The organism is Pseudomonas sp. WS 5503, from assembly GCF_012985385.1.
GTDB lineage: Bacteria > Pseudomonadota > Gammaproteobacteria > Pseudomonadales > Pseudomonadaceae > Aquipseudomonas > Aquipseudomonas paracarnis.
Genome location: NZ_JAAQWI010000007.1, coordinates 1 through 55,488, shown reverse-complemented (window position 1 = coordinate 55,488; position 55,488 = coordinate 1). Strand labels below are relative to the sequence as shown.

Annotated in this window: 58 protein-coding genes, 2 tRNA genes and 1 pseudogene (1 of these 61 only partly in view); 18 read left to right on the top strand and 43 right to left on the bottom strand. The window is 59.7% G+C overall.

Annotation, left to right across the window (positions count from 1 at the left end; translation table 11 throughout):
• The 15 genes from HBO10_RS18265 to HBO10_RS18195 all read right to left on the bottom strand — a co-directional run.
• On the bottom strand, nt 1–395 hold the 5' portion of the coding sequence (locus HBO10_RS18265; protein ID WP_034128215.1) for an amino acid ABC transporter ATP-binding protein. It extends 379 nt beyond the left edge of the window; the window shows 395 of its 774 coding nt (coding positions 1–395); it begins with the start codon at nt 393–395; the stop codon falls past the left edge of the window.
• Nucleotides 388–1,359: an amino acid ABC transporter permease gene (locus HBO10_RS18260; protein ID WP_034128216.1), complete on the bottom strand. Its 972-nt coding sequence runs from the start codon at nt 1,357–1,359 to the stop codon at nt 388–390. The genes HBO10_RS18265 and HBO10_RS18260 overlap by 8 nt, the downstream gene beginning before the upstream one ends.
• Before the next feature lie 19 nt (nt 1,360–1,378).
• Nucleotides 1,379–3,772 carry a TonB-dependent receptor gene (locus tag HBO10_RS18255; protein ID WP_034128278.1) on the bottom strand — a complete coding sequence of 798 codons (2,394 nt, stop codon included), beginning with the start codon at nt 3,770–3,772 and terminating at the stop codon, nt 1,379–1,381.
• A 1,047-nt stretch (nt 3,773–4,819) separates the two neighbouring features.
• Nucleotides 4,820–6,946: a type II secretion system secretin GspD gene (gspD, locus tag HBO10_RS18250; protein WP_034128217.1), complete on the bottom strand. Its 2,127-nt coding sequence runs from the start codon at nt 6,944–6,946 to the stop codon at nt 4,820–4,822.
• Between the two features lie 5 nt (nt 6,947–6,951).
• Nucleotides 6,952–7,452: a general secretion pathway protein GspN gene (locus HBO10_RS18245; protein WP_034128218.1), complete on the bottom strand. Its 501-nt coding sequence runs from the start codon at nt 7,450–7,452 to the stop codon at nt 6,952–6,954.
• Entirely contained in the window at nt 7,449–8,051 is a 603-nt protein-coding gene (gene gspM, locus HBO10_RS18240) for a type II secretion system protein GspM (RefSeq protein WP_034128219.1), read from the bottom strand. Before gspM ends, HBO10_RS18245 begins: the two co-directional genes overlap by 4 nt.
• Nucleotides 8,026–9,018: a PilN domain-containing protein gene (locus tag HBO10_RS18235; RefSeq protein WP_034128220.1), complete on the bottom strand. Its 993-nt coding sequence runs from the start codon at nt 9,016–9,018 to the stop codon at nt 8,026–8,028. Before HBO10_RS18235 ends, gspM begins: the two co-directional genes overlap by 26 nt.
• A complete protein-coding gene (locus HBO10_RS18230; RefSeq protein ID WP_034128221.1) occupies nt 9,015–9,716 on the bottom strand; it encodes a hypothetical protein in 702 nt (233 codons plus the stop codon). Before HBO10_RS18230 ends, HBO10_RS18235 begins: the two co-directional genes overlap by 4 nt.
• Nucleotides 9,713–10,321 carry a prepilin-type N-terminal cleavage/methylation domain-containing protein gene (locus HBO10_RS18225; RefSeq protein ID WP_034128222.1) on the bottom strand — a complete coding sequence of 203 codons (609 nt, stop codon included), beginning with the start codon at nt 10,319–10,321 and terminating at the stop codon, nt 9,713–9,715. The genes HBO10_RS18230 and HBO10_RS18225 overlap by 4 nt, the downstream gene beginning before the upstream one ends.
• A complete protein-coding gene (locus HBO10_RS18220) occupies nt 10,318–10,650 on the bottom strand; it encodes a type II secretion system protein (RefSeq protein WP_034128223.1) in 333 nt (110 codons plus the stop codon). The genes HBO10_RS18225 and HBO10_RS18220 overlap by 4 nt, the downstream gene beginning before the upstream one ends.
• A complete protein-coding gene (locus HBO10_RS18215) occupies nt 10,647–11,072 on the bottom strand; it encodes a GspH/FimT family pseudopilin (RefSeq protein ID WP_034128224.1) in 426 nt (141 codons plus the stop codon). Before HBO10_RS18215 ends, HBO10_RS18220 begins: the two co-directional genes overlap by 4 nt.
• 7 nt (nt 11,073–11,079) lie before the next feature.
• A complete protein-coding gene (gene gspG, locus HBO10_RS18210) occupies nt 11,080–11,490 on the bottom strand; it encodes a type II secretion system major pseudopilin GspG (protein WP_087715863.1) in 411 nt (136 codons plus the stop codon).
• 20 nt (nt 11,491–11,510) lie between these two features.
• The gene (gspF, locus tag HBO10_RS18205) at nt 11,511–12,707 is read right to left on the bottom strand and encodes a type II secretion system inner membrane protein GspF (RefSeq protein WP_034128226.1); all 1,197 of its coding nucleotides are present in this window, start codon (nt 12,705–12,707) and stop codon (nt 11,511–11,513) included.
• The gene (locus HBO10_RS18200; protein ID WP_230633864.1) at nt 12,704–14,371 is read right to left on the bottom strand and encodes an ATPase, T2SS/T4P/T4SS family; all 1,668 of its coding nucleotides are present in this window, start codon (nt 14,369–14,371) and stop codon (nt 12,704–12,706) included. Before HBO10_RS18200 ends, gspF begins: the two co-directional genes overlap by 4 nt.
• A 257-nt stretch (nt 14,372–14,628) precedes the next feature.
• Nucleotides 14,629–15,666: a LacI family DNA-binding transcriptional regulator gene (locus tag HBO10_RS18195; RefSeq protein WP_169922047.1), complete on the bottom strand. Its 1,038-nt coding sequence runs from the start codon at nt 15,664–15,666 to the stop codon at nt 14,629–14,631.
• A gap of 201 nt (nt 15,667–15,867) precedes the next feature.
• On the opposite strand from HBO10_RS18195, the gene HBO10_RS18190 reads away from it, so the two are divergent.
• The 4 genes from HBO10_RS18190 to HBO10_RS18175 all read left to right on the top strand — a co-directional run bounded on the left by HBO10_RS18190 (nt 15,868) and on the right by HBO10_RS18175 (nt 21,405).
• Complete coding sequence (locus tag HBO10_RS18190; RefSeq protein WP_034128228.1) at nt 15,868–18,060, top strand: TonB-dependent receptor; 2,193 nt, start codon at nt 15,868–15,870, stop codon at nt 18,058–18,060.
• Between the two features lies 1 nt (nt 18,061).
• Entirely contained in the window at nt 18,062–19,393 is a 1,332-nt protein-coding gene (locus HBO10_RS18185; protein ID WP_034128229.1) for an LLM class flavin-dependent oxidoreductase, read from the top strand.
• Between the two features lie 244 nt (nt 19,394–19,637).
• The gene (locus HBO10_RS18180) at nt 19,638–19,901 is read left to right on the top strand and encodes a hypothetical protein (RefSeq protein WP_080751120.1); all 264 of its coding nucleotides are present in this window, start codon (nt 19,638–19,640) and stop codon (nt 19,899–19,901) included.
• A gap of 358 nt (nt 19,902–20,259) precedes the next feature.
• Nucleotides 20,260–21,405 (top strand): acyltransferase, encoded by a 1,146-nt coding sequence (locus HBO10_RS18175; protein WP_230633865.1) that lies wholly within the window; start codon nt 20,260–20,262, stop codon nt 21,403–21,405.
• A gap of 40 nt (nt 21,406–21,445) precedes the next feature.
• Here HBO10_RS18175 and HBO10_RS18170 read toward each other — a convergent pair whose 3' ends face one another.
• On the bottom strand, nt 21,446–22,483 hold the full coding sequence (locus HBO10_RS18170; protein WP_034128231.1) for a hypothetical protein: 1,038 nt from the start codon (nt 22,481–22,483) through the stop codon (nt 21,446–21,448).
• A 790-nt stretch (nt 22,484–23,273) separates the two neighbouring features.
• On the opposite strand from HBO10_RS18170, the gene HBO10_RS18165 reads away from it, so the two are divergent.
• Entirely contained in the window at nt 23,274–23,426 is a 153-nt protein-coding gene (locus HBO10_RS18165) for a hypothetical protein (RefSeq protein WP_230633866.1), read from the top strand.
• Nucleotides 23,427–23,503: 77 nt separating this feature from the next.
• Here the strand turns inward: HBO10_RS18165 and HBO10_RS18160 are convergent.
• The 9 genes from HBO10_RS18160 to thrS all read right to left on the bottom strand — a co-directional run bounded on the left by HBO10_RS18160 (nt 23,504) and on the right by thrS (nt 30,958).
• Nucleotides 23,504–23,580: transfer RNA gene (locus tag HBO10_RS18160), tRNA-Pro, on the bottom strand.
• A 90-nt stretch (nt 23,581–23,670) separates the two neighbouring features.
• On the bottom strand, nt 23,671–24,027 hold the full coding sequence (locus tag HBO10_RS18155; protein WP_003174972.1) for a MerR family transcriptional regulator: 357 nt from the start codon (nt 24,025–24,027) through the stop codon (nt 23,671–23,673).
• The gene (gene ihfA / locus HBO10_RS18150) at nt 24,008–24,310 is read right to left on the bottom strand and encodes an integration host factor subunit alpha (protein WP_002553164.1); all 303 of its coding nucleotides are present in this window, start codon (nt 24,308–24,310) and stop codon (nt 24,008–24,010) included. The genes HBO10_RS18155 and ihfA overlap by 20 nt, the downstream gene beginning before the upstream one ends.
• Nucleotides 24,311–24,313: 3 nt before the next feature.
• Nucleotides 24,314–26,692, bottom strand: a complete 2,379-nt coding sequence (pheT, locus tag HBO10_RS18145) for a phenylalanine--tRNA ligase subunit beta (RefSeq protein WP_034128232.1) — start codon at nt 26,690–26,692, stop codon at nt 24,314–24,316.
• A gap of 26 nt (nt 26,693–26,718) precedes the next feature.
• Nucleotides 26,719–27,735 carry a phenylalanine--tRNA ligase subunit alpha gene (pheS, locus tag HBO10_RS18140; RefSeq protein WP_169922046.1) on the bottom strand — a complete coding sequence of 339 codons (1,017 nt, stop codon included), beginning with the start codon at nt 27,733–27,735 and terminating at the stop codon, nt 26,719–26,721.
• 109 nt (nt 27,736–27,844) lie between these two features.
• Nucleotides 27,845–28,201, bottom strand: coding sequence for a 50S ribosomal protein L20 (rplT, locus tag HBO10_RS18135; protein ID WP_003192488.1), 357 nt, complete (start codon nt 28,199–28,201; stop codon nt 27,845–27,847).
• Nucleotides 28,202–28,230: 29 nt separating this feature from the next.
• Nucleotides 28,231–28,425, bottom strand: a complete 195-nt coding sequence (rpmI, locus tag HBO10_RS18130) for a 50S ribosomal protein L35 (RefSeq protein ID WP_002553160.1) — start codon at nt 28,423–28,425, stop codon at nt 28,231–28,233.
• Between the two features lie 59 nt (nt 28,426–28,484).
• A complete protein-coding gene (gene infC / locus HBO10_RS18125) occupies nt 28,485–29,036 on the bottom strand; it encodes a translation initiation factor IF-3 (RefSeq protein WP_015884933.1) in 552 nt (183 codons plus the stop codon).
• A complete protein-coding gene (gene thrS / locus HBO10_RS18120; RefSeq protein WP_003192490.1) occupies nt 29,036–30,958 on the bottom strand; it encodes a threonine--tRNA ligase in 1,923 nt (640 codons plus the stop codon). The genes infC and thrS overlap by 1 nt, the downstream gene beginning before the upstream one ends.
• A 364-nt stretch (nt 30,959–31,322) precedes the next feature.
• Here thrS and HBO10_RS18115 point away from each other — a divergent pair, with 364 nt between their 5' ends.
• Nucleotides 31,323–31,637, top strand: coding sequence for a hypothetical protein (locus HBO10_RS18115; RefSeq protein ID WP_019820908.1), 315 nt, complete (start codon nt 31,323–31,325; stop codon nt 31,635–31,637).
• A 289-nt stretch (nt 31,638–31,926) separates the two neighbouring features.
• Complete coding sequence (locus HBO10_RS18110; protein ID WP_003234260.1) at nt 31,927–32,139, top strand: cold-shock protein; 213 nt, start codon at nt 31,927–31,929, stop codon at nt 32,137–32,139.
• Nucleotides 32,140–32,206: 67 nt separating this feature from the next.
• On the opposite strand, the gene HBO10_RS18105 is transcribed toward HBO10_RS18110, so the two are convergent.
• Nucleotides 32,207–32,527: an I78 family peptidase inhibitor gene (locus HBO10_RS18105; RefSeq protein ID WP_034128234.1), complete on the bottom strand. Its 321-nt coding sequence runs from the start codon at nt 32,525–32,527 to the stop codon at nt 32,207–32,209.
• A 144-nt stretch (nt 32,528–32,671) separates the two neighbouring features.
• A complete protein-coding gene (locus tag HBO10_RS18100) occupies nt 32,672–32,977 on the bottom strand; it encodes a hypothetical protein (RefSeq protein ID WP_034128280.1) in 306 nt (101 codons plus the stop codon).
• A 158-nt stretch (nt 32,978–33,135) separates the two neighbouring features.
• On the opposite strand from HBO10_RS18100, the gene HBO10_RS18095 reads away from it, so the two are divergent.
• A complete protein-coding gene (locus tag HBO10_RS18095) occupies nt 33,136–33,342 on the top strand; it encodes a hypothetical protein (RefSeq protein ID WP_003192496.1) in 207 nt (68 codons plus the stop codon).
• Nucleotides 33,343–33,371: 29 nt separating this feature from the next.
• Here HBO10_RS18095 and HBO10_RS18090 read toward each other — a convergent pair whose 3' ends face one another.
• Genes HBO10_RS18090 through HBO10_RS18060 form a run of 7 tightly spaced genes read right to left on the bottom strand, consistent with a single transcriptional unit; the run spans nt 33,372 to nt 40,340 of the window.
• Nucleotides 33,372–34,400, bottom strand: coding sequence for a nucleoside hydrolase (locus HBO10_RS18090; RefSeq protein WP_034128235.1), 1,029 nt, complete (start codon nt 34,398–34,400; stop codon nt 33,372–33,374).
• A 27-nt stretch (nt 34,401–34,427) separates the two neighbouring features.
• The gene (gene rbsD / locus HBO10_RS18085) at nt 34,428–34,832 is read right to left on the bottom strand and encodes a D-ribose pyranase (RefSeq protein ID WP_034128236.1); all 405 of its coding nucleotides are present in this window, start codon (nt 34,830–34,832) and stop codon (nt 34,428–34,430) included.
• Complete coding sequence (gene rbsK / locus HBO10_RS18080; RefSeq protein WP_034128237.1) at nt 34,829–35,746, bottom strand: ribokinase; 918 nt, start codon at nt 35,744–35,746, stop codon at nt 34,829–34,831. The genes rbsD and rbsK overlap by 4 nt, the downstream gene beginning before the upstream one ends.
• Nucleotides 35,747–35,769: 23 nt before the next feature.
• On the bottom strand, nt 35,770–36,792 hold the full coding sequence (locus HBO10_RS18075; RefSeq protein WP_034128238.1) for a LacI family DNA-binding transcriptional regulator: 1,023 nt from the start codon (nt 36,790–36,792) through the stop codon (nt 35,770–35,772).
• Between the two features lie 3 nt (nt 36,793–36,795).
• Complete coding sequence (locus tag HBO10_RS18070) at nt 36,796–37,773, bottom strand: ABC transporter permease (protein ID WP_034128239.1); 978 nt, start codon at nt 37,771–37,773, stop codon at nt 36,796–36,798.
• Nucleotides 37,770–39,323, bottom strand: coding sequence for a sugar ABC transporter ATP-binding protein (locus HBO10_RS18065; protein ID WP_034128240.1), 1,554 nt, complete (start codon nt 39,321–39,323; stop codon nt 37,770–37,772). Before HBO10_RS18065 ends, HBO10_RS18070 begins: the two co-directional genes overlap by 4 nt.
• 57 nt (nt 39,324–39,380) lie before the next feature.
• Nucleotides 39,381–40,340, bottom strand: coding sequence for a sugar ABC transporter substrate-binding protein (locus HBO10_RS18060; protein ID WP_003192504.1), 960 nt, complete (start codon nt 40,338–40,340; stop codon nt 39,381–39,383).
• A gap of 564 nt (nt 40,341–40,904) precedes the next feature.
• On the opposite strand from HBO10_RS18060, the gene HBO10_RS18055 reads away from it, so the two are divergent.
• From HBO10_RS18055 to HBO10_RS18045, 3 genes are all read left to right on the top strand, one after another.
• Nucleotides 40,905–41,993: an asparaginase gene (locus tag HBO10_RS18055; RefSeq protein ID WP_034128241.1), complete on the top strand. Its 1,089-nt coding sequence runs from the start codon at nt 40,905–40,907 to the stop codon at nt 41,991–41,993.
• A gap of 259 nt (nt 41,994–42,252) precedes the next feature.
• Entirely contained in the window at nt 42,253–42,504 is a 252-nt protein-coding gene (locus HBO10_RS18050; protein ID WP_034128242.1) for a DUF1654 domain-containing protein, read from the top strand.
• Nucleotides 42,505–42,506: 2 nt separating this feature from the next.
• A complete protein-coding gene (locus tag HBO10_RS18045; protein WP_052199994.1) occupies nt 42,507–43,196 on the top strand; it encodes an endonuclease I family protein in 690 nt (229 codons plus the stop codon).
• A gap of 31 nt (nt 43,197–43,227) precedes the next feature.
• Here HBO10_RS18045 and HBO10_RS18040 read toward each other — a convergent pair whose 3' ends face one another.
• On the bottom strand, nt 43,228–43,593 hold the full coding sequence (locus tag HBO10_RS18040) for a hypothetical protein (RefSeq protein ID WP_034128243.1): 366 nt from the start codon (nt 43,591–43,593) through the stop codon (nt 43,228–43,230).
• 264 nt (nt 43,594–43,857) lie between these two features.
• Here HBO10_RS18040 and csrA point away from each other — a divergent pair, with 264 nt between their 5' ends.
• The 3 genes from csrA (at nt 43,858) to HBO10_RS18025 (ending at nt 44,913) form a co-directional block, all read left to right on the top strand.
• Nucleotides 43,858–44,052: a carbon storage regulator CsrA gene (gene csrA, locus HBO10_RS18035; protein ID WP_003192511.1), complete on the top strand. Its 195-nt coding sequence runs from the start codon at nt 43,858–43,860 to the stop codon at nt 44,050–44,052.
• Between the two features lie 210 nt (nt 44,053–44,262).
• The gene (locus HBO10_RS31365) at nt 44,263–44,523 is read left to right on the top strand and encodes a hypothetical protein (protein WP_034128244.1); all 261 of its coding nucleotides are present in this window, start codon (nt 44,263–44,265) and stop codon (nt 44,521–44,523) included.
• Between the two features lie 93 nt (nt 44,524–44,616).
• On the top strand, nt 44,617–44,913 hold the full coding sequence (locus HBO10_RS18025) for a hypothetical protein (RefSeq protein WP_034128245.1): 297 nt from the start codon (nt 44,617–44,619) through the stop codon (nt 44,911–44,913).
• A 20-nt stretch (nt 44,914–44,933) separates the two neighbouring features.
• Here the strand turns inward: HBO10_RS18025 and HBO10_RS18020 are convergent, their stop codons facing one another.
• Nucleotides 44,934–45,611, bottom strand: coding sequence for an HAD family hydrolase (locus tag HBO10_RS18020; RefSeq protein ID WP_034128246.1), 678 nt, complete (start codon nt 45,609–45,611; stop codon nt 44,934–44,936).
• A gap of 183 nt (nt 45,612–45,794) precedes the next feature.
• Here HBO10_RS18020 and HBO10_RS18015 point away from each other — a divergent pair, with 183 nt between their 5' ends.
• The 3 genes from HBO10_RS18015 to HBO10_RS18005 are packed head-to-tail and all read left to right on the top strand — an operon-like array spanning nt 45,795 to nt 48,160.
• Entirely contained in the window at nt 45,795–46,049 is a 255-nt protein-coding gene (locus HBO10_RS18015) for a DUF2790 domain-containing protein (protein WP_034128247.1), read from the top strand.
• A gap of 42 nt (nt 46,050–46,091) precedes the next feature.
• Nucleotides 46,092–46,763: a heavy metal response regulator transcription factor gene (locus HBO10_RS18010; RefSeq protein ID WP_032896183.1), complete on the top strand. Its 672-nt coding sequence runs from the start codon at nt 46,092–46,094 to the stop codon at nt 46,761–46,763.
• Nucleotides 46,760–48,160: a heavy metal sensor histidine kinase gene (locus tag HBO10_RS18005; protein ID WP_034128248.1), complete on the top strand. Its 1,401-nt coding sequence runs from the start codon at nt 46,760–46,762 to the stop codon at nt 48,158–48,160. Before HBO10_RS18010 ends, HBO10_RS18005 begins: the two co-directional genes overlap by 4 nt.
• 12 nt (nt 48,161–48,172) lie before the next feature.
• On the opposite strand, the gene HBO10_RS18000 is transcribed toward HBO10_RS18005, so the two are convergent.
• From HBO10_RS18000 to HBO10_RS17980, 5 genes are all read right to left on the bottom strand, one after another.
• Nucleotides 48,173–48,709 (bottom strand): anti-virulence regulator CigR family protein, encoded by a 537-nt coding sequence (locus HBO10_RS18000; RefSeq protein ID WP_034128249.1) that lies wholly within the window; start codon nt 48,707–48,709, stop codon nt 48,173–48,175.
• 79 nt (nt 48,710–48,788) lie between these two features.
• Nucleotides 48,789–49,418, bottom strand: a complete 630-nt coding sequence (pcp, locus tag HBO10_RS17995; protein WP_034128250.1) for a pyroglutamyl-peptidase I — start codon at nt 49,416–49,418, stop codon at nt 48,789–48,791.
• A 7-nt stretch (nt 49,419–49,425) separates the two neighbouring features.
• A complete protein-coding gene (locus HBO10_RS17990; RefSeq protein ID WP_034128251.1) occupies nt 49,426–50,376 on the bottom strand; it encodes a DUF979 domain-containing protein in 951 nt (316 codons plus the stop codon).
• On the bottom strand, nt 50,373–51,089 hold the full coding sequence (locus tag HBO10_RS17985) for a DUF969 domain-containing protein (RefSeq protein ID WP_014719143.1): 717 nt from the start codon (nt 51,087–51,089) through the stop codon (nt 50,373–50,375). Before HBO10_RS17985 ends, HBO10_RS17990 begins: the two co-directional genes overlap by 4 nt.
• Nucleotides 51,090–51,713: 624 nt before the next feature.
• Nucleotides 51,714–51,790: transfer RNA gene (locus HBO10_RS17980), tRNA-Val, on the bottom strand.
• A gap of 184 nt (nt 51,791–51,974) precedes the next feature.
• Between HBO10_RS17980 and HBO10_RS17975 the strand changes: the two genes are divergently transcribed.
• Nucleotides 51,975–53,258 (top strand): FAD-binding oxidoreductase, encoded by a 1,284-nt coding sequence (locus HBO10_RS17975; protein ID WP_034128252.1) that lies wholly within the window; start codon nt 51,975–51,977, stop codon nt 53,256–53,258.
• Between the two features lie 136 nt (nt 53,259–53,394).
• On the opposite strand, the gene HBO10_RS17970 is transcribed toward HBO10_RS17975, so the two are convergent.
• Together HBO10_RS17970 and HBO10_RS17965 are read right to left on the bottom strand one after the other, a co-directional pair.
• Nucleotides 53,395–54,366, bottom strand: a complete 972-nt coding sequence (locus tag HBO10_RS17970) for an XdhC family protein (RefSeq protein WP_034128253.1) — start codon at nt 54,364–54,366, stop codon at nt 53,395–53,397.
• Between the two features lies 1 nt (nt 54,367).
• Nucleotides 54,368–55,357: pseudogene (locus HBO10_RS17965) on the bottom strand (cytochrome c); the annotation flags it as partial.
• Nucleotides 55,358–55,488 lie beyond the last annotated feature (131 nt).

The window sequence follows — 55,488 nt, the reverse complement described above, 5'->3', positions numbered from 1 at the left end:
TCACGGGCCTGCAGCCGGCTCCAGCGCTTGTGCGCCAGGGGCGCTTCGGCGATGTTTTCCCAGGCGGTGAGGTGGGGAAACAGGTTGAAGTTCTGGAACACGAAGCCCACGTCGATACGGCGCTTGAGAATCTCGCGTTCGGTGAGTTCAAAAAGCAGCTCGCCTTTGCGCCGATATCCGACGTACTCACCGTCGATGGTGATATGCCCGCTGTCGATCTTCTCCAAATGGTTGATGGTGCGCAGCAAGGTGGACTTGCCCGAGCCGGACGGCCCGAGGATCACCGTGACCTTGCCAGGGTCAATGCTCAGGTCGATATGATCGAGTACCTGCTGGTTGCCAAAGCGCTTGCCCACGCCCTGGATCTGAATGCGCCCGGCGCGTGCTTCAGGCATGGGCCTTCTCCTTGAACCAGCGGCGCACGCGCTGCAACGGCGTGGGTGGCAGCGCCCGCGCGGTGCCCCGGGCGAAGTGGCGCTCGACGTAGTACTGGGCGCTGGTGAGCACGGTGGTGATGATCAGGTACCAGACCGTGGCGACGATCAGCAACGGGATCACCGCCTGGGTGCGGTTGTAGATGACCTGCACGGTATAGAACAGCTCGGGCAAGGCCAGCACGTAGACAATCGAGGTGCCCTTGACCAGGCCGATGATTTCATTGAACCCCGACGGCAAGATCGAGCGCAGTGCCTGGGGCAGGATGATCCGGAAGATGCGTCGAGAGGCCGGCAGACCCAAGGCCGCCGCCGCCTCATGCTGGCCGGCATCCACGCCAATCAGCCCACCGCGAATGATCTCCGCCGCGTAGGCCGCCTGCATCAGGCTCAAGCCCAGGACGGCCACGGTAAATTGGCTGAGCACATCCACCGTCGACCACTCGGCGAACACCAGGTCGGTGAACGGCACGCCTAGCACGATGTGGTCGTACAGGTAGGCAAAGTTGTAGAGGATGATCAGCACCAGCAGCGCCGGCATCGACCGGAAAAACCAGATATAGCCCCAGGCCAACGCCGCCAGCAACGGCGAACCCGACAACCGCGCCAGGGCCAGCGCGGTACCCAGCAGGATGCTGAACACTGTGCTCAACAGCGTCAGCAGCAACGTCTGGCCCAACCCGCGCAGCACCGAGGGCGAAAAGAACCACTGGCCGAACACCCCCCATTCCCAGCGCGGGTTGGTGGCCAGGGAGTGCACGATGGCGAGTAATACCAGCGCGGCGAAAATCGACCCGGCCCAGCGCCAGGGGTGCCGGGCCGGCACCACGCGCAACGCCTTGATTGGCGTGGCGGCACGGCGCTGGCGCAGCGGTTGGGCGCTGACTTCATCCAGCAGGTCATAGGGTTTGGCGACAATGGGCATGTTCTTTTCCTCGCAGGCCTCAGAAGGCGTAAGTCAGCCGGGTGTAGTAATACCCACCGGTAAAACCGTAGGGCGAATAGGTGCCGTAGCTGGCAACCATGGTGCTGCTCGGCACCCCTTGTTTCTTGGGATAGAGGTCGAACAGGTTCTTGGCGCCGATGGCAATGTTCAGGTCTTTGGTGAGGCTGTAGCCCAGGTCGAGGTCGGTGATCCAGCGGGCGTTGTAGACCCGGTCCAGGTCACGATTGGCCGATGAGTTCACTTCCTTGTACGAGCCGTAGCGGGTCAGGGCCAGGTTGAGGTTGAAGCGTTCGATACTCCAGTCACCGCCCAGGATCAGCTTGGTGTTGGGTTGCACGCCGGTGATCAGGTTGCGCGCCTGGCGGTCCATCAGGTCGTAGGAGGTACCAAGAATGTGGGTGGATTCCTTGTAGTTGAGGATTTGGGTCTGGTTCCAGTTGAACGCGGCGGTCCACTTCAGCGCGCCGAACGCGCCCAGGTCCTGGTTGTAGCTGCTGACCAGGTCCAGACCCTTGGTGCGGGTGTCGGCGCCGTTGATAAAGTACTGGCCGCCGGAGGTGGAGTTGATGCCGTTGTTCTGCAGCACCTGGGTGACTTCCGGGCCCAGCAAGGTGCCGGTAAGGGTGATACGGTCACGCAGGTTGATCACGTAGGCATCGGCGGTGAAGCTCAGGCGGTCGGTGGGCGTGAGCGTGAAACCAAGGCTGAAGTTGGTGGAGCGCTCGGGCTTCAACGCCTGCGCGCCTAGCGCCTGGGCCGCCGCCGAGCCCACGGGGAGCACGCCATAGTTGATCGACTGATACACCCCATCGACGACGCCATAGGTGGTGGAGCGCGCACTGAACAGACTGTTGGCCAGGGACGGCGCACGAAAGCCATTGCTCACCGTGGCACGCACCGCGAACTGCGGGGTGAAGTCGTAGCGGGTGGTCAGCTTGCCGCTGCGGGTGGCGCCCACGCCCTCGTTGTAATGCTCATAACGCACCGCCGTGCCAACGTACCAGTCCGGCAAGGGGTTGAAACCCACATCCACGTAACCGGCCAGGCTGTTGCGTGACGCGCTGCTTTCTTCGTCCGGTGAAATACCGTTGGTGACCTGTGCCCCGGACGACGCACAGTTACCCGGCGCCACGCAGTAACCGCCATTGGCATAAGACGCGTAATCGCCGGCTTGCACCTCGTAAGTGTCGCGCCGATGCTCGAAGCCATAGGACAGGTCCAAGGGCTTTTGCAGTCCGATGTCGAAGCCACGCTTGAAGTCCAGGTTGGTGGTCAGCTCGGTGGAAATCCAGGTACCGGAGGTGAAGCTGTTCGGCGTGGCTTCGCCCAGGGAAGGGTTCTGGTTGTGGGTGGTGCCCTGCTCCGCTTCGTTGCGCCCATAGGTGGTAGACAAGTCCCAGTCCCACTCGCCCACAGTGCCCTTGCCACCAAACGCCGCCTGGAAGTCGTCCTCGTCGATGTACCAGGTCGGGGTGTACCCGGCCGGGTAACCGTTAGGCCCGGTGGTGATGGTGTTGGTGATGGTCGGCAGACGGAAGTTCTGCCCCTGCTCGGCCTTGCGTCGCGAGTAGGTGGTAAAGGAGTAGAGGCTGAGGCTGTCGTCGATCGGCAACTCGGCGTTGTAGCCCAGGGTCAGCAGGTTGGTCTTGGGCGTACCGTAGCCGCCATAGGTGGACTTGCCCGCCAGGCCATAGGCTTGCTCATAGGTGTAGCCGTTGGCGCTGGCCTTGTTGTCATCGTTCTGGCTGCGTGCATCCAGGGCCAGTTGCACGATGCCGCCGTTGCCGATTTCGAAGCCCTTGTTGAGGCTTTGCTGCACGGTCTGTTTCTTGCCGTCGTAGCCAAGGCCCGCGTGGGTCACCGAGGTACCACGGGTGTCAGCCTTGAGGATCACGTTGATCACCCCGGCGATGGCGTCAGACCCGTATTGGGCAGCCGCACCATCGCGCAGCACTTCGACATGGTCGATGGCGCTGATGGGGATCAGGTCCAGGTCAGCCGGCGCCGCGCCGGTGTTGATGCCGTTGATATTCAAGGTGGCACTGGTGTGGCGGCGCTTGCCGTTGACCAGCACCAACACTTCGGCGGCGCTCAAACCCCGCAGGTTCGGTGCCCGGGCAATGCCGCTGGCGTCCCAACCGGTTTTTTCCGGCAGGGTCAGCGAAGGGATCACCGCGCTCAACGCCTCCATCAACCCGGGCTTGCCGGTGTTTTGCAATTGCCGGGCGCTGACCACGTCAATCGGCACCGGGCTGCTGGTGACCGTGCGCTGCTCGGCGCCACGGTTGCCGGTCACAACGACCGTCGACAAGGTGCTGTCATCCTGGGCCTGGGCTGCTGCGGCGAACAGCGACAGGGTCAGGGCAGCAGTAGGTTGCAGAATTTGCTTCATATCCATTCCCAGCTTTTTCCAAATCGCAAAGTCGGGCAGGCACGCGCCTGGCGCGACGTGGCCGGTAGTCAAAGGGGCGATGCGGCTTGGGCTAGGTGTGGGGCAAGCGAGGGGTTTGAAGTGGCAACATACGTTGAGCTCCCGTCCAACGACTCTGCTGCGGCGGGATGATTACCCGATCAGGCGCGCAGAATCTGAATCACGCTGGGTACCATCCGAGGTCAGGGGTAGGCTGTTGGGATCAAACATAACGGAATGGATTTTAAAAATATAATGCTATTTGGGCATAAGCTAATATTCTGTACTTTCATTATTTATAAAAATAATTATTCATAAAAATGATTTTTAATCTGAGCGCGCAGAACGCTCAAAGTGTGGGAGGGGGCGTGCTCCTGATGACTGTGGGCCAGCCAAAATGCATTTACTGACACGCCCCCATCGCAACGGTAACTACGGACGGTAACCACGATGCGAAGCGAGCCGCTCTTGATCTTGATCTGCTTTTGATCTTAAGCGCCCCGTCAAACCACGCTGGCCGGAATTCGACAGGGATTTGGGGGGTAAACCGGCAGGGATGCTGGTTTAGCCGCCCCGCGCCATGGATGGCGCGTGGCGGCGGCCCCCCAAATCACTGGCGGATTACGGGCACACCGAGCCCAGGCGAGGTGCCGAGTGGTGGGGCAAGAGCGTTTTGCTTACTTTGCCGCTTTTGCAAAGTGAGCCGCCGTCAGGGCGGAACCCTAAGTGGCCGTTACCGCAGGAATGGATATGTACCCGGTATAACTGCGTCGCCTGTTAGGCCGCCTTCGCGAGCAAGCCCGCTCCCACAGTTTGATTGCGGAGTGTCAGGTAGATAGGTGTCGGCTGGTAGGCCGTTATCGCAGGCAAGCCAGCTCCCACATTTTTGATCGCGGGGTGTCAGGTTGATAGGTGTCGGCTGGCAGGCCATCATCGCAGGCAAGCCAGCTCCCACATTTTTGATTGCGGAGTGTCAAGCCACCATCGGGAGCGAGCCCCCTCCCACATGGGTACTCGGTACAGCCAGGATCATTGAGCCGGTCGCAACAGCTGCATCTGCTGGCGATAATCATCCGTCACCTGCCGCGCCTGGCTGCTGCTGGTAATCACCCTCGGCGTAATCAACACAATCAGCTCCGTGCGGTCCTTGGACTTGCTGGTATTGCCAAACAACCAGCGCAACCCCGGAATCTTCCCCAGGTAAGGCACGGCACTGACGCTCTCAGCGTTGTCTTGCTTGATCAACCCGCCGAGCAGCACCGTCTGGCCACTCTGCACCGCCACCTGGGTGGACACCGAGCGCGTGGAGATACGCGGGTTCACCGGCGTCTCACTGTTTCCCGTCGAGTTCTGGGCATCACTGACCTGTTGTTGGATATCCATGTACACCAGCCCACCCGGATTGATGCGCGGCACCACATCCAGAATCACCCCCGTCTGCACATATTCCACACTGCTCAAGGTGGTGTCGGCGTCCCCGGTATTGACGGTGGTCTGACTGATGGGAATGTTGTCCCCCACCTGGATCTGCGCCGGCTGGTTGTTCATCACCACCAGCGATGGCGCCGACAGCACCTGGGTGCGGCCGTTGGTCTCCAGGGCGTGCAGGGCCACTTGCAGGTTGGAACTGACGAAGGAGTAGAACAACGAGTCCGCCGCCCCCAGCCCTGCCCCGCCACCGCCCAGGGCGCCTTGGCTGCCGGAGGCGTTGACCACCGTAGTGCTGGTGGAATTACCGGCCAGGCGGCCCAGGTACCACTGCACCCCCAGGTCCAGTTCGCCGGTGAGCTTGACCTCCAGGATGCGCGTCTCGATCTGCACTTGCAGCGGTGGGTTGTCGAGGCGTTTGATCGCCGCTTCGATTTCTTTCCATTGCGCCGGGCGGGTGCGCACCAGCAGTTGGTTGCTGCTTTTTTGCGCGGTGATGCGCGTGCCCGCCTCGAGGTCGCTGGTGGGCGATGCCTGGGTGTTTTCGGCAGGCTCGGATTCAGGTTCTTCGGCTGCGGGCACCGGGGCGCTCGCCTGCAAACCGGCACTGGTGGACGAGGACAAAGTGGTGGTACGCAACCCCGGCGCTACTTTCGCCGGGGCGTCATCCTTGATCGCGCCATTGCCGTAGATCTGCCGCAGGTACTTGGCCAGATCGGCGGCCTTCATATTGCGCACGTCGTACACATACATCTGCGGCTCGTTGCCGCCGCCCTCGTCGATGGTGCGGATCCAGTCGCCCACTTCGCTGAGGTACTGGGGCTGGGAAGAAATCGCCACCACCGAGTTGGTGCGCTCGACCGGCAAGAACCGCAGCATGCCGGCCAGGGGTGTGCCACTGTCCGCGCCGAACATGGCTTGCAGCTCGGGCATCAGCTCGGCCACCGAGGCGCGTTGCAGGCCGAACACCGCCACCGACATGCCCTTGAGCCAGTCCACGTCGAAAGTGTCGATGGTGTCCTGGTAGTTGGCCAGTTCGTCGGGCGTGCCGGCCAGGCTCAGGACATTGCGCGCCGGGTCCACCAACAAAAAAGCGTTTTCACGAGCGAAGGGTTTGAGCAGTTTCTGCATCTCGGTGGCCGAGATATAGCGCAGTGAAAACAGACGTGCCGAGAGGCCGCTGGCCGGTTGCGCCACGCGCATCTGCGGCACCAGCTTGCCCGCCACTGCCTGGTTGGCCGGCAGGATCACATAGCGGTTGCCCTGTTTGATCATGGCGTTGTCGGTCCAGGACAGCAGGGTTTCGAGAATCGACAGCGCTTGCTGTTTGTCCACGGGCTTGGAGGTGGAGAAGCTGACAGTGCCCTCCACGCCCTCGGCGATGCTGTAGTTCTCGTGCAGCAGGTCGCCCATTACGCTGTTGATCACGGCCTCGATGGGCTGATCGGCGAAATTGAACACGATGTCGCCGCCCTGCTCCGGCACGTTTACGGGTGCCGCGGGCTGGCGCACAAACGCTTGATTGCCACGAATGAGCTGGCGCTGCGGCGGAGCCTGGGTGGCAGGTGGAGCGGTTTCGGCCACAGGCGCCTGAAGCGGCGGGCGTTGTGCGCCGGTGCCCTGCAGGGCCTCGTGCAGCAGGTCGTCGTCCGGGTCGAGGGTGTCGGGCAAAGATCCACAGCCGCCCAGGGAGACGGCGGTAGCCAGGCAAAACAGCGAAGTGCGCATATCGATCAAGGGAGAGACTCGCGGGGATGTGAGTTCAGGGGTAACCGCTTACCGTAGAGGCTCAGGGTCTGGGTGCGCCCGTTGAGGGCGAAACGGGCGTATTGCGGGGTCAGGTGTTCCAGGCGCCAGCCGTTGGGCAACGCCTGGCCCAAGCGTACCGTGAGCGTGGGGCCACCGGCTTGCTTGAGCATGGCCATTTGCAGGTTGCCGGTGATCATGATGCCGCTGAGGGTCAGGTTGGCCAGGCTCGCCACCTGGGTTTTACCCACCTCCCGGTCCGGGCGGCGATCCGGGCTGAACAGCGGCGTTTGCCAGGTACCGGCAAGGTCTTGCAACGCTGGCGTGGGAGCGGCCTGCACCTGGAACGAGGGTGGCGCGTGCACCGGTGCATCGGGTAACCACCGGGGGGCGTCGCCGATGCTGCTGAGGATCATCGCCATCAACAGCCCCAAGAGCCCGGCCACGCCGAGCCAGCCCCATTCAAGAGGACGCAAGGGGCCAATCATGGTGCCACCCGCGCCGGTTGCAGGTAGCCGCGCACCAGCAGTTGCACCGCCAGCTTGCCCGCCCCGCCACTGGCTGGCGCCTGTTTGTCGCGACGAATATGCAGCTCATCGACGAACAGAAAAGGCGGCTGATATTCCAGCCCATGCAGGATCGCGGTCAGCGGTTCGATGGCGCAATTGAGCGTGAGGCTGACCTTGACCTGACGATAGGGCTCGCTGTCGTCCTGTTCGGGCGTGATCGGTTTGCGCTGGGTGAGGTTGCAGCCGCCGCCGAGGTTGGCGTGGCTGTTGATCAGGTCGGCGAGACGCTGCATCAGGTCGGCGGCGACCACGTCCGGGTCGTCCCCTGGCAACAGGCTGGCGCTGCTGGCCGGGTCTTGCTGTGCTTGCGCCAACTGTTCGCGCAAGGCATCGCCCTGGCGTATGACGCTGGCATAGCGCTGCTGCTGTTCACGCAACTGTTCGGCCTGCTCACCCATGGCCCGCAGCGGCCCGGCGAACCAGCTGTCGATCAACAGCCAATAGGCCGCGCCGAGCACCAACGCCAGGGTCAACAAGGCGGCGCCGCGGCGTTCACGGCGTGTGAGGGGTCGGCGCATCGGCGGCCTCCTGGCGTAAGTGGGCACGCAAGGCAAACTGGTCCTTGCCGCTGCGTGCGTCGGGTTGGATCACCCCTTCGAACTGCGCGTTGTCCAAGCGCTGGCAGCCTTTGATGCGGCTGATCAGGCCACTGGCCTTGGCGCTCTGGCCGGAGAAACTCACCTCGCCGTCCTTGACGTCCAATTGGTCGAGCCAGGTGTCGGCGGGCAGGCAACTGGTCAAGTCATTCAGCAGCGCGGCCAGGGGCGGTTGCGCCCGTTTACGCTGGGACAGGTACTGCGCCGCGCCACGGGTGTTGAGCAGTTGCTGGCGCAGGGCGTGCACCTGGGCGACCTCGGCTTTTTGCTGTTGGACAGTGGCGTGCATGCTGTCGAGTACCCGCTGGCGGTCGTTGAGCCACAACAGCATCGCCGCGATCAGCAACGCGCCGCACAACCACGGCAGGCTGCGCTGCAATTGCTTGCCGGCAGGCCGCGAACGCGGGCGTAACGGCGCGGGCAGCAGGTCGATACCCAGGCCCGCCACATCCACGCGGTGTGGGTACAGGCCGAGGGCGGCGCAGTCAGTGAGGACCTGGTCAAGGCGCTCGCGCAGGATCGCCACCACCCTCACCTCCAGGTGGCTGGGTGTGCGCCGCTCCTGGCGGGCGACGAAGTAGAGCTGCTCGGCATTGAACGGGGTGTAGCGGTCCAGTTCATAGCCAACCACCTCCACGAGGTTGCGCGCGGCAGCCAGAGGCAGTTGCACGCTTTGCTGCAACACGGCATCAGGAGCAAGCATCAGCACCTGGCGCGTATTGCCTGGGACCACCGGTGCCGTCAGCGGCCAGTGATGAACGAGCTCGGGAGGTTCCTGGAACGCCAGCCACTTGGGCACACAGCCGCGTAACTCCGTGAGCCACAAGCGCCAACCTTGTTGCAGCAGGCTGCCGCGCCAATAGCGGGCAATCGGTTCGAGTTGAATCATTCTTGCCACCGCACCACCCGATAGGGCTGTGCGCTGTCCTCCGCAGGGCTCAATAAAAGGGTCAGTCGCAGGCGTGCCTGATAGCCGCCGGGGCGCTCGGCGCGGCTGTCGATTTCCACGACCTGGCCGGGGTCGACGCCCTCGGCGTCCTGGCGTGGCAGGTTCAACGCCTTGCGCATCAGGGGGCTGGCGAATGCCGGAGCGGGCCGGTCGAGGTCGCTCCACAAGGTGATGTGCGGCAGTAGTTGGCTGTAGAGCGCCGGGGTCATGCCGGGAAGTTGACGTACCTCCTCCAGCACCCGAAACGGCGCCAGGCCCTGATGGCGGCGAGTCTCAAGGGCCTTGGCCAACTGCTGGGCCTGAACCGGTGTTGCGCCGCAGGCCAGGGCCAGGCGCGTGAAGTCTTGGGGGGCTGCGTTGACCAGGTACAGCTTGCCGCGCTCACTGCGCACACTGACCTGCAAGCGGGCATCGTCGAAGGTCAGCGCAATAGAACGCCCGTCCGCCACCCACTGCCCTTGCGCCATGACCTGTGCGATACCGGCCTGGGCGGCCAACAGTGTCTGAGTGTGCTGGCGCAGCCACAGCGCTTGGCGACTTTGCAACTGCACCCACCCGGCCAGGCCACCCAGCAATACGCTGAGCAAGGCCAGCACCCACAACACCAGCAACAGGGCCGCACCGCGTTGGCGCTTCATTCTTCGCTGCTCGCGCTGGACAGGTTCAGGCGCAGCGCAACCACCTGGGCGACCCATGGCACCGGCCCGTCGACGGAGGCGTCGATGCGCACCGCTGTGGGCAGGCGCCGGGGCCAGGGCCACGGGCTCAACCAGTCGGTGGGCTGGCCCAGTGGCGAGACACCGCGATAGCTGAACTGCAGCGCCTCGACGTCATGCAAAAGCACCTGCGGCTCATCGCGCTGCGCGTTGGCGTGGGAGGCACTCTGCGAAAAAGCCACCTGCAGATCCTGCCCGACCCGTTGCAGGGTAAAGCGCTGGATACCCCCGCCCAATACACCGGGCAAGGTCGCCACAAACTGCAGACGCTCAGGCGTGCCGATAAAAAAACCTTCTGCCTGGCTGTCATCGTCAGTGAGCTTTAGCGGCAGCGCCTCGCTGATCGAGGTGCGCAAAAACTGTTGGGCGGCGCGCATTTCATCCAGGCTGACGGTGTAGGCCTGGGCCTTGGCCACCGCCCGATTGGCCCCCAGCAACGCTGCGCTCACCAGCAACAACAACACCGACAGCAAGCTGAGCACCACGAGCACTTCCAGCAGCGTGAAGCCCTGCTCCCGGCGCTTCACAGGCGCGCCTTCAAGGTGCTGAAGTGCGCCTGATGCGCGCCTTCACGCACGTTAAGGTCGAGACGAAACAGGTGCGGCTGTTGGCGGGTACTGGTCAATTGCCAATGGATACCCTCGAGTTCGCCTTGGCGGGTTCCCTCCGTCAGCGGGCCGGCGGCTTCCTGGTCCAGCACCGTGAGCGCGGCATGGCTGAGGCGGTCGCTGCGGGCCACCTGGGACAAGGCGCGCGCGCTCTGGCCGAAGGCAACCAGCAACACGCTGCTGCATACCGCCATCAACGTCAGGGCGGCGAGCATTTCCAGCAGGGTGAAACCGGCCTGGTGCTTCATGGCAGCGCCTTGGACTGCACACTGCCGGTAAGCCAGCCAATGTCGATGCGCCAACGACGGCTGCCGTTGGCCAGCAGCAGGTTACCGCCTGTGGAACTGCCGTCGGGATAGAACACCACCGCGGGCCCAGCCTGCTCGGCACTGTGCAAGGTCACTTGCACCTGCGCTGGCCACTGCTGTGACGCACGCCCTGGAGCCTGGAACGAGCGGCCCTGGAGGTCGAACTGAGTGCGCGCCGCCTGGCCGCTGACGATGGCACTCGCCCGCGTGGCGCGCAGCGCCTCGACCATCTGCGCGACCACCCGGCGCTCTTTGGCCACCTGCAGCCCTTGCCGTACACCCAGCCCCAACAACCCCGCCGCAATGCCGATCAATAGAATGACCACCAGCATCTCCAGCAGGGTAAAGCCTCGCTGGGCCACGGGCGGGTTATTCCCAGTTGCCCAGGTCGGCACTGTAGCCCTCGCCGCCGGGTTGGCCGTCCTGGCCGTAGAAGATCAGGTCGAAGGCACCGTGCTCACCGGGGAAGCGATAGCCGAACCCGTGGCCGAACGGGTCTTTCAGCTCCGAAGGCTTGGCGTAGGGGCCGGACCAGTTGGAAGCACTGGCCGGCTTGTCGAGCAGTTGTTGCAGGTTGTTGGGCGGCGCCCCCACGTCCAGGGCGTAGCTGTCGATCTTCATGCTCAAACTTGCCAATTGCGCCTTGCCCGCGCCGTACTTGCCCTTGTCCACATTGCCACCGACCTGGCGCACCACAATGGTCGCGACAATGCCCAGCAGCACGATCACCGCCAGCATTTCCAAAAGGGTGAAGCCGCCTTGGCGGTGTCGGGTTTTCATCGGTTCTGCTCCTTGAAAGTTCATATATGGCTGGTGAGGCTCATCAACGGCAGCATGATCGCCAGCATGATCACCGCCACCAGCACCGCCATGACCACGGTCAGGGTCGGCACCAGTGCCGCGAGCAAGCGTTCGATGGCGCGCTTGGCCTCGACGTCGAAGATGTCGGCGACCTTGAGCAGCATGCTGTCCAGTTCGCCGGCCTGTTCACCGACTTCAATCATGTGCAGCGCCAGCTCCGGTAGCAGCGGCTGGCGACCGAACGCATCGGCCAGCGTGCCGCCGCCCTTGACCCGTTGCACTGCCAGCGCCACTTGCGCCTGGAGCGCACGGTTGCTGCAGACTTGCCGGGCGATCACCAGCGCGGGCAGCAGCGCCACGCCGTTGCTGAGCAACGTGCCGAGGGTGCGGGTCAGGCGGGCGGCTTGCACCCGTTGCAATAGCGGGCCGATCACGCGGATGCTCAGCAGGTGACGGTCGTAACGCTCACGGCGAAGGGGGTCGCGCAGGCGCGCCGCCAGGATCCACCCACTGATCGACAACCCGGCCAGCACCACCAGGCCATAGGCGCCGAGGAACTCGCCGAGCGCCAGGATCACCTGGGTGATCAGTGGAATCGGTACGCCAAGGTCCTGAAAAATCGGCACGAATTGCGGCACCACATAGGCCAGCAACAGCGCCAGGGAACCCAGTACACCCACCACCAGGAACGCCGGGTAGATCAGCGCATTGATCACCTCGCCGCGCAGCAACTGGCTGCGCTCCAGGTAGTCGCTGAGCTGGCGCAGGGTGCCTTCCAGCGCCCCGCCGGCTTCACCGGCGCGCACCATGCTCAGGTACAGCGGGGAAAACGTGCCGCCCTCCTCCTCCAGCGCAGCCGACAGCGGTTTGCCGGCCTTGACCTGGTCGCGGATACGCTCGATCAAGGCCCGCACCTGAGGATGGCGGGCTTGCTTGAGCAACAGGTTCAAAGCGCGTTCGAGGGGCTGGCCGGCGCCCAATAACGTGGCCAATTGCTGGGTGAAACTCACCAGCGCTGCGCCCTTCAACTGCCCGTGCGCCTGGCGCAACAAGGGGCTGCTGGCCGTTTCGATGTGCAGCAGCAACCACCCGCGCTGCTGCAAGACAGCGACAGCGGCCGCCTGGTCAATGGCCTGCAACGTGCCGGTCTGGGCCACGCCCTGGCTGTCCAGGGCGCGGAACTTGAACAGGCTCACACGTCATCTCCACGGGTGACACGCAACACTTCTTCCAGGGAGGTGACACCGGCCAGGGCCTGGCGCAAACCGTCTTCATACAAGGTGCGCAAACCGGAGCGGCGGGCGGCGTGCTCGAGGCTGGCGGCGTCGGCGTGGCCCATCAGCAGGCCACGCAACTCGTCGTTCATTACCAACAACTCAGTGAGGGCACTGCGGCCGTGATAGTCACCGCGGTAAAGCAGGATCGGACGCTGCTCGGTCAGGCGATCCAGCCCGTGCTCCTTGATCAATTCCGGCGGGGCCTGGAAGGCCACGCGCGTGGCCGGGTCCAGGCGCCGCACCAGGCGCTGGGCGAGAATACCGCTGACCGTGGAGGCAATCAGGTAGCTCTCCACGCCCATGTCCAGCAAGCGCGTGATACTCGCAGCGGCGCTGTTGGTGTGCAGGGTTGAGAGCACCAAGTGACCCGTGAGGGAGGACTGTACGGCGATACGACAGGTTTCCAGATCGCGGATTTCGCCGATCATGATCACGTCCGGGTCCTGGCGCACGATGGCGCGCAGCGCTCCGGCAAAGTCCAGGCCGATGGCGGGCTTGACCTGGATCTGGTTGATCCCTTCAAGCTGGTATTCCACCGGGTCTTCCACGGTGATGATCTTGCGTTCAGCCGTGTTGAGTTGCGACAGCGCGGTATAGAGCGTGGTGGTTTTTCCCGAGCCTGTGGGCCCGGTGACCAACAGGATGCCGTGGGGCCGCGCCAATAGATCCTGGAAGGCCGCCAGGCGCGGGCCATCAAAGCCCAGGCTGGGGAAATCGAATTGCACGGTTTGCCGGTCCAACAGGCGCATCACCACCGACTCGCCAAAGCTGGTGGGCACCGTGGACACCCGCAGGTCCAACGCTTTGCCCTGGATGCGCAGCATGATGCGCCCGTCCTGGGGCAGGCGTCGTTCGGCGATGTCCAGGCGCGCCATGATCTTCACCCGCGAGATCACCGCCGCCGACGAACTGGCAGGCGGTGCTTCGGCGTCGTGCAGCACGCCGTCGATGCGGTAGCGCACCTTGAGTTGGTTTTCGAAGGGTTCGATATGGATATCCGAGGCGCGCTGTTCCACGGCGCGCTGCAGGATCAGATTGACCAGGCGAATCACTGGCGCTTCGGAAGCCATGTCCTTGAGGTGTTCGATGTCTTCCAGCACGCCGCCCCGCTCATCGAGGTTTTCGATCAGGCTGCCCATGGCGGAACGGCCCTGGCCGTAATAGCGCTCGATCAACGTCTCGACTTCATTACGCGAACCGACGGCCAGCCAGACCGGCACCTCACAGGCATACGCCAGGGCCTGGAACGGATACCACTGCGCCGGGTTGGCGGCCATTACGCGCAACCCGCCCTGATGCCAACCCATCGGCACTAGCTGGTAATGGCGCATAAAGCGCTCGGTGAGCACGGGAAGCGGGTCGAGCAACGGCGGCGCCGCGTCGGCCACCAGTAGTGGCGCATCCAGCAAATCGGCCCACGCGCGAGCCAGTTCGACTTCGGACACCAGGCCCAGGCGCGTGAGTAAACCGAGCAGGTCGCCAGGCTCAGTGGATAAACGCTGGGCGCGTTCCAGATCAGCGATTTTGAGCCCGGCGTGCTGCATCAGCCACGCGCACACCTGGTCGGTATGCGGGATCTGCATCTTGCAAGCATCGATGGGCGCTGAGGACATCATTGAGGAATATCTAACGTTGCGAAAAGTATGGCTATTTAGAACTACCGAACAATGCCATTAGTTCGCCATAGCCCAGGCAGGCGTTAGCCGGGTGTATCGACTGGAAGTTATAGCCCTAGTTCCGGATAAGGGGGTAATTAAATACAAAACATTGCCCAATGCACTGATTTAGAGCGTTAGCAGCAAATAGCCACTAGTTGCAATTAGCCATAACGGCGGGTCATTCAGGTGCTCTCTCTTTCAATTAACTGACAGTGCAAAAGATTCAAGCGATTAACTTCATCGGTGGCTAATACGCCCAGACTTTGCAGGACGCGTGTGGCAGCGAGTACACCAATCTCCAACGCGGGTGGCTGGAGGGTGCTGAGGCTGGGCAGCAACATGTGGGCAAACGGGTAGTCGCCAAATCCCAATACGGCGCAGTCCTGGGGAATGCTCAGCCCGGCGCGTTGACCGGCCAGCAAACCGCCGGCGGCGAGGTTATCGTTGGCGAAGAAAATCGCGTCGGGCGTGACCGCCTGCCCCATCAGCGCTTCCATGGCCTGCTTGCCGGCTTCGAAGGGCGCACGGTCGGCGTCCGGCACAAAGACCCACGGCTGCACACCCAACTCGGAGAGGGTCGCGGTAAACCCATCGCGCCGCTCCAATGCGCTGAAGTCGCCCACTGCACTGTTTTGTACGAAGGCGATGCGCCGATAGCCTTTGCCATGCAAGTAGCGAGCGGCGGTGACGCCCACTTCATAATGAGAAAAACCCACTTGCAACGGTGCGCGTTCCGGCACGTAGTCCCAGGTTTCGACGATCGGTATATCTGCCTCGGTGATCATCTTCTCGGTGCCAGGGCTGTGAAAGCGGCTGGTCAGCACCAGCGCTGCCGGCGACCAGCCGAGAAAGGCACGCACCGCACTTTCCTCCTGTTCGATGCTGAAATAGCTGGAGGCCAGCAACAGCTGGTAGCCGTGACGACTGAGGGTGTCGCTGAAGCCCTGCAGCGTATTGGCAAAAATCGGCCCCGAGATATTCGGAATCACCATCGCGACGATTTTGCCTCGCGCAGAGGCCAAGCCACCGGCCACTAGATTGGGCACATACCCCAATTGCGCCACCACCTCGGCGATACGCTCGCGGCGCTCGGGCGAGACCTGTTCAGGTTGGTTGAAGTAACGCGACACGGTAATGGCCGACACCCCGGCCTGGCGTGCCACGGTGTTCAGGGTGACGCGTCCGGCGCCCCGGCGTTTGCGCGGTGGGTGTTCGCTCACGAAATAGCCCTATAAAAAAGGAATATAAAACTAATTTTTTAGTATTTGACGCTCTAAACGGCCCGCTTCAATAATGCCGATGTTAGCGCTAACAAAGCGCGCTGTCTGCTACTCGCTCGAGCGAATGCCCAAGACATGTTCACAGGCGCTGACGGTCGCAGAACCGCAGCGGACCAGGGTATTTTTTCGAGCGGGCACAGCATGCATAACTTTCCACGGCACACCCATTTGTTGCTTCTGGCCGGCCTCAGCGCCTTGCCCGTCTGCGGCGCTGTTGCAGCTGATGAGCAGGAACCCACGCTCCAATCCGTGACAGTCACCGCTACCCGCCGCGAAGAATCGCTGCAAAAAGTCCCGGTGGCCGTCTCGGTGCTTGAGGGCGAGCAACTGGAGCGTGACAATCGCAACGGGGTGGCGAGCATCGCGCAGCAGGTGCCATCGCTGAACTTTCGCACCGGTGCTTCGAACAAGGACACCTCATTGTTCGTGCGCGGCGTGGGCACCATTTCTACCTCGCCTGGGGTGGAGCCCACTGTGGCCACGGTGATCGACGGCGTGGTCTATGCACGCCCCGGCCAGGCCACCCTCGACCTGCTGGACCTTGAGCGCATCGAAGTACTGCGCGGCCCGCAAGGCACGCTGTTCGGCAAGAACGCCTCGGCCGGCGTGCTGAATATCACCAGCAAGGCGCCGACGGCCCAGACCCACGGGTTTATCGATCAGTCGTTCTACAGCGGCAATGAAAGCCGCACGCGCTTCGGCATCGGCGGCAGCCTGGTACCGGAGGTACTAAAAGGCTCGATCAGCACCTTGTTCGGCAGCTACGACGGCAACGTCGACAACCGCCATAACGGTCAGGAGGTCAATGGCTACAACCACAAGGGCGTTCGCGGCAAGCTGGAGTTCACGCCCAACGACGACGTAAAGCTGACCCTGATCGCCGATTACATGCAGTCCCACGATGACGCGCCCAATGGTGTGGTCAGCAAGTCCCTGAACCCGGCGTTCAGCAATGCCTTGAGGCCGGTGCGCGCCTCAAGCGACAACCGCGATATCAACACCGATACCCGCAGCCGTGTGCAAGACACCAACAAGGGCCTGTCGGCACAGTTGGACTGGAACCTGGGCGACTATACCCTCACCTCGATCACCGCCTGGCGCGGCTGGGACAACATTCAATATCAGGATGGCGACCGTCTCGGCACGGTCACCGCCGTGTTCCCCAGCACCGCCGACAAAGGCGACCTGGCGTTCGACCAGTACTCCCAAGAGCTGCGCCTGGCCTCGCCCAAAGGTGAGTTCCTTGAGTACGTAGGCGGCCTGTTCTACATGCATGGCAAGGATGAAGAGACCTATCAGCGCACCCTCACCACCACGACGCGAGTCGATCGAGGCATTGCCGACTACAGCACCACCAGCGACAGCTACGCGGCGTTCGGCGAGACCACGCTCAACTTCACCTCGCGCTTTCGCGGCATCGCCGGGTTGCGTTACACCCATGACGACTTGAAGTACGACCATCGCCGCGTGTCCACCTCCCTCACCACCGTCAGCGGCATCCAACCGGCAACATCAAGTTCGGGTTCGGTGGATGAGGACGGCTGGTCCGGTCGGCTGGGTGTCCAGTACGACCTCAGCGACAACATCACCAGCTACCTCACCTACTCGCGTGGCTACAAAGGACCTGCCTACAACGTGTTCTTCAACATGCAGCCGCGCGACACCGACGCGCTCAAGCCAGAGACCTCCAATACTTGGGAAGCCGGAATCAAGGCCACGGCCTGGAACAACCGCCTGACCACCAACCTGGCGGTGTTCCACAGTGACTACGACAACTACCAGGCCAACTTTTTCGACACCGTCGCCGGCCAAGTCGTGACGCGCCTGATCAACGCCGGCAGCGTCAGCACCGAAGGCGTCGAGCTCGATTACGCGTTGCAAGCCACCCAGCAACTCAAGCTCTCCGGTGCACTGGCCTATACGCGGGCACGCATCGATCAGTTCGCGTGCCCGCCAGGCGCAGCGGCAACCTGCAACGTCAATGGCAAGCCACTGCCCTTCAGCCCGGACTGGAAAAGCTACGTGCGCGCCGACTACAGCATCCCCTTGGATAACGGCCTGGATATCGAACTGGGCACTGACTACAGCTGGCAGAGCGAAGTGCAGTACGACATCAGCCAGAACCTGAACACCAAACAAGGCGCCTACGGCATCTGGAACGCCAGCGTGGCCCTGGCCGACTACACCAATGGCTGGCGCGTGGCGCTGTTGGCGAAGAACCTCGCCGACAAATCCTACTCACCGCTGCTAGCCAGCGGCGGCAACTACATCTACCGCGCCGTGCCTCGTGACGATGAGCGTTACTTCGGCGTGCAACTGCGCAAGGATTTCTAGCATGAGCCGTCAACTCAAACTCGGCGCCTTCCTGATGGCTACCGGGCACCACGTGGCCGCCTGGCGCCACCCCGACGTACCGGCGAACGCTGGCCTGGACTTCGCCCACTACAAGCATTTGGCACGGGTGGCGGAAGCGGCGAAGTTCGACGCACTGTTCGTGGCCGACAGCATCGCCGCCGCCACCGGCGAGGTCGCCAGCCAGATGGCGCGCTCGGATCATTTCGAGCCGCTCACCCTGCTCTCGGCCCTCAGTGCCGTGACCGAACATATCGGCCTGATCGCCACCGCTACCACCAGCTATAACGAGCCGTACCACGTGGCGCGTAAATTCGCCTCGCTGGATCACCTCTCCGGCGGTCGCGCAGGCTGGAACCTGGTGACCTCGGATAACGCCGCCGAGGCGCTGAATTTCGGTCGCGACGAGCACCTGGGGCATGCCGAACGCTACAGCCGCGCACGGGAATTTCATCAGGTGGTGACGGGGCTGTGGGACAGCTGGGACGACGACGCCTTCGTGCGCGACAAGGCCAGCGGGCGCTATTACGAACCAAGTAAACGCCATGTGCTGGACCATGTGGGCGAACACTTCCAGGTCAAAGGCCCCCTGAACGTGGCGCGCTCGCCCCAGGGCCAGCCAGTGATCGTGCAGGCTGGCTCCTCGGAAACCGGCCGTGAACTGGCCGCGCAGACCGCCGAAGTGGTGTTTACCGCGCAGACCTCACTGGCCGACGCGCAGGCCTTCTATGGCGACCTCAAAGGTCGCCTGGGCCAATACGGGCGCGAGGCCGATTCGCTGAAAATCATGCCAGGTGTGTTTGTGGTGGTGGGGCAAACCGAAGCCTTGGCCCAGGCCAAATTCGAAGCGTTCCAGGCGCTGGTCGAACCCGAGGTGGGAGTGGCGTTGCTGGGGCGCATGCTGGGTAATTTCGACCTGTCCGGCTACCCGCTGGATGGGCCGCTGCCGCAGCTACCCTTGACCGACAGCGGACAGCGCAGCCGTCAGCAACTGCTGAGTGAACTGGCCCAACGCGAACAACTAACGCTGGCGCAACTGGGCCGACGCATTGCCGGTGGACGCGGTCATTACAGCTTGATCGGCACGCCGCTGCAGATCGCCGATGAACTGCAGCGCTGGTTCGAAGAAGGTGCGGCGGATGGCTTCAATATTCTGGTGCCGCACTTGCCGGGCGGGCTGGAGGATTTTGCCCGCTGGGTGGTTCCCGAGTTACAGCGGCGCGGTTTGTTTCGGCGCGAATACACCGGCACCACACTGCGCGAAAACCTTGGTTTGGTGCGCCCGGTCAGCCGTTTCAAGCAAGCACAATTATAAAAACCTCGCCTTGCTACTGACCCAGGCTGCCTTGGGCGGCTGATCCGTCGACCTCATGCATTAAGGTAGGCACAGCCGTGGGCAACGTACGAAACAAAGACCGTGAGCTGACTCTTCCTCTGGATTAACCTCTCACAGTGCACACGCGCTAGTGAAAGCCACCTAAACTAACCAGGGTTTGGGCCGATACCCGATCAAACTCCCTTTACCGGGAAATTGAGAAACGCTTCAGCGGATTTAGATTATGAAAGACATTTACCTACTCGTAGAACATGGAGCCGATCAAGGGGAGGTGTACATTTTGGGTTGGTTCGATGACCAAAAAAGTGCAGCCGATATTGCAGAAGCAAAGGAATGGCAGGCTTACCGAGAGGCGCTGAACACTGAACACTCATGGTCTCGCCAAAAACCTGTACCTCCCGACCAGACCAAATACCGCCGCTACTGGATTCAGAGTGTCTCTAAATTTTCTGTGCCGACAATTCAAGCAACACCCGCGCTTCATTAAGCTGCGCAACGTCATTTAACGCCGGCATAGCCGGTGCCGTAGGCTTGGTAGGCATGCACAGCCATTATGGCGCTGGCTCCGTCGGCGGTGATGGCGGCGGCGGTTGACAGGCGAGCCTGGCGCAACCGCTAACCCTCCAAGTTTTGGTACTCCTCTCAAAAGCCGCCCCACCGAAGCGCAAAGCCCTCCATTACCTCAAGGAAATGACAGGCCTGAAGACTGCACTCTACAAGGGGGCGCCTTTAGTTCTGGAACGGTCCACCCTCCCTCGGCGTCCTGCCGAACGAAATTTACCGAATGCCCTGTCGCAATTTCAAAACACGTCTACAGTCACTGTGATTCGAACGGACCTCGATTAATGCAATACAAAGGAATCATCATGCATAGGATTGCTTTTGCGAACGCCTTGCGCGGTATCGCCGCCCTCTGCGTGGTCAATGCCCACTACGTCCTGATGTTCAATTACATCAAGGGCGCATACGGCGGGCTGCTTCCCCTGACTGAGCCTGTATTCCCATCCTGGATGCTCGAAATCTTCAATCCTATAGGAAACATGAACATGGGCGGCTTTGGCGTGGCCCTGTTCTTTCTGATCAGCGGCTTGGTCATTCCGATTTCTGTCGCAAGCCTTAATGGAAGCGCTCTCGCAAAAACAAAATTTGTAATCGGACGTATTTTCCGTATCTGGCCGACGTACGCCGTTGGCCTGCTTGTCACCCTTGGAGCCCTCAGCGTAGCGGCCGCGTATATGGGCAATAACGCGCCCTATACCACTTCGCAGGTGCTCATGCAGATGTCCCTATTCCGTGATTGGTTCGGCAGCTCGGCGCCACTGGATGGGGTGGTGTGGACGCTAGAGGTTGAAGTTAAATTCTATCTAGTAGTGTTGCTGTTCTGGTCGATGATTAGCCGGGGGAAACTTTTCCCTCTATTCGTGCTAGGCGTATCTACCGTGATGGTGGCTAACTTTTATCCGGGGAATATCCACCAGGCCGGCGCGCTAGCCGCCTTCGTTTTTCCGATAAAGTACATTTTCTTCATGCTGATTGGCGTAGCATTCAACTATCACTACCGGCGTTTTATTAGCAGCGAAAAACTCTTTGCCATCACTATCAGTATGCTATGCGTTTTTGGTTACAGTGGATTCACCGAGGGATGGCCATTTGAAGTAATAGCGGCCTACTTTATGGCTTTTGCCGTTTTCACAGTTATGTATCTTTTTGCAAGCACTTGGGCGGGCGGCCCTATCTTCACTTTCTTTTCAAACATCAGCTATCCGCTGTATGCCTGCCATGGCGCACTGGGCTTTGTTGGCATGAGAATTATGATCGACCATGGAATTGGGGCCATGCCTGCCCTGATCATCCAAACGACGGTTACTATTTTTATTTCATGGATCATCCACAAGACGGTTGAAGATCCCACTCATCGTATGGGGAAAAGGATAGCCGCAAGCATAGGGAAGTCACCACAGATAAGCAGGTTCACTAGATCTACTCAATAAAAAAGCCCGCGTTCTGCAGGCTTTCCTTTCACAAAAAAATTCACGAAAAAGGTAGTGGCTCGACAATATAGCAATCCACACAATCATCCGTGATCACTGTATCTAGAATAATCCCGTCCTCAACAGCGGGCCGGAGAAATCCAGTCCGAATTGACGATGTATAAACTCCAACATTTACTGTATTGAGCTGCGCGCGCGCATTAATTGACACGCAATCAATACTGTAATTCATGCCCATCCCGACACCACAGTTCTCACCGCCGGAATTGATCACGCGGGTAGAGTCCTGTCCTTCAATGACTACGCCCCATGCGGTTTGACCGGATTCAATACCAGGTTCCGTCGCAGTGCAGTAACTATTAAGAATAGTGTTGTACTCACCGCCATTATCAAGCAAAAGCATGCAGCGGCCGGTCCAATCTACAGATGTAATGTTCTCGAAAACACAGTGCTGCGCGTAGTGCAAGTGCAGGCCGATAGTGGCGTTACCGGTGAACTCGAGGTTCCGAATGTAAACGTTCTTGATGGGTTCGCACAAGGCAACAATAGCGTTCTCGGGGTGATCACGCTTTATAACTCGGTTAAGAATCAGAGAGTCTGCCAATACATAGATGACTTGGCGCACCTCGAGCGGCCCATCAAGCGGCATCGAGTAGGTCTCGAAGTCTGTGGATGCGTCCGAGATCACGATCCACGACCCATTTGTATAAGGCGTCGTGTCAGCGACAGATATCTGAGTGGTATTTACGTATGCCGGAGCCGTCAGGTAGCTTCCCGGGCGCACGTTCCCCTGGTAGTCGATGCCGGCATAGCTAGGATCGGTCGGCTGTTCTGAATTTCTCCCAACGCCAGAAACGTCAATTGTCACCTTGTCGATGCCTGGTGCCGGCTCGATTATCTGGCCGCTATAGGGCCAGTTGTCGTCACGGTTGAGAAGGACCGTGGTTCCAATTGGGCATTCAGGACCATTGATTTGCAGCCAGCGGTAGCCAGCTTTTAGCAAGGACTGAATCTGAGGGCCGTTGTCATTTTCAGGGTCGGGGGTGAAAACGTAAGGGGTATCTTTATAAATTGGCATGCTTCTCCTCGTAATTATTTAAGTTACGCCAAATCGGCGCATCAACAACTGTACATCCATACAGCTGTTTATTTCAAGAAATTACGTAACCCATTGATAAATTTATTTTTTGCACCTCAGCTGATCAAAATTACCTTGCCACCGGTAGCTGCCAATTAATCCTTTAAGCCCAGCCAACGGGTAACCGCACGCGCGTAAGCCTGACACGCGCACTGAGCTATTACGGCTCTGTTTGCGTCGTCATTTATGACAGTAATTCTTAGAATATTCGCGGGATCAAGTTTGCTCGACAGCTGTATGAACCATGCCAATTGAGCTACGAGTGGTGAGCTCATTGCAGCCACTGACTGAATCCCAGAGGAAAACTGACAGCCAGCCGGAGATCAGCAATAGCAAGCTGGTCGCGCAGGCGCCCTGGTTACGCTGGGCGTCAGACAATTCCTTGGTGTGTTGTTGATCCTGGGTTGCGAACTACTACTTGCTGGTCAGGCGCTTGTGCTGCTCGGAGGGAGCCTGGGGCAGCGCCCAGTATCTGACTGGGCATCACACGACACACCCGTGAAGAAGTTGTGGTGACACAGGCGTAGCGTCTGCGCTGCCGCAGTGCCACGTCCTTGATCGATCCGGACGTTCCGCTCTAATAGAGCCACATCAGCGCGCAGTTAGCCTCCCGCTCCGACAGCTCGCCCAGATGGCCCTTTCACCATACCCTTGTGTACTGCAAGTCGGCCCGGCTGAAACATAAGCAAGCACAGACAACGGATACTGGACGCAGATTGAGGAGCGGTATTTGACGCGAGTGCTGAAGGAAACCGGGAAGGATGGGCAGACGATCGCATGCCATGCGAGTGAGGGCATGACCAAAAACTACCAGCGAGATCACGAGGAAATCATCTGGTCCGAGGCGATGCCGGACGTGAATATTAGCGAAATCACCGGATAGTTTGCGCGGGTTTTGCGCAGGCACAAAAAAGCCGATCCATCTGATCGGCTTAAGTGTCTGATTTTACTCAGGAATAATGGTCGGGACGGAGTGATTCGAACACTCGACCCCTAGCACCCCATGCTAGTGCGCTACCGGACTGCGCTACGCCCCGACTAGGCGTGTTACTGGGTTCGCTTCTTAACGAAGCGAACCGGAATATACCGCAAGCTTTTGAAATGTGGAAGTATTTTTAAAGCTTGAATCATTTTTTCAGCACCACCAGTACATCTTCCAATTCGGAGATCATCTGGCGGATCAGTTGCTTGTATTGGGTGGTGTCGTCTTTGGCTTCATCACCGGACATACGCTGACGTGCGCCGCTGATGGTGAACCCTTGGTCGTACAGCAACGCACGGATCTGTCGGATCATCAGCACGTCCTGGCGCTGATAATACCGACGGTTCCCGGTGCGTTTGACGGGGTTGAGTTGAGGAAACTCCTGCTCCCAATAGCGCAGCACGTGCGGTTTTACCGCACACAGTTCGCTGACTTCACCGATGGTGAAGTAGCGCTTGCCTGGGATGACGGGTAGCTCGTCGTTATGACTTGGTTCCAGCATAAGCCTCAACTCGGGCCTTCAACTTCTGCCCTGGACGAAAGGTGACCACACGGCGAGCCGTGATCGGGATTTCTTCTCCCGTTTTTGGATTGCGGCCAGGCCGCTGGCGTTTGTCTCGCAGGTCAAAATTGCCGAAACCGGACAATTTGACCTGTTCGTTGTCTTCCAGAGCGTGTCTGATCTCTTCAAAAAACAGCTCGACCAATTCCTTGGCCTCGCGCTTGTTCAGACCCAACTCTTCGTACAGACGTTCCGCCATCTCAGCTTTCGTCAAAGCCCCCATACGTCACTTCCTTAACGTGGCGTTCAACCTTTGTTCGAGCGAGGTGAGGATATTTTGCGTCGTGGTATTCACCTCATCGTCATTAAGAGTGCGCGATGGATGCTGCCAGGTCAAGCCAACTGCAAGGCTTTTTCTATGCGGATCAATGCCTTTACCCTGATAGACGTCAAATAGCCTGAGGTCTGTCAGCCATTCCCCTGCATTTTCACGGATTACATCCAGAACAGCAGTGGCGGCGACTTCACGGTCGGCGATCAGGGCCAGGTCGCGACGCACTTCAGGGAAGCGCGACAACTCGCTGAATTTAGGCATCTTGCCCGACGCAACTTCAGCCAAGACTAGCTCAAACACGAAGACTGGACGGTCCAGCCCCAAGGTTTTCGACAGTTCTGGGTGAATGGCGCCCACAAAGCCTACCAGGCGACCTTCACGCTCTATACGTGCAATCTGGCCTGGGTGCAAGGCAGGGTGGCTGCCCGATACAAACGTAAAGGCGTCCAGCGCACCGGCAAAGCCCAGCACCGCTTCCACGTCAGCCTTGATGTCGAAGAAGTCGACGACCTCACGGCCTTGCGCCCAACCTTCCGGTAGACGGCTGCCGCAGACAACACCCGCCAGCATCGGCTCTTGCTTCAAGCCATCGAGCTGGCCGACGAAACGCAAACCGCTTTCGAACAGGCGCACGCGGTCTTGCTGGCGGTTCAGGTTGTGGGAAAGTGCCTTCACCAGGCCCGGCCACAACGACGAACGCATGGCGGCCATATCGTTGGAGATCGGGTTGGCCAGCAGCAACGGCTCAACGCCAGGGTTAAACAGTTCGAACTGTTTTGGATCAATGAAGCTATACGTCACAGCTTCCTGGTAACCACGGGCAACCAGCAAACGACGCAGTTCAGGCAGGTGCGCACGCGCTTCGGCCTTGGGTTGCGGTGCCAGGCGTGCTTGCGGATAGCGAACCGGCAGGCGGTTGTAACCGTACAGGCGCGCCAGCTCTTCGATCAGGTCGACTTCCAGGCTGATGTCGAAGCGATGGCTAGGTACTGCAACCTGCCACTGCCCTTCCCCACCCGCGGAAATACCCAGGCCGAGCGCAGACAGCAGTTGCTCGATTTCAGCCGGCTCGATGACCAGGCCAAGCATCTGCTCAACGCTTTTGGCACGCAAGGTAATCGGTGCAATCGACGGCAGGTACTGTTCGTTGACAGTTTCGGTAATCGGGCCGGCTTCACCACCGGTGATTTCCAGCAGCAAGCCGGTAGCGCGCTCCATGGCTTCACGGGCGAGTTTCCAGTCCACGCCACGCTCGTAGCGGTGCGACGCATCGGTGTGCAGGCCGTAGGAACGAGCCTTGCCAGCGATCGCGATCTGGTCGAAGAACGCGCTTTCAAGGAATACGTCACGAGTGGTCGCGGATACACCGCTGTGCTCACCACCCATCACGCCGGCAATTGCCAGGGCGCGAGCGTGGTCGGCGATGACCAGAGTGTCGGCACGCAGGCTGACTTCCTGGCCATCGAGCAGCACCAGCTTCTCGCCTTCTTCGGCCATACGCACGCGGATGCCGCCATTGATTTCGGCAAGATCAAACGCATGCAACGGCTGGCCGAGTTCCAGCATCACGTAGTTGGTGATGTCGACGGCGGCGTCGATGCTGCGTACATCGGCACGACGCAGGCGCTCAACCATCCACAGCGGCGTTGGCTTGGACAGGTCCACGTTACGGATCACACGCCCCAGGTAACGCGGGCAAGCGTTGGGGGCCAATACTTCAATCGAGCGGACTTCGTCATGTACCGCCGGCACGGCAGCAACCACTGGACGAGTGACAGGCGCGTTGTACAGCGCACCCACTTCACGGGCCAGGCCAGCCAAGGACAGGCAGTCGCCGCGGTTGGGGGTCAGGTCGACCTCAATGCTGGCGTCTTCCAGTTCCAGGTAAACACGGATGTCCTGACCCACTGGCGCGTCGGCCGGCAGCTCCATCAGGCCATCATTGCCCTCACCCACTTGCAGTTCGGCCTGGGAGCACAGCATGCCGTTGGATTCAACGCCACGCAGCTTGGCCTTCTTGATCTTGAAGTCGCCCGGCAACTGGGCACCGATCATAGCGAACGGGATCTTCAGGCCCGGGCGCACATTAGGCGCTCCGCACACGACCTGAAAGGTTTCCGAGCCGTTGCTGACCTGGCACACACGCAATTTGTCGGCATCAGGGTGCTGCTCGGTGCTCAACACCTCGCCCACCACCACACCACTGAAAACACCGGCGGCCGGCGTAACGCTATCGACCTCAAGACCGGCCATCGACAGACGAGCAACCAGCTCGTCGCGATCTACCTGCGGGCTTACCCAGCCACGCAGCCATTGTTCACTGAATTTCATCCTGCTCTCCTAAAGATTCGTTACGACTAGCGAAATTGCGCGAGGAACCGCAAGTCGTTGTCGAAGAACAGACGCAAGTCGTTCACGCCGTAACGCAGCATGGCCAGACGCTCAACGCCCATGCCGAAGGCAAAGCCCGAGAACTCTTCTGGATCGATCCCGGACATGCGCAGCACGTTGGGGTGAACCATGCCGCAGCCCATCACTTCCAGCCAGCCGGTCTGCTTGCACACACGGCAGCCTTTACCGCTGCACATCACGCATTCCATGTCGACTTCAGCGGATGGCTCGGTGAACGGGAAGAACGAAGGACGGAAACGTACCGCCAACTCTTTTTCGAAGAACACCCGCAGGAATTCTTCGATGGTGCCTTTGAGGTCGGCGAAATTGATATCGCGATCAACCAGCAGGCCTTCGACCTGGTGGAACATCGGCGAATGGGTGATATCCGAGTCGCTACGGTACACACGGCCTGGGCAGACAATGCGGATCGGCGGCTTGTTCGCTTCCATGGTGCGGACCTGTACCGGCGAGGTATGGGTGCGCAGCAGCATGTTGGCGTTGAAATAGAAGGTGTCGTGCATCGACCGGGCCGGGTGATGGCCTGGGATGTTGAGCGCCTCGAAGTTGTGGTAGTCGTCTTCGACCTCAGGGCCTTCGGCAATGCCGTAGCCGATGTGGGTGAAGAACTGTTCGATACGTTCCAGAGTCCGGGTGATCGGATGCAGACCGCCCGACGCCTGGCCACGACCAGGCAAGGTCACGTCAATGGACTCGGCGGCGAGCTTGGCCGCAAGATCGGCCTCCTCGAGCGACGCCTTGCGCGCATTGAGAACCTCTGTGACACGCTCCTTGGCGACGTTGATCAGCGCACCGACTTGCGGACGATCTTCAGCGGGCAGACTTCCCAGGGTCTTCATCACCTGAGTCAATTCACCTTTCTTGCCAAGGTAGTGAACCCGGATTTGCTCCAGGGCATTTACATCTTCAGCGCTTTGCACAGCCTCAAGGGCTTGGGCGACGAGCGCGTCCAGGTTTTCCATGTACAGACTCCAGATACAAAATAGGGGAAGAGCTTGAAGGCTCTTCCCCTATTTATGACGTTTACCACCTTGGGCCACAGGAGTAGCCCAGGGTGACTGTCGGGGGTACTTAAGCCAAGGAGGCTTTAGCTTTCTCGACAATCGCAGCAAACACCGCTTTTTCGTTCACGGCCAGTTCAGCCAGAACCTTACGGTCGATTTCGATGGACGCTTTTTTCAGGCCAGCGATGAAACGGCTGTAGGACAGACCGTTAACACGTGCACCGGCGTTGATACGAGCGATCCACAGAGCGCGGAACTGACGTTTTTTCTGACGACGGTCACGGTAGGCGTATTGGCCTGCCTTGATTACCGCTTGCTTGGCAACACGGAATACGCGTGAACGCGCGCCGTAGTAGCCTTTAGCAAGTTTCAGAATTTTTTTGTGACGCTTACGGGCCATGACGCCACGCTTTACACGAGCCATGAGTTACTTCCTCTATTCTTGAACCAAAATTAACGAAGGCGCAGCATGCGCTCGACTTTTGCCACGTCAGACGGATGCAGCAAGCTGCTACCGCGCAGTTGACGCTTACGCTTGGTCGACATTTTGGTCAGGATGTGGCTCTTGAAAGCGTGCTTGTGCTTGATGCCGTTAGCAGTTTTCAGAAACCGCTTAGCAGCACCACTTTTAGTTTTCATCTTTGGCATGTTCGGTACTCCGCATTCAGTTGATAAACATAATCAGAAGGCCTGCCGTGCCCTGTTGATTACTTCTTCTTTTTCGGGGCGATGACCATAATAAGCTGGCGTCCTTCCATCTTAGGATGCTGTTCGACCGAACCGTACTCCAGCAGGTCAGCTTCAACCCGCTTGAGGAGTTCCATCCCCAGCTCCTGGTGGGCCATCTCACGGCCGCGGAATCGCAAGGATACCTTGGCCCTGTCCCCATCACTCAGGAAACGTACCAGGTTGCGCAGTTTTACCTGGTAATCCCCTTCCTCCGTCCCTGGACGAAACTTGATTTCTTTTACTTGAATCTGCTTCTGGTTCTTCTTCGCTGCGGCAACCTGCTTCTTCTTTTCGAAGATAGATTTGCCGTAGTCCATCACCCGACAAACAGGTGGGATTGCATCGGCGGAGATTTCCACCAGGTCCAGCTTGGACTCTTCTGCAATACGAAGCGCTTCATCAATCGAGACGATGCCAATCTGCTCGCCATCAGCGCCAATTAACCGAACCTCGCGTGCCGAGATATTCTCGTTGATCGGGGCTTTCGGTGCAGCTCGTTTATCTTGTCTCATTTCACGCTTAATAATAATTACTCCGAATCTGGGCGACCACGCCGGGAAACCGCTTGCGCGAGGAACTCAGCGAACTGGGCGACGGGCATCGAGCCCAGGTCAGCACCTTCACGAGTACGCACAGCGACAGTCTGCATCTCGACTTCCCGATCTCCGATAACCAAAAGATAGGGAACCTTGAGCAAAGTATGCTCGCGGATTTTAAAGCCGATCTTTTCATTTCTCAAGTCGGACTTGGCACGAAATCCGCTTTCGTTGAGAGTTTTTTCAACTTCAGCGGCAAAATCTGCCTGTTTATCAGTGATATTCATGATCACTGCCTGGGTCGGAGCCAGCCACGCAGGGAACGCGCCCTCGTAGTGCTCGATCAGGATACCGACGAACCGTTCGAACGAACCGAGGATCGCCCGGTGCAGCATAACCGGGTGTTTACGGCTGTTGTCTTCGGAGACGTATTCGGCTCCCAGACGGATCGGCAGGTTAAAATCGAGCTGCAGGGTACCACACTGCCAGACACGGCCAAGGCAATCTTTGAGCGAGAACTCGATCTTCGGACCGTAGAACGCGCCCTCACCCGGCTGCAGATCGTACGCAAGGCCCGCACTGTCAAGCGCAGCAGCCAATGCCGCTTCGGCGCGATCCCATAGTTCGTCGGAACCGACGCGTTTTTCCGGACGAGTGGACAGCTTCATCTCGACTTCGGTAAAGCCGAAATCGCGATAAACGTCCATGGTCAGCTTGATGAATGCTGCGGACTCGGCCTGCATCTGCTCTTCGGTGCAGAAGATATGGGCGTCGTCCTGTGTGAAGCCACGCACTCGCATGATGCCGTGCAGCGCACCCGATGGTTCGTTACGGTGGCAGGCACCGAATTCGGCGAGGCGCATCGGCAACTCGCGGTAGCTCTTCAGGCCCTGATTGAATACCTGCACGTGGCACGGGCAGTTCATCGGCTTGATGGCGTAGTCGCGGTTTTCCGACTGGGTGGTGAACATGTTGTCGGCGTAGTTGGCCCAGTGCCCGGATTTCTCCCACAGGCTGCGATCAACCACCTGGGGAGTCTTGATCTCCAGGTAACCGTTTTCGCGCTGCACCTTGCGCATGTACTGCTCAAGCACCTGGTACAGAGTCCAGCCATTCGGGTGCCAGAACACCATGCCCGGCGCTTCTTCCTGAAGGTGGAACAGGTTCAGCCGCTTGCCGATCTTGCGGTGGTCGCGTTTTTCAGCTTCTTCGATGCGCTGGATATAGGCGGCCAGTTGCTTCTTGTCAGCCCAGGCCGTGCCGTAGATCCGTTGCAGCTGTTCGTTCTTGGCGTCACCGCGCCAGTAGGCACCGGACAGCTTGGTCAGCTTGAACGATTTGAGGAAGCGCGTGTTCGGCACGTGCGGGCCACGGCACATATCCACGTATTCTTCGTGGTAGTACAGCCCCATGGCCTGCTCGTCCGGCATATCTTCTACCAGACGCAGCTTGTAGTCCTCGCCACGTGCAGTAAACACGTCGATCACTTCGGCACGCGGGGTGACTTTCTTGATGACGTCGTAATCTTTTTCGATCAGCGCGTGCATGCGCTGCTCGATGGCCGCCAGGTCGTCCGGCGTAAAAGGACGCTCATAGGCGATGTCGTAATAGAAGCCTTCTTCAATGACCGGGCCGATCACCATCTTGGCGGTTGGATACAGTTGCTTGACCGCATGGCCAATCAAGTGCGCGCAAGAGTGGCGAATGATCTCCAGCCCCTCTTGATCCTTGGGCGTGATGATTTGCAGGCTGGCGTCGCTGGTGATCAGGTCGCTGGCATCAACCAGCTTGCCGTCGACCTTGCCGGCCACGGTGGCCTTGGCCAGGCCAGCACCAATGGATGCGGCGACCTCGGCTACGGAAACCGGATGATCGAATGAACGCTGACTGCCGTCGGGAAGAGTAATAGTTGGCATGGCGCCTCCTCTCCTAGTGGTGACCCCTACCAAAGGTCACGTGGGTTGGGATGAGCCAGTACAAGATCCAACACCAGGCCGCTCAATAATGAACGCCTGCCTTACAGCGGCAGGAGCCTTTCGGCCAACCGATAATCGAACCAGAGTGACTGGAGTGAACAAAAAGAACCTGGCAAGGCGGCAAATGGCGCGCCCGGAAATAGCCAGGCAAGGATGCTAGCACAGATGAACGGTCATCGCGTCGGCCAAGCGCTGGGTAAAGAGCAATTCATGGCTTTATAGCTGCAAAAGTGAACTTGAGCTGTACGCAGGGCCTCAAAGCCACTGAGAATCGCCGTTCGTCCTCGACCCAAAGGAGCATCCCATGATGCGTTTTACCTCTACCCTCGCTGTCGCCGCTACCCTGAGCCTCCTTTCCCTCGGCGCGCAGGCTGCAGCCCCTTCCAACTGGCCAGCTGGCGCCCGTGACGCCTTCGTCAACGACTGCAGTGCCGCAGCCAGCCAGAACGTGGACGTCAAAACTGCCAAAGCCCACTGTGAATGTGGCGCTGACAAGATCAATGCCGAATTGAGCACTGCCGAGATCAAGGAATTGATGACCAACCAGAACGCCAGCCCGGAGCTTAAAAACAAAGCAGTCGCGGCTATTTCGTCCTGCAAAGTGGTGAAGAAAAAGTAAGATTGGCTGACGATTCGACGGTCATTTCGCTGAAAAAACAGCCTGAAAACTGCCATTTCACACAAATTATGCAGGTTTTACGGCTTTTTTTAACAGCTGATATTTCGTCGCGAAGCCCCGTAAATCGGGGCTTTCAGCCGAACAACGGATCAAACGCAAAGCGATTGATTAGCAAACAGTGCCTTGGGGGGGCTCCCAAGCCGAACATTTCGACTATGATAGCCCTGTGTGCCCAGTTGGCCTGAGCAGCACAGCACTACTGAAAATATATGTTTCTTGGAGATACACCATGTCTAATCGCCAAACCGGCACCGTTAAATGGTTCAACGATGAAAAAGGCTTCGGCTTCATCACTCCTCAAGGTGGCGGTGACGACCTGTTCGTACACTTCAAAGCTATCGAAAGCGACGGTTTCAAAAGCCTGAAAGAAGGCCAAACCGTTTCCTTCGTGGCTGAGAAAGGCCAAAAGGGTATGCAAGCTGCACAGGTTCGCGGCGAGTAATTCTCCGCTGAGCTAAAAAAACCCCGTCCATGTGACGGGGTTTTTTATGGGCGATGCAAAAGCCGTATCAGCCGCAGTTAACCCGGTTGATCACCAGATTGTCGTCGGTGTTCAGGTTCAGGCGGTCAGAGCGATACTCCAGCGTGACCATGTCGTTGGGCTTGAGGATGCGTGCATTCTGCGCGCCAGCACGCGTACGTGCTTGCTCCAGCAACTGGGGCGAGGCTTTCTGGCCGATGGCGAACTCTGCGGCCTTCGACTCACAGCGGCTATGACCGGAATCGGTCACAGTGGCAGCTTTGCCTGGCTCAGAGGCACCCGGGGTACTGCAACCCGCCAACGCGAGCGCAGCCAACAAAGTACCGAATGATGCGAGCTTCCAAGGCATGAAGCCTCCTATGATAAAAAGTGGACAGAGATCGTGCGACAGCATTCAAAGCGATTGGTTTCAAGACGTTAACCGCCTGTGGGCAAGTCTGCCTGAGTCACGGCCTGCAATCGCTTGGTGAATCGTGACTAGATATGAACGTATTCAGTAGATATCGATGTAGTCCGACGAAGGAGTAGGCCAATTCTGCTTCAGCGCGTTGAAAATCTGCATGACCCAGACTTCATCGCTGGCCGCCACGTTGCCGACATAGCCGGAACCTTTGGCCCAGGTCTCCAGGCGAAACACCAGGCCAGCGATATCAGCCCCACCGACTACGCCGGAAGAAATGTAGGCGATGCCTTCTTTGGTTACCCGCAACTGGGTATGTTCGTCGTCACTGGCGCTGCCAAGCAATTGGCGCACGGCGTCCAGCGTCAGGTTGTCGGGCTTGCTCAAATCGATTTGCACGCGGTGTTTCCCGGCCATTTAACAGGCCAACAGTGTCGCACAGCCGCCGCTTCATGCCTAAGTAGCAGTGCCAAATGCCGTACAAAATGCTTAACTGCCCCCCTCTGGAACGGCGTTCCAGTGCATTGCCCCCGCATTTTTCAGCCCGTGAGATTTCCATGACCACCGTAACGCTTCAAGCCGACATCAAAGCCAAGTGGCCCCAAGGGCAAAGTTCCTACAGCCCCGGAAGCCCGGAAGAACTGGCAATCATTGGTATCGACCTGTTGGTCAAGGAACTGGGCACCCAGGCGGCGCAAGCATTCATCGGCCAGATATTCGAGAAATACCCGGCCGACTACATGGGCGCCCAAGAGCGCGAATAGAACCGGGCGACGAGCGCCGCCCCGCTAACTTACTTCAGACGCGCCAGGCGCTCGGTCAGCAGATCGAAGAAGCCCTGGGCGTCGCCATTCTCAACCCAGAACACATTCTTCGGCTGCTTGAGGCCGTCATACCAATCGACGATGGTCTGGCCGAAGGTCGGGCCTTCGCGGCTGTCGACCACCATATTGGCCTCACGACCGCTGAACAGCGAAGGCTTGAGCAGGTACGCTACCACAGTAGCGTCATGGACCGGGCCACCCGGAATGCCGTAGTGCTCCATATCGCCTTTGACGTACTCATTCAGAATACTGCTGACGACCTTGCTCGCGTTGTTGTTCAGGTCCGCAATCTTCTTCAGGCGGGCGTCGCTGGTGAGGACTTTATGGGTCACGTCCAACGGCAGGTAGGTCAACTTCACACCGCTTTTGAGCACGATCTCCGCCGCCACCGGATCGGCGAACAGGTTGAACTCGGCCACTGGGGTGATATTGCCGCCGTTGAAGTGGGCGCCGCCCATCACGACCACTTCCTTGATGCCCTGGGTGATTTCGGGCGCTTGAGTCAGCGCCAGTGCCAGGTTGGTCTGCGGGCCAAGCATGGCGATGGTGATGCTGTGCGGCTTGGCGCTGCTCAGGGTCTTGATCAGGTAGTCGACGGCATTGCCTTCGGCCAGGCCTTTTTTCGGTTCATGCACCGTGACGCCCGAGATGCCTTCCTTGCCATGGATATTCTCGGCGTAGATCGGTTTGCGCAACAACGGCGCTGGCGCACCTGCGTACACCGGGATGTCCTCGCGACCTGCCCACTCGCGCGCCAGGCGCGCGTTGCGGGAGGTCTTGTCCAGGCGCACATTGCCGGCGACGGTGGTCAGCGCACGAATGCTCAACTCCTCCGGCGAGGCCATGGCGAACAGCAAGGCCACCACGTCATCGGCACCCGGGTCGGTATCGATGATCAGGTCGATTTTTTCCGCCGCTTGGGCGCTTGCAGCAGTGAGCGCGGACAAAAGCAGAACACTCCGGAACAGGTTTTTCAGGGTAGGTAGACCACGTTGCATAAAGCACTCCTTGTCATAGGGGGGACGCTAGAACGTTACGCCGGACACCAGCGCGATATTGCAGTACGGCTGGCACTCGCCAGTGCGCACCACAGCGCGGGCATTGCGGCTCAATTGCTTGAATTGGTCATGGCTGAGCAGGCGTCGCTCGCCCAGTGCAGCCTGCTCTGTGAGCGTATTTAGCGCGGTCAGCGCGGGCGGTTGTTTCAGCAGGATCTCTTCTGCCAGAACATGGCTTTCCACCTGCATTTCGCTAAGCACGATGCGCAAGGTGCTGATGAAGTCCGGGATGCCCTGGGTCAGTGCCAGGTCGATCAATTCGACGCCGGGAGGTACCGGCAGGCCGGCATCGCCGATGACCAGAATGTCACCGTGGCCCAGGGACGCGATCACGCGCGACAGGGCGATATTCAGCAAAGGTGTCTTTTTCATGCGGGCACAAAACCTTGTACGTCGTGCAGCGTAGGAATGGAAGGCTGAGCGCCGGCACGGGTCACTGACAACGCCGCCGCCACCTGGCCAAAACGGATCGCCTCGGCTTCGCTCTGGCCCGCGGCCAGCGCGGCGGCAAAGCCACCGACAAAGGTATCGCCAGCAGCGGTGGTATCCACCGCCTTGACCTTCGGCGTCACCAGGTGCTCAAAGCTCTTGCCGTCGGCAAACAGCGCGCCCTGGGCGCCCAGGGTAATGATGACCTTGCCAGCACCCGCCTGGATCAGCGCGGTCGCGGCGACCTTGGCACTGTCGAGGGAGTCGACCGCTACGCCGCTGAGAGCACTGGCCTCGCTTTCATTGGGGATCAGATAATCGATCGAGGCATACCAGTCAGCGGGCAATGGTCCGCTTGCCGGGGCCGGGTTGAGGATGACGGTCTTGCCCAGCTCGCGACCCCGCTTGAGCGCATACCCAACGGTCTCCATCGGCACCTCAAGCTGGCAGATGATCACGTCTGCCGCCTGCAGCACAGCGTCACACGTTCGCAGCGACGCAGGCGTCAGCTCACCGTTGCTGCCGGCCACAATGACAATGGCGTTCTGGCTGCTGTCATCGACCACGATCAACGCCACACCGCTGGAGCCGTCCACCGTGCTGACTGCCTGGCAATCGATCCCTTCCAACAACAGCGCATCGCGCAATTGGCTGCCATAGGCGTCGGTACCGATGCATCCCACCATTGCGACACTCGCTCCCAGACGTGCCGAGGCGACAGCCTGGTTGGCGCCCTTGCCGCCGGGCACAGTGGAGAACGTCTGGCCGATCAGGGTTTCACCGGCACGCGGCAAGCGACTGGCGCGGGTGACCAGGTCCATGTTCAAGCTGCCTATTACCACTACTTTTGCTGGCATACATCAGTACTCATCAATTCGGTTCAGCGGTATTGGGCGAACACATCAGCCAATGGCGCGGTCGACTCACGCAAAACAATACTGGGCGTCACGATACGTTGATCGATCGGCAGTTGGGGTGTTGCGATTCGTTGCAGTAATAATTCGGCCGCAGTCTCACCCAACTGCAGGATCGACTGGCCGACCGTCGTCAGCGCCGGATAGACGTAGCGTCCCATCTGGATGTCATCGAAACCGATGACCGACAGCTCGCCCGGCACCCGCACATTGCGCTCGGTGGCGGCGCGCAGCACGCCAAAACCAATCATATCGTTGCTGGCGAAAATCGCGCTGGGCGGGTGTTGCGATAATAACTGTACAGCTGCGGCATACCCGCCCGTGCTGGTGAAATCGCTTTCCAGGGTACGACTGGCCAACACCTCGATGCCCGCCTCGCGCAATGCACGCTGGTAACCCGCCAGGCGCATCTGCGCCACGCGGGTATGCCCAGGGCCGCCGATACAGGCGATGTCCCGGTGCCCCAATTCCAGCAAGTGCCGGGTCGCCAGGTAAGCGCCCTCTTCGTGATCGATGCGCACCAGGTCCACATCAATCCCATCCAGTGCCCGGTCGACAATCACCATCGGCGTGCGCACTGCACTCAAGCCTGCGGCAAGGCCACTGTCATCACCGCCCACGGATGTCACGATCAAGCCGTCGACGCGTTTTTCCAGCAACACGCGCAAATAACTGCGCTGTTTCTCTGCGTCGTCATCCGAGTTGCAGAGGATCACGCAATAGCCATTACGCTCGCAGTAATCCTCGATACCCCGAGCCAGCTCGGCAAAATACGGGTTGAGGCTGTTGGGCACCAGCAGCCCGATGGTGGCCGTGGTCTTGGCCTTGAGCGAGCGTGCCACGGCACTGGGCACGTAGTCCAACTGCTTGATCGCCGCCTCGACCTTGATGCGTACCGGCTCGCTGACTGGGCGCGTCTTGTTCACCACATGGGACACGGTGGTGTAGGAAATACCTGCAAGCGCTGCCACATCCTTGATCGTTGCCATGGTTCAGCCCCGCCGACTGGCGCGCTGGCTGCGATAAGTATCGAGGACCACGGCAATCACGATCACGGCACCGGTAATGATGCGTTTAGTCGGTTCCGTCGCGCCGATCTGCGCCAGCCCGGCGGCCAGCACCGAAATAATCAACACCCCGAAGAACGTACTGATGACCGAGCCACGCCCGCCCATCAGGCTGGTGCCACCGATCACCACGGCGGCGATCACTTGCAGCTCCAGGCCCGAACCGGCATTCGGGTCCGCCGCTTCCAGGCGCGAGATCTGGAACAGCGCCGCCACACCGGCCAACAGGCCCATCAGGCTGAACACCAGGACCTTGTAAGGCTTGGGATTGATACCCGCCAGGCGCACCGCTTCTTCGTTGGTGCCGATGCCGATCAGGTAGCGACCGAAGACCGTACGGGTCAGTACCAACTGGGCCGCGATGATCACCAGCAAGGCGATGATGAACGACGGAGAAATACCGAAGGCAATCGGGTTGGACAGCCAGGCAAACGAGTCACCGATATAAGCGGTGCGCGAGCCCGTCATCTGGTAGGCCACGCCGCGGGCCATCTCCAGCACGCCGAGGGATACGATAAATGACGGAATGCGCCAGGCCACCGTGATGGAACCGGTGATGGTGCCGGCCAACGCCGCGCAACCCATGCCCAACAGAGCGGCAGGCAACACGCTCCAGCCCCAGCCCAGGATCGCCACGCTGACTGCCGAGGCCGCCAATGCCAGTACCGATCCCACAGACAGGTCGATGCCGCCAATGATCAGGATGAAGGTCATGCCCACCTCCAGCACCATCAGGTCTGGAATCTGGTTGGCCAGGGTGCTGAAGGTGTCATAGGACAGAAAGTGATCGCTGAGCATCGAGAACAGCGCAATCATCGCCAGCAAGGCACCTGCCAGCCCGAGGTAGGTACCCAGGCCATAGAAGTTGCCGCCAGTTTTACCGGGGGAAATGTTTGTTTTCATGGGGTATTCCTAGGCGCTGCTTCGTTGAGCAGCGCATCACGTTTCTGATAGCCGGCAAAGGCGGCGGCGAGCAATTCGTCCTGGGTCCAGCTGTCACGCTCGAAGGTCTCGATCAGGCGCCCGGCGGACAGCACACCGATGCGGTCACAGATCAGCATCAGCTCACGCAGGTCACTGGACACCACCACCAGCGCTTTGCCCTGGCGGGTCAATTCACCGAGCAAAGCATAGATATCGAACTTGGCACCGACGTCGATGCCGCGGGTAGGCTCATCGAACAGCATTACTGCGCAGTCGCGCTCCAGCCAGCGGCCAATCACCACCTTCTGCTGGTTACCACCCGACAGCTCGGACACCAGTTGCGTCGGGCTGGAACTGCGGATTCGCATGGCGTCGATCTGGCGCTTGGCCAGAGCGGTTTCGTTACGGCTGTTGACGACGCCCCCGCCGGAAATTTCCGGCATGTTGCCCAGGGCGATGTTGGCGCTGATGGACTGGGTCAGCAGCAGGCCTTCGCCCTTGCGGTCTTCGGTGATCAGGGCAATACCATGACCGACCGCGTCCACCGGCGAGCGAATGCTCACCACCTTGGCCGGCGAACCCAAGGCCACGGTGCCGCTGTCGGCCGGGTCGGCGCCGAAAATCAGGCGCAGCAATTCGGTGCGACCGGCGCCGATCAGGCCGGAAATGCCATAAATTTCACCGGCGCGCACTTCAAAGGACACATCGCGGACCTTGTCCGAACGGGTCAGGCCCGTCACGGTCAAGGCCGGGCCTCCGATGGTGCGCGGGCCCAAATCGATGTGTTCACCCAGTTCGCGACCGACCATCAAGGTCACCAACTGCTCACTGTTGTAATTGGCCATCGGCTCGACGCAGACCAGCTTGCCGTCGCGCAATACCGCAATGCGCTGGGCGACACGGGCCAACTCTTCGAGCCGGTGCGAAATATAAATGATCGCCACGCCTCGAGCCTGCAGGCGCGTGATTTGTTCGAACAGCATCTCGACTTCACGAGCAGTAAGCATCGCCGTGGGCTCGTCGAGGATCAATACATGGCAGTCGCCGATCAGGTTACGAGCGATCTCGACCATTTGCTGGTGACCAATGCCCAGGCTGCCTACCAGTGTGTCCGGGTCGATCGCGTCCAGGCCGACTTGGGCCATGGCTGCGATCGCGGCTTTGCGCAATTGTTTGCGGCTGATCCAGCCACAGCGGCTCGGCAGGTTATCCAGGAACAGGTTTTCAGCCACGGTCAGCGTCGGCAGCAGGTTGAGTTCCTGCATGACCATGCGCACGCCCAAGGCTTCGGCCTGGGTGCGGCTGGCGGGGCGATAATCCTGACCGTTGAATTGCATGTGCCCGGTGGTGGGCGTGACCAGGCCGCCGATGATCTTCGACAAGGTACTTTTGCCTGCGCCGTTCTCACCGGTCAGCGCCAACACTTCCCCGCGATTGAGCGTCAGGGTGATGTCGGACAGAACCGGTTGGGCATAGGTCTTACCGATACCGCTGACCGAGAGGACAGCGTTCGGGGCGGAAGATGACATAGGAAAATCTCCAGGCGCCCGCTCAGGACGAGCGGGCGCTGTTGGGTACTGCCAGGATTACTGCTTGATGACGAGTTCGACCGGGGTTTCGATCACGCCATCTTTAGCATCGACTTTCTCACCCTTGACCAGCTTCAGCGCGTTCTGGATACCGAACACGGCTTGCTGGGCGGCGGCCTGGTCAGCGGTGGCCAACACGCGGCCGTCCTTGAGCATTGGCTTGATCGCGTCAATGTTGTCGTAACCTACCACCAACACCTTGCCGGCCTTGCCTGCCGCACGCACGGCGGAAACAGCGCCCAGAGCCATGTTGTCGTTACCGGCCAACAGCGCCTTGATATCCGGCGTTTCGCTCAGCATCGCTGCGGCGATTTTGTTGCCCTGGTCGATTTCCCAGTTACCGGACTGGGTGGAAACAATCTTCATGCCTGCCGCGTCCATCGCATCCTTGAAGCCTGCGGTGCGCTGCTGGGCATTGGTGGTAGTGGGTACGCCCTCGATGATGCCGACCTTGTCACCGGCAGCCAGTTGCTTGGCCAGGTAGTCGCCCACCAGCTTGGAGCCTTTGCGGTTATCCGGGCCTACAAACGGAATATCGAGGTTTTTGCTTTTGAGTACTTCCGGGTCCAGGCGATTGTCGATGTTGACCACCTTGATACCGGCATCGGAAGCCTTTTTCAGCACACTGGCGAGTGCCTTGGAGTCGGCGGGAGCAATGACAAGCGCATCAACCTTGGCGTTGATCATTTCGTTGACAATGGCGATCTGCGCGCTGGTATCGGTTTCGTTCTTGATGCCGTTGGAGATCAACTTGAATTCTGTTGGGTGCGCTTTCTGGTAATCCTTCGCCCCGTCGGTCATGGTGACGAAAAACTCATTGGCAAGGGACTTCATGACCAAACCCACGGTAGGCGTTTTGGCAGCGTCATCGGCAAATGCAGAAGAGAGAGGCAAAGCGGCGGATGCGGCAGCAAGCACAGCAACAGCAAGAAGACGTCCAGCAAATGGCAGCTTCATGGGTTCACTCCGATCTTATGATTATTGTGAGCAACGCTTGCACCGAAGAGCCCTTCGGCAGCCCTCCCACCTGGGCGGCTGATACGAGCTGTCACGATGCGCCAAGGGCGCAGTGAAACATCTCGCAAACGTTTGCGTTGAGCAAACTATGAGAACCTTGTCGAGATTTGTCAACGGTAGCAGCAAGCCTTTCATTGACGCCCTCCAAGCTCTCCCTTGAGCGACCGACCGCTGATACGTTTAAGCCAGCTCGCCGTTTCTGCCGTTCGCTGAAACGACAGACTGCACTGCGAATGATCGACCACAGCGCTCGGACATATCGTGATCGCTTTCGGACAACCGAACACCACAACCCTTCGCGTTCGGAAAGCCGGACAGCGCCAAGCCCCATGAAACTAAAATCCTAGGTTAAGTTGTTTTAAATCAATAAGTTAATTTATAAAAACCAACATGCTCAGTCTGGTACAAATCCTGCTCTTTCTCAGCACCTCGCGGCGTTCAGAACCGCCCGGGTGTTCTAGATGAACCTGCTACAGCACTCATCAAAAACCAGAGAGAAAAATAATGAAATCTGCATTGAAGAACGTCATTCCGGGCGCCCTGGCCCTTCTGCTGCTGTTCCCCGTTGCCGCCCAGGCAAAGGAAGTCGAAAGCAAGACCAAACTGTCCAACGTAGTCATCCTCGCCACCGGCGGTACCATCGCTGGCGCCGGCGCCAGTGCGGCCAACAGTGCCACCTACCAGGCGGCCAAGGTCGGCATCGAACAACTGATCGCCGGCGTTCCTGAGCTTAGCCAGATCGCCAATGTTCGCGGCGAACAAGTGATGCAAATTGCGTCGGAAAGCATCAATAACGAAAACCTTCTGCAACTGGGTCGCCGTGTCGCCGAATTGGCCGACAGCAAGGACGTCGACGGCATCGTGATCACCCACGGCACCGACACCCTTGAAGAAACCGCCTACTTCCTGAACCTGGTGGAAAAAACCGACAAGCCTATCGTGGTGGTCGGTTCCATGCGCCCAGGCACCGCGATGTCGGCGGACGGCATGCTCAACCTTTACAACGCCGTTGCGGTCGCGGGCAGCAAGGATGCACGGGGCAAAGGCGTGCTGGTGACAATGAACGACGAGATCCAATCTGGCCGCGACGTCAGCAAGATGATCAACATCAAGACCGAAGCGTTCAAGAGCCCATGGGGCCCGCTGGGCATGGTCGTCGAGGGTAAATCCTACTGGTTCCGCCTGCCGGCCAAGCGTCACACCATGGATTCTGAGTTCGACATCAAGACCATCAAAAGCCTGCCTGACGTTGAAATTGCCTACGGCTATGGCAACGTGAGCGACACTGCCTACAAGGCATTGGCCCAAGCGGGCGCCAAAGCGATCATTCACGCCGGTACCGGTAATGGGTCAGTATCGTCCAAGGTCGTTCCAGCGCTGGTGGAATTGCGTAAACAAGGCGTGCAGATCATTCGCTCTTCTCACGTCAACGCCGGTGGCATGGTTCTGCGTAACGCCGAACAGCCAGACGACAAATACGACTGGGTCGCCGCCCTTGACCTAAACCCGCAGAAAGCCCGCATCCTGGCGATGGTCGCCCTGACCAAGACCCAGGACAGCAAGGAACTGCAACGGATCTTCTGGGAATACTGATCCCTGCTGATTCATCTGTAGAAAGATGCTTTTGTGGCGAGGGAGCTTGCTCCCGCTGGGCTGCGAAGCGGCCCAAAATACTTGCGGGCGCTACGCACCCGAGCGGGAGCAAGCTCCCTCGCCACATTCAGCCCCTCTCCCCCCGAACCTCAACAAACTCCCTGATTCGCTGTCAGACGAACTTCTTGAAATTTAAGCAGTTGCGAAATTGCCTACAGTTAAATACTGTATGTGCGTACAGCCAATTAAGGAATGCTCTGTGGCAAAGCCCTCTTCCGCAGCACCTGCAGCGCCTGACGCCTATCAGCGCCTGGCTATCCGCGTGCAAAAAATCATCAATTCGACCAACGCGCAGAAAGCCAAGGCGGCGTTGATCTTCCGTTTACCCGAGGAACCGGAGAACGATTGGCAACGTTTACTGGAAGAGATTGCAGAGAATGACAACGTCACCCTCGCCTATCGGGACGACGGTGGCGTGCAGATTTTTTGGGTTGTGCCGAAGGAAGATTGATTGTGAGTGCCCGTTTTATTGCTGTGTGCTGTCTGTTTTTAACCTTCACCGCCAACGCCCAAGCCCCTCGCACCTTCAGCGAAGCCAAGAAGATCGCCTGGAAGCTCTACGCACCGCAATCCACCGAATTTTATTGCGGCTGCAAATACACCGGTAACCGGGTGAACCTGAAAGCCTGCGGTTACATCCCCCGTAAAAACGCCAATCGCGCTGCACGCATTGAGTGGGAACACATCGTGCCGGCCTGGCAAATCGGACATCAGCGCCAATGCTGGCAAAATGGCGGGCGAAAAAACTGCACGCGCCATGATGAGGTGTTCAAGCGCGCCGAGGCAGACCTGCACAACCTGGTGCCGAGCATCGGCGAAGTGAATGGTGACCGTAACAACTTCAGTTTTGGTTGGCTGCCGGTGCAAAGCGGGCAGTACGGCTCATGCCTGACCCAGGTGGACTTCAAGGCGAAGAAAGTCATGCCGCGCCCGTCCATTCGCGGGATGATCGCACGCACGTATTTTTATATGAGCAAGCAGTATGGCCTGCGCCTGTCGAAGCAGGACCGGCAATTGTATGAAGCCTGGAACAAGACCTATCCGGTGCAAACCTGGGAGCGCCAGCGCAACCAGACAGTGGCGTGCGTGATGGGACGTGGTAATGAATTCGTCGGCCCGGTCAACCTGAAGGCCTGCGGCTGACTGTGGGCGGGGTGCCCGCCCACTTCACCTGCTACTGCGCAGCCTGGTGTTCGATAATCTCCGACACGGTGTCGTTTTTCTTGGCCCGCGCCATTTTTTCGTTTAGCAGCGCCTGCTTGGCTTCGGCCTCGGCTTTGGTCGCGAACGGCCCCAATAGCACCTCATCCTTGCCGTCGACTTTCACAATGTAGAAATTGAACCCGTGCTCCAGCAACCAGGCGGTCAGGTCGGTGATCGCCTGCAGCTTATGGTCCGGCGGGCCGACCCGTATATCCCATTCCTGAGCGGCAATCGCACCGGTTTGCGGCAGGCTTTCGGTCACGGCAGGCTTGGCCTTGGGGGCGTCGACCGACTTACCTTCACCGCATCCGGCCAACGCCAACACCACAATTGCCATCGCTACTTTACGCACTGCCCTGCTCCTTTGAGGATCAAAGAGGCAACTTTACCATTCACTGTCTATTCTGGCCGTCATAAACGTTGGCTTAAACAATGCGAATCATGTATCGCGACCTGTATGATACCGCCATGGGAATTAATGTCGCCTCTATGCGTCCTAGAAAGAGGCAGTCACAGGGAAGCGCTTCGCAGTAAGCTACACACATCCGACACCTACCCTGTCTGAAACATGTGTCCTTAAAAGTAATTCAAGGAGAAGTCCATGCTTATACTCACCCGCAAAGTCGGTGAAAGCATAAACATCGGTGATGACATTACGATCACCATCCTGGGCGTTAGCGGCCAGCAAGTACGAATCGGCATCAACGCACCTAAGGATGTTGCCGTGCATCGCGAGGAGATTTACCAGCGTATCCAGGCCGGCCTGACTGCACCTGACAAAAACCAGACGCCTTGAAACGCCTCCAGTAGCCAGCCTTTTCGTTCACTGTAACGGCTGGCGAAAACCCAATTGGCCTGTTCGCGCTTCCCCGGGTGACCAGCGCACGTTGAGCCCTTCCTTCGCTGCAAGATGAAACTGTCAGGGCATCCGGAACTTGTCGCGCTATTGGCAGCCCAACTTCTGACACTTTATCCTGCCGTCCGAGTGCATTTCGGGAACACGTCGATGAGGCCAGCCGCGTCGCAACCGCTTGTTTCAAGATCCTGGATCATCGCCCTGCTGATAGGGCTGGTATTCGTGGCACTCGGGTGCTGCTTGAGAATGGAAGTGGAAGGGGCCGATCCCGACGCCCATTCCTGGTTGGATCTTGCGCTTCTGCTCTGTGGCTACCTGCTTGCGTTCTGCCTCAAGCCCATCCAGAAGGTGATCTTGCGCAAGCTGCGTCAGCGCGCCGCTCATCGCACCCATGGAAAAACCGCACGCTGAGGGCGTTTACCTGTTATCGGATCGCCGGTATTTACAGCGCCGCCGCACCACCTATCATTGGGCTTGCGCAGTCAGTCAAAGGTGCAGATACAGATGGATACCCTCAGTAAAGCCCAGATCGAGTCAGCACTGGCAGCGCGCCTGCCCAGCTATACCGTTGAGTGCACGCTGCATGCCGACGGTACTCTCTCAGCCGTTCTCAGCGGCCCGGGAACCGATCACTTCGCGATTACCGGCATCGTGCGCGCGCATTATCACGGTACAGAAGCCATCAACCGGCTCGCCACCGAGATACTCAGGGAAATGGTGGTGTCGCGCCAGGGGATGAAAAACAGCCGACCGCAGGCACTGTCCGATCCCATCGACTGCATGGAAGGCCGAGACCGGTAACGGGCTCGGCCTTCCACGTGTCATGGCGCCAACGAACTTAAGGACAGCAAGCCATCAGCCCCACGCTCGGCTTTCAACGCACCGTATTGCTCGATGCAAGCATGGGCGGTCACCATCGGCGTCAAGTGTGTCGAGGTCACCACCATGATATCCGCCCCCGCCGCTTCCCCAGCCTGAATACCCACTGTGGCGTCCTCGAACACCAGGCAGTCTTGAACCGGCACGCCCAGGCGCCGAGCACCCAGCACATAACAGGCCGGATCGGGCTTGCCCGTCGTCACATCTTCGGCTGTCACCAGTACCGCCGGCACGGGGATGCCCGCTGCTTGCAGCCGGCGCACGGCCAATGCCTTTGGCGCTGAGGTGACCAACGCCCATTGATCGACGGGCAGGCTCGCCAAAAACGCCACCGCGCCGGGAATCGCCACGATGCCTTCGACATCGTCCAGTTCAGCCTCGGTGATCCATTGGGCTTCTACCTGTGGATCGACGCCCGGCAATGCCTGGCGGGTGATCGTATCAATCGCGCGGGCGCCATGAATGGTGTGCAGAAACGCTTCCACATCCAAGCCATGCCGTGCAGCCCAGATGCCCCAGACGCGCTCCGCAGCGGCAATGGAGTTGAGCAGGGTCCCGTCCATATCGAACAGAAAGGCGCGGTAACGCCGGGTAAATACATTTGGAGTTGGGCTGGACATTGCGCGGCTTCCTCATGGGCTGGGCCCTGCAATCTACGGATCACCTCGACGCTTGTAAACGCCGAGTCCTGGCCCGTCACCTCCAAGTAAAAAATGACGAACTTGTCATGATCCTGTTGGTTAGCTGTTGGGGTCGCCTGGTTACCGTGAGCTCACTACCCACCCGGAACGTGAGACACCACCATGAAACTGATTGCCCTGGGCTTCGCCGCTTTGCTCGTCACTGGCTCGGCATTCGCTGCCGATACCGCCCCCCACGTGATTCACGACAAAACCGGCTTCTTCGTGCACCTGGATGTCGCCAGGGTGCTGTCAAGCACCGACACCTACGGCCAATGCGGGGTTGTGCCGGCGCAACTGCGCTATCTGGACCACCAAGACCGCGAACATGTTCTCGATTACCAAGTCCAGGGCACCGGTTGCGCCAATGACAATTGATCGGGCTACACTGGCGCAACTTATTGAAGCAGAGCACCTTCCATGAATATCCTCGTAGTCGAAGACGAACCCAAGGCCGGTAATTATCTGCTCAATGGGCTGCAGGAGCTGGGGCATTGTGTGAGCCTGGCCCGCGATGGCGTGGACGGTTTGCACCAGGCCCTTGAAACGCCGTTCGACGTGATCGTACTGGACGTGATGATGCCGAAAATGGATGGCTGGGAAGTGCTGCGCCGTCTGCGCAAAGAAGCCGATACGCCGGTGCTGTTCCTCACCGCCCGCGATGACATCGCCGACCGCATCAAAGGCCTTGAGCTGGGTGCCGACGACTACCTGATCAAGCCTTTTTCGTTCGCCGAACTGGTGGCGCGCCTGCGCACCCTCAACCGTCGCGGCCCGAGCCGGGATGAAGAACAACTGCAAATCGCCGACCTGCACATTGACGTACTCAAACGTCGGGTCACCCGCGCCGGCACGCGCATTACCCTGACCAACAAAGAGTTCGCCCTGCTGCATCTGTTCGCGACGCACCAGGACCAGGTGCTGTCCCGCTCGCTGATTGCTTCGCGGGTATGGGACATGAACTTCGACAGCGACACCAATGTGGTGGACGTCGCCGTGCGCCGCCTGCGCCTGAAAATCGACGATCCGTTCCAGCTCAAGCTGATCCACAGCGTGCGGGGCATTGGCTACCGCTTCGATACCCAGCCATGAACCGCCAACACCCTTACTCCCTGACCCTGCGCCTTGCACTGATCTTCGCCCTCCTCGCCTTTGCCCTGCTGGCCACCCTGGGCGTGGCGCTGTACCGGGAACTGGAGCGCGAACTGATCCACCGCGACGACGCCGCGCTGATATCCCGGGTGGATCAGCTGCGCAACCTGCTCAACGACAGCAATACCCTGGACCTGATCAAGACCAAGCCAGAGCTGTTCCAGAACATGCTGGGCAATCGCGAATCCGTGCTGAGCATTGCCGCCCCCGGCAAACAGCCACTGCTGCTGGTAAACCCGGGGAATATTGAGTTGCCGTCGATCCAGCCGCTGCCCAAGGATCACAAACTCATGTTGAGCGACGTGCAACATTTGCCAGGCCTGAACGGTATTCCCTTCTCGCTGGTGGCCGTGGCTATCGACTCCGGCGACCTGGGCAGCCTGCAAATCACCAGCGGCCGCCTGATGACCGAGCGCACCGCGGTGCTCGCCAGTTATCGACTCAGCGTATACATCCTGGCGAGTCTCGCCGCCATCATCCTGGCGCTGGTGGGTTACCTGCTGGTTCATCGCGGCTTGCTGCCATTGCGCCGCCTGGCCCGGCATGCCCAAGGGATCGGCGTCAGCAACCTGGCCGAACGGCTCGACAGCCACGGCGCACCGAAAGAATTGCTGCCCATGATCGACTCGTTCAACACCATGCTTGAACGCCTGGCCAAAGGCTTTGTACAACTGGGCCAAGTGTCCACCGACATGGCCCATGAACTGCGCACCCCGATCAACAACCTGCTCGGCGAAACCCAGGTTGCCCTGCAGCAGCAGCGCAGCATCGAGAGCTACCAGCAACTGCTGGCCTCCAATGTCGAAGAGCTGGAACGCCTGGCGCGAATGCTCGACAACATGCTGTTCCTGGCCCGCACCGACCCCGCCAGCGCACTGCGCCAACGCCAGGCGCTGGACGCAGCGGATGAAGTGGAACGCATCGCGGATTACTTCGAGGGGTTGGCCGGTGATGTGGACATGCACATCACCGCCTTGGGCGAAGGGGTGATTTGGGCTGAACCGATGTTGCTGCGCCGTGCCCTGGCCAACCTGTGCGCCAACGCCATCAAATATGGCGCGCCGGGCTCGGAACTGAGTATCCAGGCAGTGCCGGATGGTGCGGGCATCAACCTGAGGGTCAGCAACCACGGCCAGACGATCCCGGCCGAGCACCTGCCGCGGCTGTTCGAACGGTTCTACCGGGTGGATGAATCCCGCGAGCGGTCAGCCCAGTCCAACGGCCTGGGACTATCGATCGTGGCGACCATCATGCAGCTGCATAACGGGCGGTACCGCGTAAGCAGTGAAGACGGCGTGACCTGTTTTGAGTTGTTTTTCCCCGGCCGTGAAGCCTGAGGGCGCTGCGACTCAATCAAACGCACCGTTCAGAACTTCGTAGATGATACCAGTCGCGATGGCCACCAATATCAAGTCGGTCCCCGCTTGCTGCCACTCGTAACCGTCGTAGCGAGGCAACTGCCCCAGCAAGCGGCCGTCCAGCTTCTTGGCAATGCCGGGCGGCAGGGGCTTGCCGCGTGCCAGGTTTTTCTGAATGCCAGGCGGCAAGGCCGGGCCAGGGCGCCAATAATCGCGGTGACCGCCCAGCACGTTCAGTACAAGACCGCGATCAACGCTGAAGTCATTCCTGGAGGGCCCGCCATTGTCCTTGCCCTTACCGTGCCCACCCTGGGCATTACCTTTGTTATTACCGTGACCTTTGCCGTTGTCCTGCCCACCATAGGCATCACCCTTGCTATTGCCTTGGCCTTTGCCCTGCCCACCGTAGACATCACCTTTATTGTTACCCTGGCCTTTGCCATTCCCTGGATCTGCAAAGGCAAGGCCACTGGTCACGGACAGTGCAAGGGACAACGCAACCGACACGAACTTCGTACGCTTTAACATGGCGACTTCCCAAGGCAAATATGTCCTTGAACTGTAGTTGAAATCGCAACACAGCGTACCCAAACAACAGCGCCTGCCGTCAGCTCACCTGACCACCACTCAAGGCGATATCTACCTGGGTTTGCCAGGCTGCCAACGCCGCCACACGCAACCCCTCGACTATTGTCGATAGCGCCATCGAAGGCTCGCCCGCGTCAGGCAAACCAGGTACGTGAATAAACCCACTGCGCACCCCAGTCCCCACCAAGGCGTGCTGCAAATGATAAAACACCTGGTTGCACACAAACGTCCCCGCCGTCTGCGATACCGAAGCCGCGATACCCGCCTCACGTACCGCCTTGACCATGCCCTTGATCGGCAACGTCGAGAAGTACGCCGCCGGGCCGCCATCCACTACCGCAATATCAATCGGCTGCGCCCCCAGATTGTCGGGAATACGCGCATCGTTTACGTTGATCGCAACGCGCTCGACGGAAATATCACTGCGCCCAGGCCCCAGGCCCGTGGCGATGACCATTGCCGGCCGCAGTTCGTTGATCAACTGGAGCAAGGTTTCGGCAGCAGTGGCAAATGCGCAGGGCAAGCAATGCGAAACCATTTGCACCCCCTCGCACAGCTGCACACCGTCCAACTGGCGCACGGCCTCCCAAGAGGGGTTCACCGCCGCCTTATCAAAGGGCTCGAAGCCCGTCAGCAATACGTTTTGCACAGTCGCCTCACATCAACAGATAGAGCAGCACGATATTGACCACCAGCATCATCAGCGCCGTGGGTAGTTGGGCTTTGATCACCGCATTTTTATCCGGCAGCTCCAGTAGCGCCGCCGGTACGATATTGAAGTTGGCCGCCATCGGCGTCATCAACGTACCGCAATAGCCAGAGAACATGCCAATCGCCGCCATCACCGCAGGGTTGCCGCCGTAAATCCCCACCAGCACCGGCACGCCGACGCCACCGGTCATCACCGGAAAGGCCGCAAAACCATTGCCCATGATCACGGTAAACAAGGCCATGCCCAACACATAGACCATCACCGCCACCAACTTGTAGTCCAGGTTGATGTAGGTGGTGGTGACATGAGCGACCGCCGTGCCCACCCCGGCCTCATTGAACAACAGCCCGAGCATCGCCAGCATTTGCGGAAGCACCATGGCCCAGCCCAGGGCTTCGGTCAGGCGACGGGATTCGCGTAACGCTTGTACCGGCGTATCCCGGGTCAGCCAGCAGGCCAGGCCAAGGGCGATCAGGCAACCGATGCCGAGGGAGACAAAGGTGGTGTTCTTCGGGTCCAGCAGCGGTACACCACCGATTTCGGTGTGTTTGAGCAACACTGAGCCAATCACCGTGGTCAGCGGAATCGCCAACGCCGGGATGAACAATTTGTGGCCCAGGCGCCCGGCACTGGCGCGGGACGCCTTGTCGTGCAATTCGGCATGCTGGCCACGACCAACGCCGCCCAAGCCCGCAATCAATGCCATCACCACCACACCCACTCCGATGACCACCGAAGGCAGGCGCTCGCCTATAAGGAACGGTACGGCGAACAACAACCAGAACAGCGCACTGGACCAGCGCTTGGGGTGGGAACGGTCGAGCAGGATCATGCCGGCGGTGATCAGCAACAGCACGCCCGCCAGCCAGTACAGGTATTGAATGGAAATAATCATTGAGCAGCCTCCACCGGAGCGGTGGCCGAGCTCATTTCGCGGGTCAAGCGCCGGTCGAAACGATGCAACCGGATAGCGTGAATGATGAAGGCGCAGATCGCCGTCGGGATGCCCCACACCGCAATGTGCAGCGGCTCCACATCAATCCCCGAGCCAAGCAGGAAGGTGTGCATCAACGCAATCGCACCAAAGGCCACGAAGATGTCCTCACCAAAGAACAACCCGACGTTGTCGGTGGCAGCGCACATGGCCAGTACCTTGTGGCGCAGCTTGTCAGGCAGCTTGCCATAACGTTTTTCTGCAGCGCCCTCGGCCATCGGCGCCAGCAGCGGCCGCACCATCTGCGGATGCCCACCCAGGCTGGTCAACCCCATGGCAGCCGTGGACTCACGCACAAACAGATAGATGATCAACAAGCGCCCGACCGTGGCGCGTTCAAAGCGTGCGATCCAGTTCTGCGCATGCAGGCGCAGGCCATGGCGCTCCAACAGGCCAATCACCGCCAGCGGTAATAGCAGGATCAATTGCAGGGCGCGGGTCTGAAGGAAACCATCGCCCATGGTGGCGAGAATTTTTTCCAGCGGGAACTGGGCGGCAAGCCCGGTGGCGATGGCGGCGGCCGTGACCACCAACAGCGGATTGAAGCGCAATACAAAGCCGACCACGATGACAAGTACGCCGATCAACGGCCATAAGTTCACAACAGTTTGCATGGCGGGGAGGTCCTTTAGTGCGCGCTGCGGCGCCATTACAGCAGGATGTGGGCAAAGGGCTCACAGCTTGAAAGTGGCGTGCAGTCGGCTCGGTTTTTTATTGTTGACCTGGAAGGTCGAGCGTCAGTGGCGCAACTTTGCTGCCTGGGCCCAGAGGTGTCCAACAAGAAAAATTGTTGCTGCAAACCAATAATTTTTGTGGGGGGAATGGCATCGGGCGGTACGGTGCCATGCAGACATTCAGCGCAGTTTTTTGGAAAAGTCGTGAAGATGAACTCGCTAGGGCGTCGGCAGGGAACATTTCTGATCAGCGCCTATACTCCACGATGCAACTGTGTGTAATTGGAGTTCATTCACGGTGTCACGCCGACAATGAGGGTTCCCGCTATGTATGCCGGACAAATGAGTAATATGGCGACCACGCTTGGCGAAATACGCTGCCAGCTGTTCGCCCAGGTAATTTGCCTGCTGGCGGTGGCGACGCTTTTCGCCTGATTGGACATACAAGCCCTGAAAGGACGCCGCCCCGGCGTCATGACTTTCCTTTGCCTAAATTCCAGGCAACAAAAAAGGGCCCACCTTTCGGTGAGCCCTTCTAGACCGCCCAGCAGAGCGGATTTTGTTTGGTAGGCGCGATTGGACTCGAACCAACGACCCCCACCATGTCAAGGTGGTGCTCTAACCAACTGAGCTACGTGCCTGCTGTGAGGCGGCATTCTACGGAATTCCGAAGGGGTGTCAACATCTTTTTTGCAGCTAACCCTATGAATATGCGAATTTTTTATTTGCGCCGGGTACACCCGTGATTTTCGGGTGGCTGGCAGGCAATTTTCAACTCAGGTAGGATCGGCGCACTCGTAAAAAATATAAAACAGAGGTTCCAGGATGGCGAACACCCCCTACCCCCAGTCGTATTACGCCGCTTCCGCGAATGCAGTTGCGCCCCGTCCTGTGTTGCAAGGTGAAGTCGAGACCGATGTGTGCGTGATCGGGGCCGGCTATACCGGGCTTTCCAGTGCGCTGTTTCTGCTGGAGAACGGCTTTCGCGTTACGGTGCTGGAAGCCGCCAAGGTCGGTTTTGGTGCGTCGGGCCGCAACGGTGGGCAGATCGTCAACAGTTACAGCCGCGATATCGACGTGATCGAGCGCAGCGTCGGGCCTCACCAGGCGCAGTTGTTGGGGCAGATGGCGTTTGAAGGCGGCAGGATCATCCGTGAGCGCGTGGCCAAGTATCAGATCCAGTGCGACTTGAAGGACGGTGGCGTGTTCGCCGCCCTCAACAGCAAGCACATGGGCCACCTGGAGTCGCAAAAGCGTCTGTGGGAGCGCTACGGCCATACGCAACTGGAGTTGCTGGACGAGCGCCGCATCCGCGAGGTGGTGGCCTGTGACAACTATGTGGGGGGTTTGCTGGACATGAGCGGTGGCCATATCCACCCGCTCAACCTGGCGCTCGGTGAAGCCGCGGCTGTGGAATCCCTGGGCGGCACGATCTATGAGCAATCGGCAGCGGTGCGCATTGAGCGCGGTGCCAATCCGGTGGTACACACCGCCGAAGGCAGGGTCAGGGCCAAATTCATTATCGTCGCGGGGAACGCTTACCTGGGCAATCTGGTGCCGGAGCTGGCGGCCAAGTCGATGCCGTGTGGCACCCAAGTGATCACCACGGCGCCACTGGGCGATGAAGTAGCCAAGACTTTATTGCCACAGGATTACTGTGTCGAGGACTGCAACTACCTGCTCGACTACTACCGCCTCACTAGCGACAAGCGCCTGATCTTCGGCGGCGGCGTGGTCTATGGCGCGCGGGACCCGGCGAATATCGAAGCGATCATCCGACCGAAAATGCTCAAGGCCTTTCCGCAACTGAAGAACGTGAAGATCGACTACGCCTGGACCGGCAATTTCCTGCTCACCCTGTCGCGCTTGCCGCAGGTTGGTCGCCTGGGTGACAACATCTATTATTCCCAGGGCTGTAGCGGCCATGGCGTGACGTATACGCACCTGGCAGGCAAAGTACTGGCGGAGGCCTTGCGAGGTCAGGCTGAGCGTTTTGATGCGTTTGCGGGCTTGCCGCATTACCCGTTCCCGGGTGGGCAAATGTTGCGCACGCCGTTTGCGGCGCTGGGGGCTTGGTACTACGGATTGCGGGATAAATTCGGGATGTAAACACAGGCAAACTGTGGCGAGGGAGCTTGCTCCCGCTGGGCTGCGAAGCGGCCCCAAAAGCCTGGGAGCGCTACGCACTCCAGCGGGAGCAAGCTCCCTCGCCACATTACAACGCGCCTTTAAGCAGGTCTGCGCCTCAGAGCTGGTCGCGAGCAATCCCGCTACGAATCCGTACGATATCCGCCAATACCGCCAACGCAATTTCCGACGGCGTCCTGCTGCCCAGGTTCAGCCCGATGGGCGCGTGTATCCGCGCCAGTTCAGGCTCCCCCAACCCACCGATGCGGCGCAGTCGCTCAAAGCGCTTCTGCGAGGTCTGCAACGACCCCATCACGCCAATGTAGAACGCGTCGGTACGCACCGCTTCCATCATCGCCAGATCGTCGATACGCGGGTCATGCGTCAGCGCAACCACCGCCGTATCACGGTGACAGCCGCCGTCGGCAATAAACACCGACGGCAACTGGCGACGAATCTCCACGCCATTAAGCACCACGCCTTCGAGCACTTCATCACGTGGGTCGCAGAGAATCACTTCGAACCCAAGGCCGACTGCAAACTCGGCACACGCCTGCGCCACGCTGGAGTACCCGGCCAGTAATAAACGCTGAGCCGCACCGACGCGGATGCGCACCCGCGCACTGTCACGCTCGATGCGCACGCCCTGCTCACAATCAGCGACCAGGCTGCGCTCCCCGCTGGCCAGGTCGACCTGGCGAATCAAGCGGCGCTGCCCGAGCAGCGCCGACTCCACTTCACGCAGGTGCGCCTGCACCTCGCAGTCAGGCTCGAACTTCTCCACCAATACATCGAGAATGCCGCCGCAGGGCAGGCTGACCCGCGAGCGCGGATCGTCCCCTGCGCCGTAGCGCACCACGTTGACCGCAGCGAAAAACGCACCTTCGGCGACGCGTTCGAGAAAGTCTTCCTCGACGCAACCACCCGACAACGACCCAATCCACTGCCCAGCGGCGTTCACCGCCAGCAGCGAACCCGGCGCCCGCGGCGCCGAGCCGTAGGTGGCCAGCACCGTACAGAGCCAAATGCGCTGCCCCGCCACCGACCACGCCAGCGCCCGTCGTATCACCTGCAGATCCAGATGCTGCATGTCAGTGCGCCTTGTGCTCGATGGACGGCGCCTCAGCCTGCAGCTTCTGCACATCGCTCACCGCCAGCTCCGCCGATTGCCCACCCCAACCTTGGCGCAGGTAATTGATCAGATCGGTGAGTTGTTCCGGGCTGAGTTTTCCAGCGAAGCCCGGCATCGGTTGCATGTGCTCGAACCCGGAGAACTTCTGCTCGCCAATCCCGTCCTCGATCACCCGCACCAGGTTGCGCGGGTCTTCCAGACGCAGCGTGGTGTTGCCGCGCATCGCCACCGCGATGTGCGGCTTGCCTTCACCATCGGCGGCATGGCAACCGGCACAGACGTTCAGGTATTCCTGGCGGCCGCGCTGAGCGCTCGGGCCAAGGTGTTCCACCGGCACTTCGACCAGCGCCTTGGCTGCGGGCGGTTTATCACCGAGCAGGAAGGTCGCCATCGCGGCCAGGTCCGTATCGCTCAGGCCCTGGGTGCTGTTGTGGAACACCGGGAACATCTCGTTGAACATCGTCCCTTGTGCGCTCATGCCATGCTTGAGGAACGTGGCCAGGTCCTGCTCATTCCAGCCGCGCGCGGCCAGGTCGGTGGCGAGCAGGCTGGGCGCCAGATAGCCATTGAGGATGCCGCCGGTCAGGCGCTTGTCCAGCTCCATCGCACCGGGCAGGCCACGTGGGGTGTGGCATTCGCCGCAGTGGCCGAGCACTTCGACCATGTACTGGCCGCGCTTCCAGGCTTCGCTCTTGCCTTCGGCCGGTTCCAGTTTCAGCGCTTTGCCGTACAGCACGTTCCAGCCCATCAGGCCCAGGCGCACGTTGAAGGGAAAGCTCAGGCTCGTGACCGGCGCTGCGCGCTCGATCGGCTCGATGGTTTTGAGGTACGCATGAATGGCGTCCGAGTCTTCACGCGGCATCAGGTGGTAGGAGGTGTAGGGCATCGCCGGATACAAGTACGCACCGTCGCGACGCTTGCCTTCGGTCAACGCAGCGAAGAACTCGTCAATGTAAAGGAAAGAAGAACAGCCATGGACATGATTTCAGCTCAGACATTCCGCTACTCAATCTCTGATGCCGGATGTCCATAGAAAGAACCTCTTTTCCAGGAAATTGGGGCTTGAAGTCCATACCTGCG

Bases quoted from the DNA above. Each gene is read 5' to 3' on its own strand.
- HBO10_RS18260 (WP_034128216.1), bottom strand. From the start codon at position 1,359: ATGCCCATTGTCGCCAAACCCTATGACCTGCTGGATGAAGTCAGCGCC.
- HBO10_RS18255 (WP_034128278.1), bottom strand. From the start codon at position 3,772: ATGAAGCAAATTCTGCAACCTACTGCTGCCCTGACCCTGTCGCTGTTC.
- gspD (WP_034128217.1), bottom strand. From the start codon at position 6,946: ATGCGCACTTCGCTGTTTTGCCTGGCTACCGCCGTCTCCCTGGGCGGC.
- HBO10_RS18245 (WP_034128218.1), bottom strand. From the start codon at position 7,452: ATGATTGGCCCCTTGCGTCCTCTTGAATGGGGCTGGCTCGGCGTGGCC.
- gspM (WP_034128219.1), bottom strand. From the start codon at position 8,051: ATGCGCCGACCCCTCACACGCCGTGAACGCCGCGGCGCCGCCTTGTTG.
- HBO10_RS18235 (WP_034128220.1), bottom strand. From the start codon at position 9,018: ATGATTCAACTCGAACCGATTGCCCGCTATTGGCGCGGCAGCCTGCTG.
- HBO10_RS18230 (WP_034128221.1), bottom strand. From the start codon at position 9,716: ATGAAGCGCCAACGCGGTGCGGCCCTGTTGCTGGTGTTGTGGGTGCTG.
- HBO10_RS18220 (WP_034128223.1), bottom strand. From the start codon at position 10,650: ATGAAGCACCAGGCCGGTTTCACCCTGCTGGAAATGCTCGCCGCCCTG.
- gspG (WP_087715863.1), bottom strand. From the start codon at position 11,490: ATGAAAACCCGACACCGCCAAGGCGGCTTCACCCTTTTGGAAATGCTG.
- HBO10_RS18200 (WP_230633864.1), bottom strand. From the start codon at position 14,371: ATGCAGATCCCGCATACCGACCAGGTGTGCGCGTGGCTGATGCAGCAC.
- HBO10_RS18190 (WP_034128228.1), top strand. From the start codon at position 15,868: ATGCATAACTTTCCACGGCACACCCATTTGTTGCTTCTGGCCGGCCTC.
- HBO10_RS18185 (WP_034128229.1), top strand. From the start codon at position 18,062: ATGAGCCGTCAACTCAAACTCGGCGCCTTCCTGATGGCTACCGGGCAC.
- HBO10_RS18180 (WP_080751120.1), top strand. From the start codon at position 19,638: ATGAAAGACATTTACCTACTCGTAGAACATGGAGCCGATCAAGGGGAG.
- HBO10_RS18175 (WP_230633865.1), top strand. From the start codon at position 20,260: ATGCAATACAAAGGAATCATCATGCATAGGATTGCTTTTGCGAACGCC.
- HBO10_RS18170 (WP_034128231.1), bottom strand. From the start codon at position 22,483: ATGCCAATTTATAAAGATACCCCTTACGTTTTCACCCCCGACCCTGAA.
- HBO10_RS18155 (WP_003174972.1), bottom strand. From the start codon at position 24,027: ATGCTGGAACCAAGTCATAACGACGAGCTACCCGTCATCCCAGGCAAG.
- ihfA (WP_002553164.1), bottom strand. From the start codon at position 24,310: ATGGGGGCTTTGACGAAAGCTGAGATGGCGGAACGTCTGTACGAAGAG.
- pheT (WP_034128232.1), bottom strand. From the start codon at position 26,692: ATGAAATTCAGTGAACAATGGCTGCGTGGCTGGGTAAGCCCGCAGGTA.
- pheS (WP_169922046.1), bottom strand. From the start codon at position 27,735: ATGGAAAACCTGGACGCGCTCGTCGCCCAAGCCCTTGAGGCTGTGCAA.
- rplT (WP_003192488.1), bottom strand. From the start codon at position 28,201: ATGGCTCGTGTAAAGCGTGGCGTCATGGCCCGTAAGCGTCACAAAAAA.
- rpmI (WP_002553160.1), bottom strand. From the start codon at position 28,425: ATGCCAAAGATGAAAACTAAAAGTGGTGCTGCTAAGCGGTTTCTGAAA.
- thrS (WP_003192490.1), bottom strand. From the start codon at position 30,958: ATGCCAACTATTACTCTTCCCGACGGCAGTCAGCGTTCATTCGATCAT.
- HBO10_RS18115 (WP_019820908.1), top strand. From the start codon at position 31,323: ATGATGCGTTTTACCTCTACCCTCGCTGTCGCCGCTACCCTGAGCCTC.
- HBO10_RS18110 (WP_003234260.1), top strand. From the start codon at position 31,927: ATGTCTAATCGCCAAACCGGCACCGTTAAATGGTTCAACGATGAAAAA.
- HBO10_RS18105 (WP_034128234.1), bottom strand. From the start codon at position 32,527: ATGCCTTGGAAGCTCGCATCATTCGGTACTTTGTTGGCTGCGCTCGCG.
- HBO10_RS18095 (WP_003192496.1), top strand. From the start codon at position 33,136: ATGACCACCGTAACGCTTCAAGCCGACATCAAAGCCAAGTGGCCCCAA.
- HBO10_RS18090 (WP_034128235.1), bottom strand. From the start codon at position 34,400: ATGCAACGTGGTCTACCTACCCTGAAAAACCTGTTCCGGAGTGTTCTG.
- rbsD (WP_034128236.1), bottom strand. From the start codon at position 34,832: ATGAAAAAGACACCTTTGCTGAATATCGCCCTGTCGCGCGTGATCGCG.
- rbsK (WP_034128237.1), bottom strand. From the start codon at position 35,746: ATGCCAGCAAAAGTAGTGGTAATAGGCAGCTTGAACATGGACCTGGTC.
- HBO10_RS18075 (WP_034128238.1), bottom strand. From the start codon at position 36,792: ATGGCAACGATCAAGGATGTGGCAGCGCTTGCAGGTATTTCCTACACC.
- HBO10_RS18070 (WP_034128239.1), bottom strand. From the start codon at position 37,773: ATGAAAACAAACATTTCCCCCGGTAAAACTGGCGGCAACTTCTATGGC.
- HBO10_RS18065 (WP_034128240.1), bottom strand. From the start codon at position 39,323: ATGTCATCTTCCGCCCCGAACGCTGTCCTCTCGGTCAGCGGTATCGGT.
- HBO10_RS18060 (WP_003192504.1), bottom strand. From the start codon at position 40,340: ATGAAGCTGCCATTTGCTGGACGTCTTCTTGCTGTTGCTGTGCTTGCT.
- HBO10_RS18055 (WP_034128241.1), top strand. From the start codon at position 40,905: ATGAAATCTGCATTGAAGAACGTCATTCCGGGCGCCCTGGCCCTTCTG.
- HBO10_RS18040 (WP_034128243.1), bottom strand. From the start codon at position 43,593: ATGGCAATTGTGGTGTTGGCGTTGGCCGGATGCGGTGAAGGTAAGTCG.
- csrA (WP_003192511.1), top strand. From the start codon at position 43,858: ATGCTTATACTCACCCGCAAAGTCGGTGAAAGCATAAACATCGGTGAT.
- HBO10_RS31365 (WP_034128244.1), top strand. From the start codon at position 44,263: ATGAGGCCAGCCGCGTCGCAACCGCTTGTTTCAAGATCCTGGATCATC.
- HBO10_RS18025 (WP_034128245.1), top strand. From the start codon at position 44,617: ATGGATACCCTCAGTAAAGCCCAGATCGAGTCAGCACTGGCAGCGCGC.
- HBO10_RS18020 (WP_034128246.1), bottom strand. From the start codon at position 45,611: ATGTCCAGCCCAACTCCAAATGTATTTACCCGGCGTTACCGCGCCTTT.
- HBO10_RS18015 (WP_034128247.1), top strand. From the start codon at position 45,795: ATGAAACTGATTGCCCTGGGCTTCGCCGCTTTGCTCGTCACTGGCTCG.
- HBO10_RS18010 (WP_032896183.1), top strand. From the start codon at position 46,092: ATGAATATCCTCGTAGTCGAAGACGAACCCAAGGCCGGTAATTATCTG.
- HBO10_RS18005 (WP_034128248.1), top strand. From the start codon at position 46,760: ATGAACCGCCAACACCCTTACTCCCTGACCCTGCGCCTTGCACTGATC.
- HBO10_RS18000 (WP_034128249.1), bottom strand. From the start codon at position 48,709: ATGTTAAAGCGTACGAAGTTCGTGTCGGTTGCGTTGTCCCTTGCACTG.
- HBO10_RS17990 (WP_034128251.1), bottom strand. From the start codon at position 50,376: ATGATTATTTCCATTCAATACCTGTACTGGCTGGCGGGCGTGCTGTTG.
- HBO10_RS17985 (WP_014719143.1), bottom strand. From the start codon at position 51,089: ATGCAAACTGTTGTGAACTTATGGCCGTTGATCGGCGTACTTGTCATC.
- HBO10_RS17975 (WP_034128252.1), top strand. From the start codon at position 51,975: ATGGCGAACACCCCCTACCCCCAGTCGTATTACGCCGCTTCCGCGAAT.
- HBO10_RS17970 (WP_034128253.1), bottom strand. From the start codon at position 54,366: ATGCAGCATCTGGATCTGCAGGTGATACGACGGGCGCTGGCGTGGTCG.